The 57,671-nt window shown below is 67.7% G+C and carries 52 protein-coding genes and 1 tRNA gene (1 of these 53 running past the window's edge); 16 read left to right on the forward strand and 37 right to left on the reverse strand.

The features are described 5' to 3' along the window. The first annotated feature begins 243 nt into the window (after nt 1–243). Entirely contained in the window at nt 244–987 is a 744-nt protein-coding gene (locus ACFWPH_RS10875; RefSeq protein ID WP_378749795.1) for an FABP family protein, read from the forward strand. Between the two features lie 379 nt (nt 988–1,366). Here the strand turns inward: ACFWPH_RS10875 and cydC are convergent, their stop codons facing one another. The 5 genes from cydC to ACFWPH_RS10900 all read right to left on the reverse strand — a co-directional run bounded on the left by cydC (nt 1,367) and on the right by ACFWPH_RS10900 (nt 8,674). Then, nucleotides 1,367–3,226 carry a thiol reductant ABC exporter subunit CydC gene (cydC, locus tag ACFWPH_RS10880; RefSeq protein WP_378750637.1) on the reverse strand — a complete coding sequence of 620 codons (1,860 nt, stop codon included), beginning with the start codon at nt 3,224–3,226 and terminating at the stop codon, nt 1,367–1,369. A 77-nt stretch (nt 3,227–3,303) separates the two neighbouring features. Next, nucleotides 3,304–5,097 carry a thiol reductant ABC exporter subunit CydD gene (cydD, locus tag ACFWPH_RS10885; protein WP_378749797.1) on the reverse strand — a complete coding sequence of 598 codons (1,794 nt, stop codon included), beginning with the start codon at nt 5,095–5,097 and terminating at the stop codon, nt 3,304–3,306. Between the two features lie 6 nt (nt 5,098–5,103). Then, nucleotides 5,104–6,138: a cytochrome d ubiquinol oxidase subunit II gene (gene cydB, locus ACFWPH_RS10890; protein ID WP_378749799.1), complete on the reverse strand. Its 1,035-nt coding sequence runs from the start codon at nt 6,136–6,138 to the stop codon at nt 5,104–5,106. A gap of 9 nt (nt 6,139–6,147) precedes the next feature. After that, nucleotides 6,148–7,617, reverse strand: a complete 1,470-nt coding sequence (locus ACFWPH_RS10895) for a cytochrome ubiquinol oxidase subunit I (RefSeq protein WP_378749801.1) — start codon at nt 7,615–7,617, stop codon at nt 6,148–6,150. 136 nt (nt 7,618–7,753) lie between these two features. Continuing rightward, a complete protein-coding gene (locus tag ACFWPH_RS10900; RefSeq protein ID WP_378749803.1) occupies nt 7,754–8,674 on the reverse strand; it encodes an aminodeoxychorismate lyase in 921 nt (306 codons plus the stop codon). A 152-nt stretch (nt 8,675–8,826) separates the two neighbouring features. Here ACFWPH_RS10900 and ACFWPH_RS10905 point away from each other — a divergent pair, with 152 nt between their 5' ends. The 6 genes from ACFWPH_RS10905 (at nt 8,827) to ACFWPH_RS10930 (ending at nt 13,499) form a co-directional block, all read left to right on the forward strand. Beyond that, nucleotides 8,827–9,246, forward strand: coding sequence for a sterol carrier family protein (locus ACFWPH_RS10905; RefSeq protein WP_378749805.1), 420 nt, complete (start codon nt 8,827–8,829; stop codon nt 9,244–9,246). A gap of 46 nt (nt 9,247–9,292) precedes the next feature. Beyond that, entirely contained in the window at nt 9,293–10,408 is a 1,116-nt protein-coding gene (locus ACFWPH_RS10910) for a YgfZ/GcvT domain-containing protein (protein ID WP_378749807.1), read from the forward strand. A gap of 40 nt (nt 10,409–10,448) precedes the next feature. Further along, nucleotides 10,449–11,210 (forward strand): MOSC domain-containing protein, encoded by a 762-nt coding sequence (locus ACFWPH_RS10915; RefSeq protein WP_378749809.1) that lies wholly within the window; start codon nt 10,449–10,451, stop codon nt 11,208–11,210. 73 nt (nt 11,211–11,283) lie between these two features. Continuing rightward, complete coding sequence (locus tag ACFWPH_RS10920) at nt 11,284–12,249, forward strand: asparaginase (RefSeq protein WP_378749811.1); 966 nt, start codon at nt 11,284–11,286, stop codon at nt 12,247–12,249. 162 nt (nt 12,250–12,411) lie between these two features. After that, a complete protein-coding gene (locus tag ACFWPH_RS10925; RefSeq protein WP_280416587.1) occupies nt 12,412–12,621 on the forward strand; it encodes a DUF3073 domain-containing protein in 210 nt (69 codons plus the stop codon). Nucleotides 12,622–13,181: 560 nt separating this feature from the next. After that, on the forward strand, nt 13,182–13,499 hold the full coding sequence (locus ACFWPH_RS10930; protein ID WP_378749813.1) for a hypothetical protein: 318 nt from the start codon (nt 13,182–13,184) through the stop codon (nt 13,497–13,499). Nucleotides 13,500–13,586: 87 nt separating this feature from the next. On the opposite strand, the gene purM is transcribed toward ACFWPH_RS10930, so the two are convergent. From purM to purS, 9 genes are all read right to left on the reverse strand, one after another. Then, the gene (gene purM / locus ACFWPH_RS10935) at nt 13,587–14,666 is read right to left on the reverse strand and encodes a phosphoribosylformylglycinamidine cyclo-ligase (protein ID WP_378749815.1); all 1,080 of its coding nucleotides are present in this window, start codon (nt 14,664–14,666) and stop codon (nt 13,587–13,589) included. A 176-nt stretch (nt 14,667–14,842) separates the two neighbouring features. Beyond that, a complete protein-coding gene (purF, locus tag ACFWPH_RS10940; RefSeq protein ID WP_378749817.1) occupies nt 14,843–16,438 on the reverse strand; it encodes an amidophosphoribosyltransferase in 1,596 nt (531 codons plus the stop codon). 360 nt (nt 16,439–16,798) lie between these two features. Further along, entirely contained in the window at nt 16,799–17,287 is a 489-nt protein-coding gene (locus tag ACFWPH_RS10945; RefSeq protein WP_378749819.1) for a hypothetical protein, read from the reverse strand. Continuing rightward, the gene (locus ACFWPH_RS10950) at nt 17,284–17,961 is read right to left on the reverse strand and encodes a CPBP family intramembrane glutamic endopeptidase (protein WP_378749821.1); all 678 of its coding nucleotides are present in this window, start codon (nt 17,959–17,961) and stop codon (nt 17,284–17,286) included. Before ACFWPH_RS10950 ends, ACFWPH_RS10945 begins: the two co-directional genes overlap by 4 nt. Further along, the gene (locus tag ACFWPH_RS10955; protein ID WP_378749823.1) at nt 17,958–19,697 is read right to left on the reverse strand and encodes an alpha/beta hydrolase; all 1,740 of its coding nucleotides are present in this window, start codon (nt 19,695–19,697) and stop codon (nt 17,958–17,960) included. Before ACFWPH_RS10955 ends, ACFWPH_RS10950 begins: the two co-directional genes overlap by 4 nt. A gap of 76 nt (nt 19,698–19,773) precedes the next feature. Continuing rightward, nucleotides 19,774–22,065 carry a phosphoribosylformylglycinamidine synthase subunit PurL gene (gene purL, locus ACFWPH_RS10960; RefSeq protein WP_378749825.1) on the reverse strand — a complete coding sequence of 764 codons (2,292 nt, stop codon included), beginning with the start codon at nt 22,063–22,065 and terminating at the stop codon, nt 19,774–19,776. 337 nt (nt 22,066–22,402) lie between these two features. Beyond that, entirely contained in the window at nt 22,403–23,683 is a 1,281-nt protein-coding gene (locus ACFWPH_RS10965) for a M18 family aminopeptidase (RefSeq protein ID WP_378749827.1), read from the reverse strand. A gap of 71 nt (nt 23,684–23,754) precedes the next feature. After that, entirely contained in the window at nt 23,755–24,432 is a 678-nt protein-coding gene (gene purQ / locus ACFWPH_RS10970; RefSeq protein WP_280416579.1) for a phosphoribosylformylglycinamidine synthase subunit PurQ, read from the reverse strand. Further along, nucleotides 24,429–24,665 carry a phosphoribosylformylglycinamidine synthase subunit PurS gene (gene purS, locus ACFWPH_RS10975; RefSeq protein ID WP_033244081.1) on the reverse strand — a complete coding sequence of 79 codons (237 nt, stop codon included), beginning with the start codon at nt 24,663–24,665 and terminating at the stop codon, nt 24,429–24,431. The genes purQ and purS overlap by 4 nt, the downstream gene beginning before the upstream one ends. Nucleotides 24,666–24,813: 148 nt before the next feature. Here purS and ACFWPH_RS10980 point away from each other — a divergent pair, with 148 nt between their 5' ends. Further along, nucleotides 24,814–25,458, forward strand: a complete 645-nt coding sequence (locus ACFWPH_RS10980; RefSeq protein WP_378749830.1) for an MBL fold metallo-hydrolase — start codon at nt 24,814–24,816, stop codon at nt 25,456–25,458. A gap of 345 nt (nt 25,459–25,803) precedes the next feature. Here the strand turns inward: ACFWPH_RS10980 and ACFWPH_RS10985 are convergent, their stop codons facing one another. The 7 genes from ACFWPH_RS10985 to ACFWPH_RS11015 form a co-directional block, all read right to left on the reverse strand. Next, nucleotides 25,804–26,505 (reverse strand): DUF2334 domain-containing protein, encoded by a 702-nt coding sequence (locus ACFWPH_RS10985; protein WP_378749832.1) that lies wholly within the window; start codon nt 26,503–26,505, stop codon nt 25,804–25,806. Nucleotides 26,506–26,904: 399 nt separating this feature from the next. Beyond that, on the reverse strand, nt 26,905–29,070 hold the full coding sequence (locus ACFWPH_RS10990; protein ID WP_378749834.1) for a S9 family peptidase: 2,166 nt from the start codon (nt 29,068–29,070) through the stop codon (nt 26,905–26,907). A gap of 25 nt (nt 29,071–29,095) precedes the next feature. Then, the gene (locus tag ACFWPH_RS10995; RefSeq protein WP_378750639.1) at nt 29,096–30,028 is read right to left on the reverse strand and encodes an alpha/beta hydrolase; all 933 of its coding nucleotides are present in this window, start codon (nt 30,026–30,028) and stop codon (nt 29,096–29,098) included. A 201-nt stretch (nt 30,029–30,229) separates the two neighbouring features. After that, nucleotides 30,230–30,661, reverse strand: coding sequence for an HIT family protein (locus ACFWPH_RS11000; protein ID WP_378749836.1), 432 nt, complete (start codon nt 30,659–30,661; stop codon nt 30,230–30,232). 90 nt (nt 30,662–30,751) lie between these two features. Further along, nucleotides 30,752–32,179 carry an adenylosuccinate lyase gene (gene purB, locus ACFWPH_RS11005; RefSeq protein ID WP_378749838.1) on the reverse strand — a complete coding sequence of 476 codons (1,428 nt, stop codon included), beginning with the start codon at nt 32,177–32,179 and terminating at the stop codon, nt 30,752–30,754. Between the two features lie 6 nt (nt 32,180–32,185). Continuing rightward, nucleotides 32,186–32,824, reverse strand: coding sequence for a TetR/AcrR family transcriptional regulator (locus tag ACFWPH_RS11010; RefSeq protein WP_033244076.1), 639 nt, complete (start codon nt 32,822–32,824; stop codon nt 32,186–32,188). A gap of 136 nt (nt 32,825–32,960) precedes the next feature. Then, complete coding sequence (locus tag ACFWPH_RS11015; protein ID WP_378749840.1) at nt 32,961–34,124, reverse strand: pyridoxal phosphate-dependent aminotransferase; 1,164 nt, start codon at nt 34,122–34,124, stop codon at nt 32,961–32,963. Nucleotides 34,125–34,178: 54 nt separating this feature from the next. On the opposite strand from ACFWPH_RS11015, the gene ACFWPH_RS11020 reads away from it, so the two are divergent. Both ACFWPH_RS11020 and ACFWPH_RS11025 read left to right on the forward strand, forming a co-directional pair. Next, complete coding sequence (locus tag ACFWPH_RS11020; protein WP_378749842.1) at nt 34,179–35,417, forward strand: peptidoglycan DD-metalloendopeptidase family protein; 1,239 nt, start codon at nt 34,179–34,181, stop codon at nt 35,415–35,417. Nucleotides 35,418–35,780: 363 nt separating this feature from the next. Continuing rightward, nucleotides 35,781–36,368 (forward strand): transglycosylase SLT domain-containing protein, encoded by a 588-nt coding sequence (locus ACFWPH_RS11025; protein WP_378749844.1) that lies wholly within the window; start codon nt 35,781–35,783, stop codon nt 36,366–36,368. 400 nt (nt 36,369–36,768) lie between these two features. Here the strand turns inward: ACFWPH_RS11025 and purD are convergent, their stop codons facing one another. After that, nucleotides 36,769–38,040 (reverse strand): phosphoribosylamine--glycine ligase, encoded by a 1,272-nt coding sequence (gene purD / locus ACFWPH_RS11030; RefSeq protein ID WP_378749846.1) that lies wholly within the window; start codon nt 38,038–38,040, stop codon nt 36,769–36,771. 285 nt (nt 38,041–38,325) lie between these two features. On the opposite strand from purD, the gene ACFWPH_RS11035 reads away from it, so the two are divergent. Both ACFWPH_RS11035 and ACFWPH_RS11040 read left to right on the forward strand, forming a co-directional pair. Next, the gene (locus ACFWPH_RS11035; RefSeq protein ID WP_378749848.1) at nt 38,326–38,703 is read left to right on the forward strand and encodes a PH domain-containing protein; all 378 of its coding nucleotides are present in this window, start codon (nt 38,326–38,328) and stop codon (nt 38,701–38,703) included. Nucleotides 38,704–38,751: 48 nt separating this feature from the next. Continuing rightward, a complete protein-coding gene (locus ACFWPH_RS11040; RefSeq protein WP_378749850.1) occupies nt 38,752–39,177 on the forward strand; it encodes an HIT family protein in 426 nt (141 codons plus the stop codon). Nucleotides 39,178–39,310: 133 nt separating this feature from the next. Here ACFWPH_RS11040 and ACFWPH_RS11045 read toward each other — a convergent pair whose 3' ends face one another. From ACFWPH_RS11045 to ACFWPH_RS11060, 4 genes are all read right to left on the reverse strand, one after another. Beyond that, nucleotides 39,311–39,715, reverse strand: a complete 405-nt coding sequence (locus ACFWPH_RS11045; RefSeq protein WP_378749852.1) for an HNH endonuclease — start codon at nt 39,713–39,715, stop codon at nt 39,311–39,313. Nucleotides 39,716–39,770: 55 nt separating this feature from the next. Next, nucleotides 39,771–39,843 (reverse strand) — tRNA-Thr (locus tag ACFWPH_RS11050). 245 nt (nt 39,844–40,088) lie between these two features. After that, nucleotides 40,089–40,319 carry an MbtH family protein gene (locus ACFWPH_RS11055; protein WP_030522889.1) on the reverse strand — a complete coding sequence of 77 codons (231 nt, stop codon included), beginning with the start codon at nt 40,317–40,319 and terminating at the stop codon, nt 40,089–40,091. A gap of 143 nt (nt 40,320–40,462) precedes the next feature. Next, a complete protein-coding gene (locus ACFWPH_RS11060; protein WP_378750641.1) occupies nt 40,463–41,296 on the reverse strand; it encodes an alpha/beta fold hydrolase in 834 nt (277 codons plus the stop codon). Nucleotides 41,297–41,439: 143 nt separating this feature from the next. Here ACFWPH_RS11060 and ACFWPH_RS11065 point away from each other — a divergent pair, with 143 nt between their 5' ends. The 4 genes from ACFWPH_RS11065 to ACFWPH_RS11080 all read left to right on the forward strand — a co-directional run bounded on the left by ACFWPH_RS11065 (nt 41,440) and on the right by ACFWPH_RS11080 (nt 45,912). After that, a complete protein-coding gene (locus tag ACFWPH_RS11065) occupies nt 41,440–41,610 on the forward strand; it encodes a hypothetical protein (RefSeq protein WP_168443490.1) in 171 nt (56 codons plus the stop codon). Nucleotides 41,611–41,840: 230 nt separating this feature from the next. Continuing rightward, a complete protein-coding gene (locus ACFWPH_RS11070; RefSeq protein ID WP_378750642.1) occupies nt 41,841–43,463 on the forward strand; it encodes a trehalose-6-phosphate synthase in 1,623 nt (540 codons plus the stop codon). A gap of 275 nt (nt 43,464–43,738) precedes the next feature. Next, nucleotides 43,739–44,464, forward strand: a complete 726-nt coding sequence (locus ACFWPH_RS11075) for a response regulator transcription factor (protein WP_378749855.1) — start codon at nt 43,739–43,741, stop codon at nt 44,462–44,464. A gap of 11 nt (nt 44,465–44,475) precedes the next feature. Further along, nucleotides 44,476–45,912: a sensor histidine kinase gene (locus ACFWPH_RS11080; protein ID WP_378750644.1), complete on the forward strand. Its 1,437-nt coding sequence runs from the start codon at nt 44,476–44,478 to the stop codon at nt 45,910–45,912. Nucleotides 45,913–46,189: 277 nt separating this feature from the next. On the opposite strand, the gene ACFWPH_RS11085 is transcribed toward ACFWPH_RS11080, so the two are convergent. From ACFWPH_RS11085 to ACFWPH_RS11135, 11 genes are all read right to left on the reverse strand, one after another. After that, nucleotides 46,190–46,762 (reverse strand): h domain protein, encoded by a 573-nt coding sequence (locus tag ACFWPH_RS11085; RefSeq protein ID WP_378749857.1) that lies wholly within the window; start codon nt 46,760–46,762, stop codon nt 46,190–46,192. Further along, entirely contained in the window at nt 46,759–47,712 is a 954-nt protein-coding gene (locus ACFWPH_RS11090; protein ID WP_378749859.1) for a hypothetical protein, read from the reverse strand. Before ACFWPH_RS11090 ends, ACFWPH_RS11085 begins: the two co-directional genes overlap by 4 nt. Beyond that, nucleotides 47,709–49,178 (reverse strand): MCE family protein, encoded by a 1,470-nt coding sequence (locus tag ACFWPH_RS11095; RefSeq protein ID WP_378749861.1) that lies wholly within the window; start codon nt 49,176–49,178, stop codon nt 47,709–47,711. Before ACFWPH_RS11095 ends, ACFWPH_RS11090 begins: the two co-directional genes overlap by 4 nt. Next, nucleotides 49,175–50,470 carry an MCE family protein gene (locus tag ACFWPH_RS11100; protein WP_378750646.1) on the reverse strand — a complete coding sequence of 432 codons (1,296 nt, stop codon included), beginning with the start codon at nt 50,468–50,470 and terminating at the stop codon, nt 49,175–49,177. The genes ACFWPH_RS11095 and ACFWPH_RS11100 overlap by 4 nt, the downstream gene beginning before the upstream one ends. Beyond that, nucleotides 50,470–51,789, reverse strand: coding sequence for an MCE family protein (locus tag ACFWPH_RS11105; protein ID WP_378749863.1), 1,320 nt, complete (start codon nt 51,787–51,789; stop codon nt 50,470–50,472). The genes ACFWPH_RS11100 and ACFWPH_RS11105 overlap by 1 nt, the downstream gene beginning before the upstream one ends. Further along, complete coding sequence (locus ACFWPH_RS11110; RefSeq protein WP_378749865.1) at nt 51,786–52,847, reverse strand: MCE family protein; 1,062 nt, start codon at nt 52,845–52,847, stop codon at nt 51,786–51,788. Before ACFWPH_RS11110 ends, ACFWPH_RS11105 begins: the two co-directional genes overlap by 4 nt. Beyond that, on the reverse strand, nt 52,844–53,869 hold the full coding sequence (locus ACFWPH_RS11115; protein ID WP_378749867.1) for an MCE family protein: 1,026 nt from the start codon (nt 53,867–53,869) through the stop codon (nt 52,844–52,846). Before ACFWPH_RS11115 ends, ACFWPH_RS11110 begins: the two co-directional genes overlap by 4 nt. After that, nucleotides 53,866–54,999 (reverse strand): MCE family protein, encoded by a 1,134-nt coding sequence (locus ACFWPH_RS11120; RefSeq protein ID WP_378750648.1) that lies wholly within the window; start codon nt 54,997–54,999, stop codon nt 53,866–53,868. The genes ACFWPH_RS11115 and ACFWPH_RS11120 overlap by 4 nt, the downstream gene beginning before the upstream one ends. A gap of 164 nt (nt 55,000–55,163) precedes the next feature. Next, complete coding sequence (locus ACFWPH_RS11125; protein WP_378749869.1) at nt 55,164–56,021, reverse strand: MlaE family ABC transporter permease; 858 nt, start codon at nt 56,019–56,021, stop codon at nt 55,164–55,166. Nucleotides 56,022–56,025: 4 nt separating this feature from the next. Then, a complete protein-coding gene (locus ACFWPH_RS11130; protein ID WP_033244067.1) occupies nt 56,026–56,790 on the reverse strand; it encodes an ABC transporter permease in 765 nt (254 codons plus the stop codon). A gap of 299 nt (nt 56,791–57,089) precedes the next feature. Further along, nucleotides 57,090–57,671: the 3' portion of a 3-oxoacyl-ACP reductase gene (locus ACFWPH_RS11135; protein WP_378749871.1), read on the reverse strand. Its footprint extends 324 nt past the window's final position; 582 of the gene's 906 nt are visible here — the last part of the coding sequence; its start codon lies beyond the right edge, outside the window; the stop codon is at nt 57,090–57,092.

The raw sequence follows: 57,671 nt of genomic DNA on the forward strand, positions 1-57,671 counted from the left end.
GGTAGGGTTGTAAGGGTCCTGGTGGGTTTTGGTCCCTTCTTGTCTGTAAGACTTGGGTGAGGGGGGGAGCAGCGGGAAGGGTGGGGGGCGGAAAGAAGGGACCAGGGGGGCCAAAACCCGCGCCGCCGCAGGCGGCGCATAAACTAACACAGTGGTCCTCTTCTTCGAGATTCTGCTGATCGCCGTGTCGGTCCTCATCGGATGGTTCGGCCTGTACGTCTTCTACCGGCTGTTCACCGAATCATGAGTGGTCTCGCGAGCGAGGGTCCCGATCCGGCCGAGCGAGCGAGCGATACCAGCAACGGCGATCCGGCGGCCGAGCCGTCCGTCCGCAACGGTAACGGGCGGTCGGCCGACGATCAGTCGGCGCTGAGCGGCGACCGGGCGGTGGCCGATGCGGCCGAGCGCGCCAAGGCGACCGCCGGGCGCAATATCCCGGTTCTCCCGGATCTTCCGGTGCCCGACGATACGGCCAATCTGCGACTCGGCCCGGATCTGAATCCGGCCATGCTGGCGCTGTTGCCGTTGGTCGGTGTGTGGCGCGGTGAGGGTGAGGGCAACAATCCCGAGCGCGGCGATTACCGCTTCGGTCAGCAGGTCGTGGTCTCCCATGACGGCGGGGATTATCTGAGTTGGGATTCGCGGTCCTGGTTCCTCGAATCCGACGGTAGCTACGGGGGTCCGGACCTGCGGGAGAGCGGGTTCTGGCGGGTCGGTGTCGAGGGGAACGACGAGGTGCTGGAGCTGCTGCTCACGCACAGCACGGGCATTGTCGAGCTTTTCTACGGCACTGCGCTCACCCAGTCGTCCTGGGAGCTTGCCACCGATGTGGTGATTCGCAGCCAGACCGGCGCGGTGGTGGGTGGCGCCAAACGCTTGTACGGGATCGTCGAGGGCGGCGATCTGGCGTATGTGGAGGAGCGGGTGGTGGCCGACGGGCCGCTGGAGCCCCGGCTCTCGGCGCGTCTGCAGCGTTATATCGGCTGATCTCCACCGACCCTGCCCGCCGTACAGGTCGATGGGGCCGCGGTCGGCTCGATGGTGGGTGGCAGAACCTCAGGCCGTTGAGCGACCGGCAGCTTGCGCCGTGAGTCCGGCCTGGCGTGTCCCCACCGTTGTCCGGATATGGAACGGCCCCCGAGCCGTATCGGACGCGATCCTCCGGCGGATGCCGGTTGGATCAGTGACCGATCCCGATCGGACGGATCGGGGACTCGGGGGCCGGGTGGCTGCCTGGAATTCGCTCAGCGCGTAGGGGTGAACGGAATCCGTGCACAGCCGGCTACAGCGCTCAGCTGACAGCCACCTCACGCGTCCTGTGAATTTCCATTCGTCGGATCACCTCCTTCCTTGTGTACCCACGAACCTAGCCGCGGCCGGCCGGGGTCGGCAACGGAATTTCGTCGACGGCGTAATGCGTCCCGTCGCCGTCCGGAAAGGCCGCCCGGACCTGGCCGGATTCGTCCACGGTGAGGACCAGTCCGGCGTGATGTCCGGCGGGGAGTTGATGCGTGACGATCACCACATCACGGTCCGGTGCGACCAGGCCGCTGCCGGTATCGAGCAGATCGCGCAGCAGCCGGGCGCCCGCGGCGGCGTCCAGATGTTCGGTGGGTTCGTCGAGGAGGAGGACACGGGCGGGCGAGACCAGTGCGCGGGCGAGCAGGATCCGTCGGCGCTGCCCGCCCGATACGGCGGCGGCCCCGCCGACGAGATCGGTGTGCACGCCGTCCGGCAGGCCGTCCAGCCATTCCCCCAGTCCGACCGTGCGCAATGCCCGTTCGGCCGTTTCGGCGTCCAGGTCACCGCGGGCCACCCGCAGGTTCTCCAGCACGCTGGTGCCGAACAGGTGTGCATCCTCGGCGAAGAAACGCACTTCGTCGTCGGGGTGGTCGAAGAGTCCGGCCCAGGCCATCAGCAGGGTCGTTTTCCCGGCCCCGCTGGGACCGACGACCGCTACCCGTGCGGCCCGGGGGCGTTGCGGTATCTGCCATTGACCGTCGCCGACCCAGCCGATCACCACACCGTCGGCGCGGCTGTCGGCGTACGGGAAGGGGTGCGGGTTGCCGCCCGTACCGAATCGTTTACGGGTATCGGCCGGTGTGCCGGTCGTGGCAGCAGGTCCGGAAGGCTGCGGTTCGGCCGAATCGGTGCGGTGGTCCGGCGAGACCGCGCGCAGCCGGTGCAACGCCGCCCGCGCCACGGTGAGCGACTGCGCTGCGGCCGGTAGGGCGCCGGTCGCTTCGAAGGACGAGAGCGGCAGCAAGACCAGCACGGCCATCGCCATCGGTGTCATAGCCCCCGGGGTTCCGCCGTCCGGGCCGTAGAGGGAGATACCGATCAGGAGGGCCGCGAGCATACTGATCCCGGTCGCGAGCGGGGTCGCGGCGGCCGCCCACGCGGTACGGGCGGCGGCGCTGTCCTCGGCGGCGAGGACCCGGTCGTCGGCCGCGGCGGCGGTCGCGAGGGCGGTATCCAGTTTCCCGGCGACCCGTAGCTCGGCGGCGTGGTCCAGAACCGTGAGCGCGTGCGCGGTGAATTCCGCGCGGTCGGCCCGTGCCGCTCGTTCGGCGCCGGCGGCGGCCCGCGCCGACAGCCACGGCGCGACGACACCGGAGAAGACCAGCGCGGCGGCGAGCACGGCAGCGGCCGGCGGGGAGATGAAGGCCAGTAGCGCGACCGCGGCCGCCGACAACACCAGCGCCACCGCAATGGGCACGAAGGTGCGGACCACGACGGCACCGAGATCGTCGATATCGGTGCCCACCCGGACCAGCACATCACCGCGACGCAGCCGGCCGGGCACACGCGGCGCGGTGGGCAGGGACCGTCCGGAGGTGCCGGCCGGTGCAGGGGTTTCGGCCGCACCGGGAAGTCCGGTTTCCGAGCGGCGGGTCAACCACAGCGGTGCCCGCGCGAGCGCCCGATACACCGAGGTGCGGGCCGCGGTCATCGAGCGCAGCGCCACATCGTGGGTGGCGAGCCGTTCCAGGTACCGGCACAGTCCGCGCGAGATACCGAGCGCCCGGACCGCGACCACCGCGACGGTGAGGTCCAGTACGGGCGGCATCTGCCAGGCGCGGGCGATCAGCCAGGCGGCGAGCGCGGCCAGGCCGAGACCGCTGCCCAGGGCCAGCACACCCCACCCCACCGCGACCGCCAGCCGCCACCGGGGGATTTCCAGCAGCTCCCACATCTGACGGCTGTCGCGCAGCAGCAACCGCATCCGGGCCCAGCGGCGCAGCGCTCCGCGCCCCGCGGTCCCGATGGGGTGCGGCCGCCGGGCGGCCGAGGGCCGGCTGCTCATGGGACCACCCGCTGAGCGGTCGACGGTACCGTGACGATTTCGTCCGCGGCGGACAGCAGTGCGGGACGGTGCGCGACCACTACGACGGTGGCACCCGTGCGCGCGAGTGTTGTCAACGCGCCCGCGACCGCGGTCTCGCTGTCGGCGTCCAGGTGAGCGGTCGGTTCGTCCAGCAGCACGATCGGACGCCCGGCGGCGAGGACCCTGGTGAGGGCAAGGCGCTGACGTTGCCCCAGGGAGAGCCCGATTCCACCGGATCCGACGACGGTATCCCATCCGGCGGGCAGCGAGTCGAGTACCGCATCGAACCCCGTGGCGGCGCAGGCGGCATCGAGTTCACTGAGTACTCGGGCCGCGCCCCGGCGCTGCGAACCGGAGACCGTGGCACCCAGCAGTTCGAGGTTCTCCCGCAGCGTGCCCGGAACCAGCACCGGCCGCTGCGGCAGCCACGCCAGCCGCTGCCACCACTGCTCCGCGGGCAGCTGCCTGATGTCGACGCCCTCGGCGAATACCGCACCGCGGGTGGGCTCGATCAGCCCCAGGATCGCCTGCAGCACGGTGGATTTACCGCTGCCGTTCGGTCCGGTGAGCGCGGTAACGGCACCCGGGCGCAGTTGCGCCCACAAGCCGTCGGGCGCGGCACCATCCCTGGATTCCACGGTGAGGTCCCGTAATTCGATCACTCCACGCCCGCTACGCACGGCACGTCCCGACCCGCAGGCATCGACATCTCGTGTATCGCCCACCGCTGACTGGTCCCGGTCGCGAACCGGTTCCGGGCAGTTGCCGTCCTTCGCACCCGCTGGGTCGAGGATCGCGAAAGCTTTGTCGGCGGCCGCCATCCCGTCCTGTGCGGCATGGAACCGTTCCCCCACGGTCCGCAGTGGCAGGTAGACCTCCGGCGCGAGAACCAGCGCGACAACACCGGCATAGAGGCTCATATCGCCGTGCACCAGCCGCATTCCGATCGCCACAGCGACCAGAGCCACCGACAGGGTCGCCAGCAGCTCGAGCACCATCGAGGAGAGGAAGGCGATCCGCAACGCGCTCATGGTGCGCCGGTGCAGCGATTCGCCCAGTTCCCGGACCTGGCGGCTCATTGTGCGACCCGGGGTGTCCGTGCCGCTTCCGGTTTCCCGGCCGAGGGCGCGCAGGGTGGGCATACCGGCGAAGAGGTCGAGCAGTTGATCGGACAGCCGGGTGGTGGCGTCCAGGGTGGCGCGGGCCCGGCCCTCGGTGAGCAGGCCGATGAGCACCATGAAGATCGGGATCAGCGGCAGGGTGATGACCACGATGACGGCCGAGGTGAGGTCGTGCGCGGCGATCACCACGAGCACCACCGGCGGTACCAGCACCGCCAGCAGTAGAGCGGGTACGTAACCGGTGAGGTAGGGCCGGAGGCCGCTGAGCCCGCTGCTCACCACCACGGCGAGTTCCGTGCGGCGCGTTTCCAATTCGCGGGGCGGTAGGCCCGCCCCCGCGGCGAGCACCGACTGCTCCAGCTCGGCGACGACCCGGGCGCCGGCCCGGTGCGCGATCCGCGCCTGCCACCAGGCGGCCAGCGCGCGGACCGCGACCGCCACCGCCAGCAGAACCAGTTCGGTATGCCAGGCGGCCACCGTCCGCTGCCCCGGGTCGGTGATGACACCGGCCAGCACCCGCCCCAGCAGGACCGCCGCGGCGACGATGGCGACCGTGGTCAGCAGCGACAGGCCGACGCTGAGCACGAGATAGTTCCGGGCCGAGCGTGCGTACCGCCACAGGCGTGGGTCCACGGGCGGGCGGGCCATCAGGGGTCACTCCTCGTTTGCGATACGTGGGGAAAGTCCGATTCCGGCTGGGATGTGCTCGACACTAATGCGTTTGCGGAACACCCAGTACGTCCAGGCCTGGTAACCGAGCACCACCGGAGTGACGGCCAGTGCCGCCCAGCTCATCACCTTCAACGTGTACGGGGTGGAGGAGGCGTTGTCGACCGTGAGGTTGTATGCGGGGTCGATGGTGGAGGGCAGGACATCGGGGAACAGCGCGCCGAACAGCAGCGCGGAGGCAGCGAGAACGGTGAGGGCGGTACCGGTGAACGCCCAGCCGTCGCGGCCGGCGAACAGTGCCCCGGCTCCGCCGAGCAGACCGAACACCGCGAGCGCCAGCAGGATCCAGGTCCAGTCCGCCCCGTAGGCGAGCTGGGTCCAGAGACCGAAACCGCCGACCACGGCGGCCGTGGGCACCAATAGCAGCCGGGCGGTGCGCACTGCATCGGTGCGCACCTCGCCCGCGGTTTTGAGCGCCAGGAACACCGCGCCGTGCAAGGCGAACAGCAATCCGGTGGTGAGCGCACCCAGTAGCGCGTACGGGCTGAACAGACCCGCCATTACGCCGGTGAACTGTTTATCGGCATCCAGCGGTACGCCGCGCACGATATTGGCGAAAACCCAGCCCCACGCCAGCGCGGGTACCCAGGACCCGATACCGATACCGAGGTCGCAACGCGCCCGCCAGCGCGGATCGTCGATCTTGCCGCGGTATTCGATCGCGCAGATCCGCAGGATCAACGCCACCAGCAACAGCAGCAGCGGAAGGTAGAAACCCGAGAACATACTCGCGTACCACTCCGGGAACGCCGCGAACAATGCGCCGCCGGCGGTGATCAGCCAGACCTCGTTGCCGTCCCAGACCGGCCCGATGGTGTTGAGCACCACCCGCCGCCGGGTATCGGACCCTTTACCGAGTATCGGCATGAGCATCCCGACCCCGAAATCGAAGCCCTCGAGCACGAAGTACCCGGTGAAGAGCACCCCGATCAGTACGAACCAGAATTCCTGCAGTTCCATCCCCGGCTCCTAGTAGGCGAACGAAAGCTGCTCGGCAGCAGGTTTTTCCGAATCCGACGTACCGTCGGGTGCTTCCTCAGGTGGCCGTTCCGGACCTTCCCGCACATAGCGGCGCATGAGGTAGAACCACACGATGGCGAGTAGCCCGTAGACCACGGTGAAGGTGATCAGCGAGATCCACACCGTCGCGGCCGCGTGATCGGAGACCCCGTCCTGGACCATGAGCCGCAGATCCTGGTCGCCGGTCGGGTTGGGTACCACCACCCAGGGTTGCCGGCCCATCTCGGTGAACACCCACCCGGCCGCATTGGCCAGGAACGGGGTCGGGATGGCGAGCAGGCTCAACCATGAGTACCAGCGCTGATCGGGTACGCGGCCGCGGCGGGTCATCCAGAAGCCGGCGAATACCAGCAGGGCCGAGCCGGCGGCGAGCCCGATCATGGCGCGGAACGACCAGTAGGTGACGAATAGGTTGGGCCGGTAGTCGCCGGGGCCGAATTTCTCGTTGTAGGCCTGCTGCAGGTCGACGACGCCCTCGAGTTCCACGCCGCTGAAGGACCCTTCGGCCAGCCAGGGCAGGACGTAGGGCACCTCGAGCACATGGGTGACGCTGTCGCAGTTGTTGTGGGTGCCGACGGTGAGGATCGAGAATTTCGGGTCGAGGGCGGTATGGCACAGCGATTCCGCCGACGCCATCTTCATGGGCTGCTGTTCGAACATCAGCTTGCCCTGGACGTCGCCGGTATAGACCAGGGCGGCCCCGGAGACCACCGCGATCAGCAGCGAAACCCGCGCCGCCGGACGCCACATGGTGCGCGCCTCGGCCAGTTTGCCCGCATCCCCGCTGCGCGCGTTGCGCACCATCCACCAGCCGGCGATTCCGGCCACGAAGGTGGCGGCGGTGAGGAACGAGCCCGCCACCACATGTGGGAACGCGGCCAGCGCCGTGTTGTTGGTGAGCAGTTCGACGATGCTGGTCAGTTCGGCGCGGCCCGTTTCCGGGTTGTACCTGGCGCCGACCGGATGCTGCATGAACGAGTTGGCGGCGATGATGAAGTACGCGGAGGCGTTGACGCCGATCGCCACCATCCAGATGGTGGCCAGATGCACGAGTTTCGGTAGCCGGGACCAGCCGAATATCCACAGCCCGATGAAGGTGGATTCCATGAAGAAGGCCACCAGGCCCTCTAGGGCCAGGGGTGCCCCGAATACGTCCCCGACGAAACGCGAGTATTCGCTCCAGTTCATCCCGAACTGGAATTCCTGCACGATCCCGGTGGCGACCCCGAGCGCGAAGTTGATCAGGAACAGTTTCCCGAAGAATTTGGTCAGTCGATACCAGTGGTCTTTACCGGTGATCACCCAGGCGGTCTGCATCCCGGCGACCAGGGGTGCCAGACCGATCGTCAGCGGAACAAACAAGAAGTGGTAGACGGTCGTGATGCCGAACTGCCATCGCGAGACATCCAGGGCATCCACACGAGCCTCCTTGTACTACGACGTGTCGTAGTACAAGATTACGCGTCGGTACGGCCGGATCAATGTGTCCACCGACACCAAATCACCGACGATTCCGCAACAACTCACATCAGCGTGGTGACCTGACCTTCACAACTCACCAGTCCGCGATCGTCCCGGCCCGCTCGATCCCCCGATCCACCATCTCGACGATCTCCGCCGCCGAATCCGTCGCGGACAACCGCACCCCGTCCAGCGAATTGACCCGTGCCGCCAACGTCACGCTGCTGAGCATCCAGATGCTGTCGCAATCGAACAGATCGGCACTGAACAGCGGCTCGTAACGGCAGTCGTAACCGTTGCGCTCCGCTTCCGCGTACAGCGCCCGCTGGGTTATCCCCGGCAGCACCCCGTGTTTTGCCGGTGGAGTGATGAGTTGCTTGTCCCGCACGATCACCACGGTCGAACGCGGCCCCTCGAGGACTCGGTGCTCGGTACTGGTGAAGATGACATCGTCGGCGCCCATCCGCGCGGCGAACCGCAGCGCGGCCATATTCGTTGCGTAGGAAAGGGTTTTCGCGCCGAGCAATTGCCAGGGCGCGGCCTGCGCGAGATCTATCGAGATACCGCGGGTCAGTGTCACCACCGCGACACCCTCGGTTCTGGCCGTCGCGACCCGTTCGGGTACCCCCGTGACCATGACGTAGGTCGTCGGAACCGGAACGGCCTCGGACAGTTCACCCGAGCGCACCGCCGATGTGGGGCCGCCCAGCGCGCTCTCCCGGCCGCGGGTCAGCACCAGCCGCATAACCCCTTCCGCCTCGGCTCCCCATTCCTTGGCGGCGGTCTCCATCGCTTCCCGCCAGCGCGCGAGATCGGGTTCGGGTAGATCGAGTGCCTGCGCGGAACGACGCAATCGGGCCAGATGGAAATCGAGCGCGCATACCGTGCCACCGCGGACCAGCGCCGTCTCGAAAATTCCGTCACCGCGCAACGCGCCGAGATCATCGGCGTACAACAACGGCTGGTCCGCGTCACGGACCTCACCGTCGAGTGTTACAAGTACTCGATCCACCATGCGCATGAGCGTAGGCCAACACCGGGCGCCATGAGGGGCGCAAACATGGACAGTACTGGCAATACCGGCCGTCCGATGTCTCGAACACGCCACTTATGCGCGTGGCCAACCAGCGTTTCGGCCGGGGTTTCGGCGCTCGTTAAAGTCTGATCATGGCTCGACGGACGGAGATCGACCCGGCCGAGGTGCGCTCGGCGGTGACTGCGGTGCGCGCATGGCTACTCGACGAAAACTCGCCGGTCCCCGCACGCAGCGAACTGGCCGCCGCGGTCCGCGGTACCGCCCGCGCGCTGGCCGCCGCGGCACCGGGGCATTCGGTGGAGGTCCGGGTTCCGCCGTTCGTCGCGGTCCAATGTGTGGAAGGTCCGCGGCATACCCGCGGCAACCCGCCCAATATCGTGGAAACCGATCCGCGCACCTGGCTGTTGCTGGCGACCGGGCTCCTGGATTTCCCGGCCGCCGTCGCCGCGGGCAAGGTCGACGCCTCCGGCAACCGCGCCCCGGAAATCGCCCGCCGGCTGCCGCTGGTACCGCTGCACCCGGACCGAGACCGGCCCGAAACCCCTGGTTGACACCCCGACCGTGCGCGCCGGCGGGTTTTGCTCCTAGAGTGGAGCCGTGTCCGTGGTCTCCGCACCCAGCCCTGTCCTCGCTGTACCGGGAGCGGTAGCCGCCGTGCCCGGCTCCCCGGACGCTGCGGTCCCCTGGCATTACGGCGACCCACTCGGCGAACAGCGCGCCGCGAACGAACGGCTGGCGGTCGTGGACCGGTCGCATCGTTTCGTCTTCTCCATCACCGGCGCCGAACGGTTGACCTGGCTGCATACCGTCACCAGCCAGCACATCGCCGAATTGGCCGACGGGCGTAGCGCGGAAAACCTGGACCTGGACCTCAACGGCCGGGTGCAGCATCATTTCGTCCTCACCGATCTCGCCGGCACGGTGTGGATCGATACCGAGGCCGAACGCGGCCCGGCCCTGCTGGACTTCCTCGGCAAAATGGTTTTCTGGGCCGATGCCAAACCTCAGGAGGAGCCGGATTACGCGGTGCTGAGCCTGCTCGGCCCGCTCGCGCACACCGCGACGGCCGCCCTGGGCGTGGACCGGTTACCCGAGACATATGAGGCGCTGCCGCTTCCGGGTGGTGGCTTTCTGCGCCGGATGCCCTGGCCCACCGCGGATTCCTTCGATCTCGTGGTCCCCCGGGATCAGCTGATGACGCGCTGGACCGAACTCACCGCCGCCGGTGCGCAACCGGCCGGTTCCTGGGCCTACGAAGCCCTGCGGGTCGCCGCCGCGCGTCCCAGGATCGGTGTGGACACCGACGACCGCACCATCCCGCACGAGGTGAACTGGATCGGCGCCCCCGACGAGTACGGTGCCGTGCATCTCGAGAAAGGCTGCTACCGCGGCCAGGAAACCGTGGCCCGCGTCCACAACCTGGGTAAGCCGCCGCGGCGGCTTGTCCTGCTGCATCTCGACGGCTCCGCCGACGAGCGCCCCGCCCCCGGCGACCCGATCACCGCGGGCGGCCGGGCGGTCGGTGTGCTCGGCACGGTGATCGATCACTACGAACTCGGCCCCATCGCGCTCGCGCTGATCAAACGGAACATCCCGGTCGATACCCAGCTCACTGTGGGCGATACCGCCGCAGCCATCGATCCCGATTCGGTGGTCGCCGACGACAGCCCCCAGCCCGGCCGCCAGGCCATCGAACGGCTCCGCGGGCGCTGACCCGCCGCCTATCGAGCACAACGATCCGAGAGGAGCGCGGATGCGGGTTGGGCACACCGGCCGGGTACTGGCCGTCTGCGTTGTCCACGCCGAGCTGACGGTGCCGGGCCGGGTCGGGCGCAGCGCGATCGACAAACGCCCCGTCACCGGGCGGGTCCGGGCGCAGCGCCTCGGCCTCGACGGCGACCACGTCTGCAATACGCGAGACCACGGCGGCGTGCATCAGGCCGTTTACGGTTACGCCGACGAGGACGCGGCGAACTGGTCCGCCGAACTCGGCCGGGAACTGCCCGTCGGCTGGTTCGGGGAGAACCTGCGGATCGCCGGGCTCCCGCTCAGCGACGCCGTCATCGGCACGCGCTGCACTGTCGGCGAGGCGGTATTCGAGGTCAGCGGACCGCGCGTCCCCTGCGCCACCTTCGGTCATTGGGCGGGTGCGCCGCAGTGGGTGCGCCGCTTCACGCACCGGGCGAATACCGGTTGCTACTTCCGGGTGCTCACCGAGGGCAGTGTCGGCGCCGGTGACGAGGTGGAGATCGTGCACGTCCCCCAGCACGGCGTCACCGTCCGCGATGTCTTCACCGGCGCGGACCCCCAGCGGCTGGAACTGCTGCTCGCCGCCGAACCCACCGTCTCCGATATCGTCCGCGCCCAGATCGCCCGCCACACGAAACGTCGCGGCGCCGCCGGACCCGCGGCGGACTCGGTCACCGGCGGGTCCGCAGCGATCGCGACCGCCACTCCGGAGACAGCCACGTCCGCTTCCGCCCTTCCGGCCGGAGAAGCCGAGGCGACCGCATGAACGGACGTGGCCCGTCGGCGGCAGCGCGGGTGTCCCCGGAACGCGGCGGCCGATCACTGTCGGAGGACAACGCATGAGCGTCGATCTGGTGGAAGTGGTGCGCTCCGGGTTCCGCGAATGTGTGCACCGCGGTTCGGTGGTGATCATCGGACCGGACGGCGAACCGACGTTCGAGACCGGTTCGGTGCACGTCCCGATTTATCCGCGCTCCACCAACAAACCGCTGCAGGCGCTCACCCTGCTGAAACTCGGCTTCGACCCGGTCGACGAGGACGAGCTCGCCATCGCCGGCGCCTCGCATACCGGCGAGCCCGAACATATCCGGCTGGTCGAACGTCTCCTGGACCGCTACGGCTTCGCCGAGGACGATCTGGCCTGCCCGCCCGATCTGCCGATGGACGAAAAGGCCCGTGCCGGAGTGATCCACCGCGGTGATGGTCCCGCGAAACGGTTCATGAACTGCTCCGGCAAACACGCCGCCATGCTGGCGACCTGTGTGCTGAACGGCTGGCCGACCACCGGCTACACCGAACCCGGCCATCCCTTGCAGCAGGCGGTCGCGGCGCAGGTGATCGCGGTCACCGGTGAACCGGAAACCGATCTCGGGATCGATGGGTGCGGCCTGCCCATCGTCCCGGTCGCGCTGGTCAACCTTGCACGTGCCTTCGCGACGCTGACCACCTCCGCTCCGGGGACGCCGGAACGCCGGATCGCCGATGTCCTGCGCGACCGGCCGTGGGTGATTTCGGGCACCAATGGATCCGACCTGCTGGCCATGCGCGCGGTGCCCGGACTGGTCTGCAAGATCGGCGCCGACGGTGTGCACGCGGGCGCGTTGCCGGATGGCAGCGCCTTCGCCTACAAGATCGACGACGGCGCCGACCGGGCCAGAATCCCACTGACCATGGCAATTCTGCAGCGCATGGGGGTGGCGTGGTCGGCGGAACTGGCCGAGCTCGCCGCACCCCCGGTATTCGGGGGAGGCAACCGCGTGGGTGTGATACGTGCCATATCCGAGGCGATTCCGACTAGCGGCTGAGCGGCGAAACATCGGCAAACCGGTCGGTCGATACACCGGATAGCCGACTCATGGAGGCGCAACGGCCGGACACGCGCTAAAGTGTCTGTCAGGAAGATATTAATTCGAACGGGGCCGCCACCAATCCCCAGGCCGCCCCGCTGTGACGCGAGGGGGTCAGCCATGGGCCGTGGCCGGGCTAAGGCAAAGCAGACCAAGGTCGCTCGCGAGCTGAAGTACAGCTCGCCGACGACCGACTTCTCGAGCCTTCAGCGCGAGCTTTCCGGTAGTGACAACGCCCGCCGTGGTGGAGTCCTGTCGGATGAGCACGACGCGGATGACTCCTTGTCCAAATGGGACGAGGACGACAACTACGACGACTGGCGCCGCTGATCAGGTAAACCGTTCGGGGGGAGGCCGATAGGCCTCCCCTTTGGCCGTTGACGCCGGTTCGCGCCGTTCCCCGCCGGGTTTCCGGGCGGTGGATGACGTGAACCGGCGAGTCGGTCCGAACGGCACCTGTCGGCAGCGCCGAACCGGAACAACGTGTGAGCAGGCGACCCGCAACAACGGGTCGCCAGTTCATACTCCCCATCGTTGGTCCGACGGCTCGCAGGCGAAGGATCGCTTCGTCCCGCCATCGATAGCCGCACTGTTCGCTTGCAACGGCCCATCGGGTTCACGTTACGGCCGAGCGGTGCTGCTCACGCCGCTATGGGTCCGTCGTTTCCCGGGCAATCCGATCTGCCGGCCGCTCCGAGCTACCCAGTCGACCCTGCCCCGTCGGCCTCCGAAGCGGCGACCGCGGATTACCGGCCGTCCGCCGCTGATTCGAAGCAGGTCGGGCTTTACCCGACAGCACGCCCATCGGGGAACACCGAGAAGTACGTACTACTGCATCCGGGACCGGTGACCCGAGCCGGGTCGACTACCTGAATCAGGGTCACCGGGGCATGAGACGCCCGATTTCGCGGTACAAGTCTCCCGAGGAATACCGCACCAACCATGGCAGCGGGCGCAGCAATGCCGATTCACCGCACGCGTCCGGCCGGGCGACTACACCCGCCGGGGTCACCCGCGTACCGGTGCCGATCTCGATCACTGTGCCCGAACCGTCGGGCACGATACGAGCGCTGCGCGCCGCGGCGGAGAGATCCCAGGGGCGGTTGCCCGGCATCTGCGGATCGGCCCGGCCGGCCGTACTTACCGCTTACCGCTGGCCGGGCGCCGAGACCACAACCCGGCCGCGCATAACCACCGATGCCGACTGATCGTTCCCACAACCGCGGCGGCCGCCGGCGCGAGTGCAGGGGACACAGAGTGGGATCGAATGCTCAGGCCCGGGCTACAGGATCGGTTCAGAAACGGGGATGGTCGCCCAGGAGGACCGTACGCGGTGCATCGCCGTCCTTCGCCTTCTTCACCGTGCCCAGTGTCCAGCATTCGATATGGCGTGCGGTGAGCACGGCCAGCGCCCGGTCGACGTCCTCGGGGGCCACCACGGCCACCATTCCGACGCCCATGTTGAACGTCTTCTCCATCTCGGCCCGGTCCACGCGGCCCCGTTGCGCGATCATCTTGAACACCGGTGCCGGGCTCCACGATCCGCGGTCCAGTTCGGCCACCAGCCCGGCCGGCAGCACCCGCGCCAGGTTGGCCGCCAGGCCACCGCCGGTGATATGCGCAAAGGTGCGGACGTCGGTCTCGGCGATCAGCGCCAGGCAGTCCTTGGCGTAGATCCGGGTCGGTTCCAGCAGTTCCTCACCGAGGGTGCGGCCGAACTCCTCCACATGCCCGCTCAACGCCATCCGGTCGATCTCCAGCAGCACCTTGCGTGCCAGGCTGTAGCCGTTGGAATGCAGACCGGACGATCCCATGGCGATCACCACATCGCCGGGGCGGACCCGGTCCGGGCCGAGGAGCTCATCGGCCTCGACCACACCGACGCCGGTGGCCGACAGATCGTAATCCTGGGCGCCCATCATCCCCGGATGTTCGGCGGTTTCCCCGCCCAGCAACGCGCACCCGGCGCGCACACACCCTTCGGCGATACCGGAGACCAGTTCGGCGACCCGTTCCGGTACCACCTTGCCGACCGCGATGTAATCCTGCAGGAACAGCGGTTCGGCACCGCATACCACTAGATCGTCGACGACCATGGCCACCAGATCCAGGCCGACGGTGTCGTGCTTGTCCATGGCCTGCGCGACCGCGATCTTGGTGCCGACACCGTCGGTGGAGGACGCGAGCAGGGGCTCCCGATAGTTCTTCTTCAGCGCGAACAGCCCGGCGAAACCACCCAGCCCGCCCTGCACCTCGGGGCGGGTGGCCTTACGCGCCAGCGGCGCGAACAACTCGACGGCCCGGTCACCCGCCTCGATATCCACGCCGGCTTCGGCATAGGAGGCACCGGCACCGGTAGCGTTCTGCTCAGTCATTGTCGGGGGAAGCTCCAAACCGAATCCGCGGATAATTGCCTGGTCTGAGTCTATGGCGCGGCTCCGGCGCGCGGGGTGCTACCCCTAGGTTTGCGTGCGGGCCGAACGCCGGCACCGCCGGAGACGATAGTGTCATCGCCGGAGGCGGCAGTGTCACGGCCGGCGACCGAACCGTGTCACGGCCGGCTGAGGGCGCTGGCGTTGGCGTTCTCGGTGAGCAGGCCCGGGGAGCGGCCGCCGAATTCCAGGAGGTTCTTGCCGATGGAGGCTTCGGTGGGCAACGGGATCGGGTAGTGGCCGTCGAAACATGCGGCACACAGCCGGGAGCTGGGCTGTTCGGTAGCGGCGATCATGCCGTCGAGCGAAATGTAGCCCAGGGTGTCGGCGCCGATAGACCGGCGTACGCCCTCGACCATTTCGTGCAGCGCCGCCGGGTCGGCGGGTGTCCCGGCGGGGCCGTCCGGGTCGGTACCGGCGTTGTTGGCGACGAGTTCCGCACGGGAGGCGAAATCGATTCCGTAGAAACACGGCCACTTGACCGGCGGCGAAGCGATCCGGACATGGATTTCGAGGGCGCCCGCTTCGCGCAGCATCCGGATCAGAGCGCGCTGGGTGTTGCCGCGGACGATGGAATCGTCGACCACGATCAGCCGCTTACCCCGGATCACTTCGCGCAAGGGGTTGAGTTTCAGCCGGATTCCGAGCTGCCGGATGGTCTGGCTGGGCTGGATGAAGGTGCGGCCGACATAGGCGTTCTTCATCAGGCCCTGCCCGTAGGGCACACCGGAGCCCTGGGCGTAGCCCACCGCGGCCGGTGTACCGGATTCCGGGACGGGAATCACCAGGTCGGCGTCGACGGGGTGTTCACCGGCGAGGCGGCGGCCGATCTCGACCCGCGTCGCATGGACCGAACGCCCGGCGATGGCACTGTCCGGGCGGGCCAGGTACACGTATTCGAATACGCACCCCTTGGGTTCGGGGTTGGCGAAACGCAGCGACCGCACGCCGTCGGCGTCGATGGCCAGCAGTTCCCCGGGCTCGATCTCGCGGACGAAGGAGGCGCCCACGATATCGAGGGCGGCGGTTTCGCTGGCGACCACCCAGCCCCGGTCCAGCCGGCCGAGTACCAGCGGGCGCACGCCGTGCGGGTCGCGGGCCGCGTAGAGGGTGTGCTCGTCCATGAAGGTCAGGCAGAACGCGCCGCGCACAGTGGGCAGCAACTCCATGGCGGCCTGTTCGATACTCGAATCGGCGGCGGCATGGGCCAGCAGGGCGGTCATCACATCGGAATCGGAGGTGGCCGAGACGGCGCCGGGACGGCCGGGGCCGCCGACCAGGCCGAGTTCACGCGCCCGGTCGGCCAATTCGGCGGTGTTGACCAGGTTGCCGTTGTGGCCGAGCGCGAGCCCGGAGCCGACGGCGGTGGTCCGGAAGATCGGCTGTGCGTTCTCCCAGGTGGTGGCACCGGTGGTCGAGTACCGGCAGTGGCCGATAGCGACATGGCCGGGCATGGCGGCGAGGGTTTGCTCGTCGAAAACCTGGCTCACCAGGCCGAGATCTTTGAAGACCAGCACCTGCGAACCGTCGGAGACCGCGATACCCGCCGCCTCCTGACCGCGGTGCTGCAACGCATACAGGCCGTAGTAGGTGAGTTTGGCCACGTCCTCCCCCGGAGCCCAGACTCCGAAGACTCCGCATTCCTCACGAGGCGGGTTCTCCGTCTCCTCGGTTGCGGTGGGATTGCTGAGGGCCGATCGGTCGGCGAGGGTCACCGTGCGCTCCCTGGTCGGGCGGGTGTGGGGGGCAACCGACATTCTACGGGTGCATGTCCCGGAAGCGGCATCGGATCAGCAGCTCGACAGCAAGCGCGGCCGGACCGGTCGAATCGCTATCCCAGCAACTTCTACTCGCGCGCGGGCAACCCCGGGCCGGCAAACCGCCACACTCGATCAACCTGCCCTTCACCTGCATGAACAGTGGGATCCGGCCGCGCGTACCGTCAGGATATGCCTGCCGGAGCATGCCGTCCGCGACACCTGCCAGGGCCATCGCTCATAAGCCTCGTGGACGGCCGGGCGCAACGTGGGCGATATCACCCGGCGCAGCACTCCTGACGCAACCCGGTCCACGAGTCAGCGGACGCGGCCGAGTAGCCGTCCACCGGGTGGCAGATAACTGCCCATTTCGGCCTCGAGATCCTCGGCCGCGGCCGCCAGCTCCGGCGGCCCGAGCCGCGCGGTGACCACGGTGGGCTCGCCTGCCGTCACGCGCCGGTTCCAGGGCGGCGAGAATTCGAGGTCCAGGCCGATCCGCAATTCCACCGCACCGGCGACGGATAGGGCGGTGAAGCTCAGATTGGGTTCGGTGAACTCGAGCCGCGCGGGCTCCGGTAGCGGGTCGCCGGGTTCGGCGGCGGCGATACGCCGTAGCCATTCGGCCAGTTCGACCGCATCGTCGAGCGTCAATGCCTGCCAGCGGAAGGACCAGTTCCCCTCGGGACAGTTCGCGATGCCGGCAATTATCAGCCAGCTGTACCTGATTCGCGGATCGATATGGTCCGGAAACTGATATCCGGCAACCGTGAGCTCCACACCGTATCCGTCGCTGTCGATCAACCTCACCGGCGAAGTGTGTCACTTTCGCGACGTCCGCGCCCGCCGGAAACCGGCGAAACCGGCGCCGCGCGAACGGAGTCGAGCCGGGCGAACACGGCACCGCCCGCATTCACCGCCCAATGCAACAGGGCGGGCGCGGTGGCGCTGCCCGTCCACCGGCGCAACATGCCGAAAACCGCACCGGCGGCGCCGGTGAAAATCACTGTGCCGAGCACACTGTCGCCCGCGGCGCGGGCGGGATGGATATGCCACAGTCCGAAGGCCGCGCTACCCGAGATGATGCCGGCACGCGCTCCGAATTCTCTGTCCAGCAACGGGTCCAGAGTGGCGCGGAAGATCAGTTCCTCGGTGTAGACGGTGCCGAGCGGAATATGCACCGCAACCCACTCCACAGTGCTCACATCCGCCGCGCGGTCTCCCGTCCCGGACAGCGAGCGACGCACGGCAGGCACCGCGAACGCCACCGCGTACCCGGCCGCGACCAGCGCGGCGCAGCCGATCCCGACGCCGGCTCCGCGCGCGGAGAACCAGTTCGGGCGGCCGCGCAACGCGATTGCGTATCCGGTCGCCGCGAGGGCACCGGCGGCGGTGCGGCCGCGGCGCTCCAGCCCGAGCCGCGGCAGCAGCCAGTTGTTCCACAGCAGCGGCGCGGCCAGTGCGGCGACGACCCGGATTCTCATTTCACCTCGCGCTCGTAGGCCTCGTAGGCCTCGATCTCGAGCCTGACCCGTTCGGCCAGTTCGGGGTTCCAGCCCGGCGGGTGAGCGACCGCGGCCCAGGCGTCCATGACGAGGCTCCCGTATCGGTGCCCGTGCCCGTCCCGGACGCCCTGGGCGTTCGTGAGGTCCGCGGAGACCTGCCAGAACGTGACCAGCGGCGCCCAGCGCATCCGCGGGGAGACATCCACTCCGCGCGGTTCGGACAGCCAGTCCGGCCGGCTGAAGAGAAGATCCGTCGACCACCAGACGATCGGGTCGGAGGCGTGTTGCAGATAGGCGATTCGCGGAGCCCGCCACTCCGGGCCCGGGTGGGCGAGATCCGCGGCGTCGGTGGCGAACCTGATCACCAGCCCGTCGGCGTACACCGGCTGCGTCTCCGGGGAGCCCGGGTCGCGGCGGCTGACGAATTGCTGCCACAGCCGGTTGGAGTTGGGCGGGCCGACCCAGAGCGCGCCGTCGACCTTCGCGCGCAGATCGGCGAGTCCGTCGAACGCGGCCTCCGACCCTTGCGAACCGAGACTTTCCCCGTACACCAGCAGTTTCGGCCGGTCCTCGGGCGCGCGGGCGCGAGTCCGTTCGTATACCGCGTCGAACAGTTCGCGGCCGGCGGCGGCAGCCTTGCCGCGGTCGGCCAGGAAGGACAGTGCACTGGGCAGATACGAGTACTGGGTGGCCACGATGGCGGTATCGCCGCCGTACATGTACTCGATCGCGTTGGCCGCCATGGAATTGACCCAGCCCGTGCCGGTGGTGGTCACCACGACCAGCGCCTCGCGATCGAAGGCGCCGGTTCGTTCCAGTTCGGCGACGGCGAGTTCGGCCTGGGTCTCCTCGGTATCGGCGACAGACTCGAGCCCTATATAGGCGCGGATCGGTTCGCGGGCCGGGCGACCGGTGACCCAGGAGATCCGTTCCGCGCTCGGACCGTGCGAAACGAACCAGCGGCCCTCGAAGCCGAGGGTGTCCCACGCCGCCAGCGAATCCGGGCTACCCGACCGTTCCGGCAGCTGCGGCGGGCTCGCGTACTCGGAGGTGGTGTCGTTACGAACGCTGAACGCGGAATTGGCGACAGCGAAGAAAGCGCGGGTGGCCACACCGTTGAACAGGGTCACCACCAGCAGGACCAGCACCAGCGCCCCGGCCGAGGGCGCCAGCTCGCGCGGTATCCGCACCCAGCGGTTCAACTGCCGGGCGAAGAACAGGATGAGTTCGCGCACGGTGCGATACGCGGCGACGACGAGGATACCGATGGCAAGGCTCAACCCGCCGGTCCGCAGATACGCGGGGGTTGTGGTGCCTTCCATCCCCATCAACGCCGCGATTTCCCGCTGCCAGTGCGCCGACTGGACGAGCATGTAGGCGGCCCCCAGCGCGGCGCTGAGCAGTACCGCCGATTTCAGCGCGTACCGAGTCCAGCGGGGCGGGGCGGGAATCCGGGTGAGCCGCGGCCGGATCCACAACCGGAACAGCCATTCCAGCAGACACCCCACGCCGTAGCCGATGGCCGCGTTGATCCCACTGATCAGGCCCTGGAACATCCAGTCGCGTGGCAGCAGCGACGGCGTCACCGACAGCGCGAAGAACACCGTCGCGACCACCAGACCCACATAGTTCAGGTCGACGATCCGCTCGACTCGCTCGATCACCGCGATACAGCGCGACCGCAATCGGGTCACTGTGTCCGCGGTCTCCAGCACCTATCCAGTATGGCGGGCGGAACCGACACCGGCGGGTGGCTCGGGTCACCCCCGGCGTGGCACGCCCGCCCCGGAATCAGGCGTGGCCGCCGAAAAGGGCCGGGAGAGTGCCCTCGTAGGCGGCGCGGAGTTCGGTCATCGGCACCGAGAACTGGCCCTGTACCTCGATCGAATCCGCCCCTTGGTCCACCACCCCGATCCGCACCCACGGCAGTTCGCGGGCGGTGCACATCCGGGTGAACCGGGTCTCCTCCGACCGCGGCACCGCGACCAGTACCCGGCCCGCCGATTCGGAGAACAGCGTGACGAACGGGTCGGCGTCCTCCGGCAGCAGGATGCGGCAGCCGGTTTCGCCGGCCAGCGCGGCCTCGACCACGGCCTGCGCCAGACCGCCCTCGGACAGATCGTGGGCGGCGCTGATCATTCCGTCGCGGGAACCGGCGGTGAGCACCTCCGCCAGCAGCTTCTCCCGGGCGAGATCCACCTGCGGCGGAAGCCCGCCCAGGTGATCGTGCGCGACCTGCGCCCAGACCGAACCACCGAATTCGTCCCGGGTATCGCCCAGCAGGATCAGGGTCTCCCCCGGCTCCAGGCCGAGACCGGTCGGAATACGCCGGTGCACATCGTCGATCACGCCGAGCACACCCACCACGGGCGTCGGCAGGATGGCGTTCTCGCCGGTCTGGTTGTAGAAGCTGACATTGCCGCCGGTCACCGGGATACCGAGTTCGGCGCAGCCGTCGGCGAGCCCGCGGACGGCCTGCTGGAACTGCCACATCACGCCGGGATCTTCCGGGGATCCGAAATTCAGGCAGTTGGTGACGGCCTTCGGGGTGGCGCCGGTGGTGGCGACATTGCGGTACGCCTCGGCCAGCGCGAGCCGTGCGCCGGTGTAGGGGTCGAGCTTGGTGTAGTGGCCGTTGGCATCAGTGGCCAGCGCGATACCGCGCCCGGTTGCCTCGTCCACCCGGATCACGCCGGCGTCGGCGTATTCGGCGAGGACGGTGTTACCGCGGACGTAGCGGTCGTACTGTTCGGTGATCCAGCGGCGGCTGCACAGCTGTGGGCTGGACACCATCTTCAGCAGGGTGTCGCGCAGTTCCTCGGCGGTTTTCGGCCGGGGCAGATTGTCCGGGATGTCGGCGTTGAGGGCGTCCTGGGTGCCGGGACGCTGCACGGGGCGCTCGTACACCGGCCCCTCGTGCGCCACGGTGCGCGGCGGCACATCCACCACGGTTTCCCCGTGCCAGGTGACCTCGAGGCGCTCACCGTCGGTGACCTCACCGATCACGGTGGCCAGGACATCCCATTTGGCGCAGACCGCCAGGAACGCGTCGACGTTCTCCGGCGTGACCACCGCGCACATCCGTTCCTGCGATTCGCTGGACAGGATTTCGGCGGGGGTCATATCGGCGGCCCGCAACGGGACCCGGTCCAGTTCGATCCGCATTCCGCCGTCACCGGCGGCGGCCAGCTCGGAGGTCGCGCAGGAGAGCCCGGCGCCGCCGAGATCCTGGATACCGACGACCAGTCCGGCGTGGTACAGCTCGAGGCAGCATTCGATGAGGACCTTCTCGGTGAAGGGGTCGCCCACCTGCACGCTCGGCAGCTTCTTGCGGCCGGTGCCGGATTCGTCGCCGGAGAAGGTGTCCGAGGCGAGTACCGAGACGCCGCCGATACCGTCGAGACCGGTCCGCGCACCGAACAGGATGATCTTGTTACCGGCACCGGACGCGAACGCCAGATGCAGATCCTCCACCCGCATGGCACCCGCGCACAGCGCGTTCACCAGCGGATTGCCCTGGTAGGAGGCGTCGAACACGGTCTCGCCGCCGATATTCGGCAGACCCAGCGAATTGCCGTACCCGCCGACACCGCGCACCACACCGTCGACGACGCGGCGGGTATCCGCGGCATCCGCGGCGCCGAACCGCAGCTGATCCATGACCGCGATCGGCCGCGCCCCCATCGCCATGATGTCGCGGACGATCCCGCCGACACCCGTGGCCGCGCCCTGATACGGCTCGACATACGACGGATGGTTATGGCTCTCCACCTTGAAGGTGACCGCCCAGCCGTCACCGATATCGACCACACCCGCGTTCTCACCGATACCCGCGAGCATCGAGGCGCGCATCTCGCCGGTGGTGGTCTCCCCGAAATAACGCAGATGCACCTTCGAGGACTTGTAGGAGCAGTGCTCGCTCCACATCACCGAGTACATGGCCAGTTCGGCGTCGGTGGGCCGGCGACCCAGGATGTCCCGGATCCGGGCGTATTCGTCGTCTTTGAGGCCGAGCTCGGCGTACGGCTGCGGCGTATCCGGATGTGCGGCGGCGGTGGCGACCGTATCGACCTGCTCAGTCACGGGATTACCAGGATCCTTTCGTAGGTTGGCGCGCCGGCGCGCGCGGGCTCCGGTCCGCATCGCGTATCCGGGCATTCCACGGCTGCTTTTTCGCGTCGACGCCGCGGGATATCGGGAACACGGGTGGGGCCGGAACACGGGGCCTCGACGGCGGGGCCCCGACAGGTTTGATCCAGCACGAATCTTACGTTCACCTGCGCCGCGCACATTCCCGACCCCATCGCCGCCGACGCCCCGGCCACCGGTCCGTGACCGACTGCTGCCCGAAGGCCGGTGCGGGAGCACGGCCCCCGGGCACGGCGCAGGCGCAATGCCTGTGGCCGCCGGTTCGCCGGGCTCAGTCGCGGGGCGCGAGGAAGGCGGCCAGCGCCGCGGCATAGGCGGTGATATCGGTGGCCCCCATCATTTCGCGCGCCGAATGCATCGCCAGCTGGGGTGTGCCGATATCCACGGTCGGCATACCGGTGCGGGCGGCGGTCATGGGTCCGATGGTGGATCCACACGGCAGGTCGGCCCGATGCACATACCGCTGCATGGGCACGCCCGCCTGCGCGCAGGCCAGCGCGAACGCACCCGCACCCACCGCATCGGTCGCATAGCGCAGATTCTGGTTGACCTTGAGCACCGGTCCGCCGTTGATCGCGATCCCGTGTGCGGGTTCGTGTCGCTCCGGGTAGTTCGGGTGGGTGGCGTGGGCCATATCGCCCGACGCGCAGACCGATCCAGCCATCGCGGCCAGAAAATCGGCACGGCCACCGCCGCGCGCGAGCACGATCCGTTCCAGCACCGTGGGTAGCAGCTCGGACTGGGCGCCACGATCGGATTGGCTACCCACTTCCTCGTGATCGAATACCGCGAGCACCGGAACCGCGCCGCCCGGATTGTCCACCGCCGTGCGGAAGGCCTGCAGACCGGCATAGCAGGTGCCCTGGTTGTCCAGCCGCGGCGCGCTGATCAGGTCCTGGCCGGCGCCGATCACCCGGCTCGCCGCCAGGTCGTGGGTCATCAGTTCCCACCCGAGCACCGCCGCCGGATCCACCCCCGCCGCCTCGGCCACATAGTCCAGGAAGGACGCGGGTTCGCTGCCCACGCCCCAGATCGCGTTCACGTGACGCTGCGGGTCGAGCGTGACCCCGCGCCGATCCTCGGAGAGGTGGATGGCCAGCTGCGGAACGCGCAGGATCGGCTCGTCGATCCGCACCAGCCGCTCGGCCAGACTATTGCCCTCACGCACACTGAGCCGCCCGGAGATACCCAGCTCCCGATCCAGCCACGAATTCAGCCAGGCCCCGCCGTACGGCTCCAGCCGCACCAGTTGCCATCCGGCCACCGATAGATCGGGGTGCTGTTTGACCCGCAGGTTGGGGCTGTCGGTATGTGCCCCGACCACCCGGAACGGACCGGTCTGCGCGGGATCGGCCCAGGCAACCAGCGACCCACCGCGCACGATGTAGTACCGGCCGCCCGCGCTGGGCCAGGGCTGCGTCTCGTCGAGACGAACGAACCCGTCGGCATCCAACTGCTCGGCCATCGTCCGGCAGACATGAAACGGCGACGGCGAGGCGTCGATGAAGGCACACAAACCGGCGGCCGAAGCCGCAACAGCAGAACTCGGCATGAGACGACCCTATGTTGTGTCTTTTTGCGGCGCCTGCGGGCGCCGCGGGTTCCGGCCCGGCCCTGCGCCTGTCAGGAACCGACGAGCACGTCCAGGGCAGACAGGAACAACCCCAGCCCGTCGTCGCTCGGACCCGTGAGCGCTTCGGTGGCGTGTTCCGGATGCGGCATGAGCCCCACGATCCGCTTGTTCGCCGAGGCGATACCCGCGATCGAACGCTGCGAGCCGTTGGGGTTGTCGCCTTCGTAGCGGAACACCACCCGGCCTTCGCCCTCGAGTTCGTCGAGTACCGACTGCGAGGCCTGGTAGCGGCCCTCCCCCGATTTCAGCGGGACCAGGATCTGGGCGCCGGGTTCGTAGCGGGAGGACCAGGCGGTATCGGTGGCCTCGACGCGCAGCCACTGGTCGCGGCAGATGAAATGCAGGCCCTCGTTGCGGGTGAGCGCACCGGGCAGCAACCCGGCCTCGCACAGCACCTGGAAACCGTTGCAGATACCGAGCACCGGCATACCCTTGCCGGCGGCCTCGATCACGGTGCCCATAACGGGTGCGAACCGGGCGATGGCACCGCAGCGCAGATAGTCGCCGTAGGAGAAGCCACCGGGGACCACGACCGCGTCCACACCTTTGAGATCGGCGTCGCCATGCCAGAGGTTCACCGCCTCGGCGCCGGCCAGCCGGACGGCGCGGGCGGCGTCCACATCGTCGAGGGTGCCCGGGAAGGTGATGACCCCGATACGGGCGGTCACGAGACGCGCACCACCTTCCAGTCCTCGATCACGGTGTTGGCCAGCAGCGATTCCGCGATCGCCGCGATCTGGTCGTCGCTCATATCGTCGCCGACCTCGAGTTCGAACCGTTTGCCCTGCCGGACATCGGTGACGCCTTCGAATCCCAGGCGCGGTAGCGCGCCGGCTATGGCCTGCCCCTGCGGATCCAGGATCTCGGCCTTCGGCATCACCTCGACCACGACACGTGCCACGGGTTGCTCCTCACGAAAAGGGGTGAGCTGCGCCCGGCGCTGCAACGGGCCGGAACGCTGATGGGGTTACCTGAGCAGCCTAATTGCCGCGACTACCGGCGTTCGCGGCGGGTGAGGTGAACCAGTTGCGCGGTACTAGCCTGGGGGCATGCATGTAGCCCATTTCGGTCACTCCTGCGTACTCGTCGAACTGCACGGTAAGAAGGTTCTCTTCGATCCCGGCGCGTTCTCGCACGGTTTCGAGGGCCTCACCGGATTGGACGCCATCGCCGTCACCCATCAGCACGCGGACCATATCGACCCGAACCGCGTCGAGGCACTGATCTCCGCCAACCCCGGCGCCCGCCTGCTGTCGGACCCACAGACCGCCGAGCTGCAGGAGGGACCGTGGGAGGCGGTGCACGCGGGCAATGTGATCGAGCTCGGCGAGCTACGGATCACCGGCGGCGGCGGCCGGCACGCCGTGATCCACCCTGAGCTCCCGGTCGTCGACAACACCGTGTTCCAGCTCGGCAGCACCGACAACCCGACCCGGTTCGTCCACCCGGGCGATTCGCTCTGGGTCCCCTCCACCCCGGTGGATGTGCTGGCGGTCCCCGCCGCGGCACCGTGGATGAAGATCAGCGAAGCGGTCGACTACCTGCGTTCGGTCGCGCCGCGGGTCGCGTTCCCGATCCACTACGGGATCATCGCCGAGCAGGCCTGGGGCGTCTACTTCAGCCGGCTCGACGAAATGCGCAAGGCCGAAACAGAGTTCAAGGTGCTACCCCAAGAAGACAACACCACCTTCTGACCCACCAAGAACGCACCCCACCCGCGGCCATCTCTCCCTCCGTGGGCGGTTCACTCCCGTCCCCACCTGGATGGTTCACCTTCCCCGGGTGGGGCCCGCCCGGTTCTGGAGCGACCAGAGGGAGGGAGCGCAGCGACCGACCGGCGGGAGTGAAGAACCGGGCCCAAAAGGGCCCCACCCTCGAGCCGCGGAGCGGCTCCAAAATCACAGCCCGCCCCTTCACAAACGGTTCCCCCCGAGACGGCTTCGGTCAGGTTCCGGCCGGCGGTGCGGAGACCCAACAGAGGCGACACCCCAACCGAAACCCGCCGCCCCCGTTATCGCCGATCAGGGGGCGGCGGAGTCTCAGGCCGCGCGCACAGCAGCGACGACTTCCCAGCGGTACACCTCGCTGCGCGCCCCGTGATAAAGCGCGAGATCGACCGCATCCAGCATCGCCTGCCGCGGACCGGGCCGCGCCAGCTGCGCAGCCGAGACCGCCAGCCGCAACACCCCGCCGCGCCGAGCGGTCCGGGCCGCGCCGAGTACGAGGGCCCGGCACCACCACGGTTCGGCCCGGAAACCTTCGCCGATGCCGTAGACCCGCGCCTTCTGCACGGTATTGCGTTGCAGATCGTGAATACCCGTCAGCCCCAGCGATACCCGGAAACCGAGTTCGGGCAGCGCCCCGACAGCGCCCGCCGAGACATCCCAGCGTGGAGCCGCGAACAGCCGGGTACGCAGACCCACCTGTTCCATCGCCCGATCGGCCGCGGTGAGCCGCAGCAACGCCTCGTGCCGGGGCAGGGTCGCGAATTCGGCGCGACGCCGTTTGGTGGCGGCCTGGTCGTAACCGTGCAGTACGACGGCGTCCCCGCGCTCCCGGCGGCTGCGCAGCCAGATCTGTGTGGTGGAGTCGTCGGCGAGCCGGTATTTCCCCTTCAGCCGGGGCGCCACCAGCAGCGACAACCGGACACCGCGCTGATCCATCTCCTCGGCGAACCCGATCGCCGCGTCGCGGGTGGACTCCCGGATCCCGGACACCGATACGAGTAGCTCAGCGTTCATGTACCAACGGTGGCAGTCACAGGTGACGGCCGTATGCAATACCGATGACCTATACATGCAGGTCCGGTGACCAACCCGTGCAGCAGACATGACCGCCGGGCGAACATCCGGACACGGTCCGGTAGAGCCCTCGCTCCGACGCGCGTACCGAGATGAACGCCGGCGTCGAGACCCCACTTCTCCGCGAGGAGGAGAACGGTGTGCCGGGATGGCGAGCCGGTGCAGCGGCTGGAGCGCGACGCCGAATTCGTTCGGCCGGACCGCGCCCCTGTCCATGGCGATCGCCGATCCGGCCCACGCGCCGGGCGAACACGTACGGGGCCGCACGGCCCCGTTTTCCCGGCGAGTCGCTCGGCGACCGCGTCGCCGATACGATCGCCGTCGCTCGAGTGCTGCCGGCTACCGGCCCCCGGCACCTACGGTGTCGAGTACCCAGGCGTACTCGAACGCGACCTCACGCCATTTCTCGTACCGCCCGCTGACCCCGCCGTGACCCGCGCTCATCTCGGTCTTGAGCAGCAGCGGCGCATCCCCGGTTTTGGTGGCGCGGAGTTTCGCGACCCATTTCGCCGGTTCCACGTACAGCACCCGGGTGTCGTTGATGCTGGTGATCGCGAGAATCGCCGGATAGTCCTGGGCCACCACGTTCTCGTAGGGCGAATACGATTTCATGTAATCGTAGACGTCCTTGTCCGCCAACGGGTTTCCCCATTCGTCCCATTCGATCACGGTCAGCGGGAGCGAGGGATCGAGGATGGAGGTCAGCGGGTCGACGAACGGCACATTGGCCAATACCCCCGCGAAGAGTTCCGGCGCCATATTCGCCACCGCACCCACCAGCAGACCGCCTGCGCTGCCGCCGTCGGCGATCATCCGGTCCGCCGACGTGGTCGCGTTGTCCACGAGATGCCGTGCGCAGTCGACGAAATCGGTGAAGGTGTTCTTCTTGGTCAGGGTTTTACCGTTCTCGTACCACAGCCGGCCCATCTCGCCACCGCCGCGCACATGGGCGATGGCGAACACCATTCCACGGTCCAGCAGCGACAGCCGCGAGACCGAGAATCCGGGGTCCATACTGGCCTCGTAGGAGCCGTACCCGTAGAGCAGCAACGGTTTCGGGCCGGCCCTCAGGTCCGTATCGCGGCGGGCGACGATCGAGATCGGAATCCGCGTGCCGTCCGCGGCCTCGGCCCAATCACGGTGTTGTACATAGTCTCCGGCGTCGTAGCCGCCGAGCACGGGCTGTTCCTTGCGCAGCAGCAGTTCCCCGGTCTCCACCACATAATCGAAAACCTGGGTCGGGGTGATGAACGAGGTCAACCCGACCCGCAGGGTGGGCTGATCCCATTCCGGGCAGGAGCCGAGCCCGGCACTGTAGAGCTCGAGATCGAATTCGATCTCGCGCAGCTCGCCGTAACCGTCCGGGCCCAGTGGCCACACCGCCACCCGCGGCAGCGCCTCGCGGCGGTAGCTGAGCACCAGCTGCCCGGCGAATGCGTCGATATCCTCGAGCCGTACATCGTCGCGGTGCCCGATGAGTGTGCGCAGTTGTGCGGGATCGTCGGCCGGGGCCTCGGCCAGGACGAAGTTCTCCGCCTTCACCCCGTCCACGACGTCGTTGTGCAGGATCAGGAACCGGTCCCGGCCCGCCACCACAGCGTGTTCGGCGGCGTACTCCACGCCCTCCCGCCGGGGTAGCAGCACCCGGAACTCGCCGGTCGGGTTATCCGATTCCAGCACCCAGCCCTCGGTGGTGATCTTGGAGCCCACCCAGATCATCAGGTACTTCTCCGACCGGGTGCCGCCGATACTCACCCAGTACCGCTCGTCCGGTTCGTGGAAGACCTTGACATCGGTGTCGGTGCCGCTGCCGAGCCGGTGGCGCCAAACGGTATCGGGCCGCCACGATTCGTCGACCGTCTGATAGAAGACATGGCTGCCGTCCAGTGACCAGGTGGCGCCGGGCGCGGCCCGCTCGATCTCGTCGCCGAGCAGTTCGCCGGTGCGCAGATCCTTGAACCGCAGCGTGTAGCGCTCGTCGCCCGCCGTATCCACCGAGAAGGCCAGCAGGTTGCCGTCATGGCTCACCGAGAAGGCGCCGAGGGCGAAGAAATCGTGGCCCTCGGCCAGCTCGTTGCTGTCCAGCAGTACCTGTTCGCCGGGGATCTCGGTATCTGCCTCGAGCTTCGGCGGGGTCCAGGCATCGATACCGGCCGCGGCGGCATCGATCGGGCAGCGGCACTGCACGCCGTACTGCTTCCCCTCGAAGCTGCGCGAGTAATACCAGTACTCGCCCAGCCGGGTGGGCACCGACAGATCGGTTTCCTGGGTGCGGGATTTGATCTCGTCGAAGATCTTCTCTCGCAGCGGAGCCAGCTGCGCGGTCTGCGCCTCGGTGTAGGCGTTCTCGGCCTCCAGGTAGGCGATGACCTCCGGGTTGTCCTTGTCCCGCAGCCACTCGTATTCGTCGACGAAACGATCGCCGTGATGCACTCGCTCCTGCGGCACCGTCTTCGCCGTCGGCGCCGTCACCGCCTCGGTCATCGGACCACCAGTGTCAGCCATGGCCACCACCGTAGCGGCCCGGGTCCTACGCCCCGATCGCGCGGCCGACGACCGGCCAGGACGCCTTGAGATGGTCGTTCCAATACGACCAGGAATGGGTGCCGACCGGGCTGTAATCGACCCGGATCGGCACACCGGCCGCCCGCGCCCGCCGCTCGAAGGCGATCACACAGGTATCGACCGCGAACTCGATCGGGCCGCCGAGCACAATGTTCTCCGGCAGCTGCGGTTTCAATTCGAGTTCGTGTGGCCCCGGCAGACCCGTCCCGGTGGACAGGTACAGGGTTTTACCGCGCAACCGGTCCAGCATGAGCGCCGGATCGTGGGCCGCCCACGCCGGACTGCCGCCCGGGCCCCACATATTGTCGGGGTTGCCGCCACGGGTGATGATCGAGAACTGCACCGCGCCGGTGGCCATCCCGGTATCCGGGCAGGCGCTGTACCCGGCGACCGTGGTGTACAGCGCCGGATGCCGGGCCGCGAGGATATAGGCCGCATGCCCGCCCATGGACAGACCGCCGATCGCGTTCACCCCGTTACCGAAGAAATGGCCGTCGACGAGCGGCGGCAGCTCCTGCGTGAGGAAGGTTTCCCACTGGTAGTGGCCCAGTGCCGGGTCTTCCCGCTGCCAATTCGTGTAGTAGCTGGCCTTCCCGCCCACCGGCAGCACCACGTTCACGTTCTTGCCCCGGAAGAAGGCCTCCGCATCGGTGGCGTTGGTCCAAGTGCTCTGCCCGACCCCCGGGTCCAGCCCGTCGAGCAGGTAGTAGCTGGGCCGCGAACCACCACCGGCCGGATGCAGCACCTGCACCTGCACGACCTGGTTCATCGCGGGCGAGGCGATGAACATCGCGGACCGGGTGGGGCTCAGTGCGTCGATTCCGACGACCTCGGCCGCTGCCGCCGGAGCCGGCCGGAGAACAGGAAGGCCGGCGACCAATCCGATCACCGCCAGCATGAGTACAGCTAATCGGAACAACCGCACGTCCACACCTCCGTATCCCCACCCAGAACTCGGCGTAGGCCGACTCACACCATCATGCCCCGGCGGCGTTGTCGGCATTCAGCATTCGAACAGCAAACGTTCCAATAGTTATTGATACACGACCTTACGTGTCCCCGGACGCCCGTCCCCGCGAAACCGCTCCGGCAGTGGGAATCACGCCCGGCGCCGCTCCAGAGCGCCCCGGACGGAACCGGCGAGGTAGTCCAGGTCGGCGCGCGGCGGGGTCCGCGGACGCGCCCGCAGCCCGAATCCGTCTCCGGGAGTCCGCGGGATGACGTGCAGATGGACGTGGAAAACCTCCTGGCCTGCCGTGACACCGTCGGCGAGGAAGAAGTTCACGCCGTCACAAGCCACTTCACTCGCCCGCAGCGCCGCTGCCAACCGCTGCCCCACCTGGAACAACTTGCCACCGATCTCCGGATCGAGCTCACCGAGATTCCGGGCCGGAACCTTCGGAACGACCAGCAGATGCCCCGGGGTCAGCGGCCGGATATCCATGAACGCGAGCACATCGTCGTCCTCGTACACCCGGCTGGCCGGCGCCCGCCCGGCGATGATGTCGGCGAAAATCGAATACGGATCCATGAACCCCACTATGCGACCATCCCGAACGCCGCGGGAACAGAGGTTCACAGCCCGGACGGGCTGTGAACCCGACGGTCCAGGGAAGGGCGGTCAGAGGATGGGTGCGGGCGTGTAGCGGGCGGCCTCGGGGTAGGCGTCGGTCAGCTTGCCCACCTGGGCGACGACATCGGCGACCTGCGCGTCGGCCGCGCCGATGAACGCCGACTTGTCCGCCAGCGCCGCGTCCAGGGCGGCGCGGTCCAGCGGGAGACGGTCGTCGGCGGCGAGGCGGTCCAGCAGATCGGGTTCGCGACCCTGTTCGCGCATTGCCAGCGCCACCGCGACGGCGTGTTCCTTGATCACCTCATGGGCCGCTTCCCGCCCGACCCCGGCGCGGACCGCTGCCATCAGGATGCGCGTGGTGGCCAGGAACGGCAGGTAGCGATCCAGTTCGCGCGCGACCACCGCCGGGTAGGCGCCGAATTCGGCGAGCACGGTCAGGAAGGTTTCGGTCATACCGTCGAGGGCGAAGAACGCGTCCGGCAGCGCGACCCGGCGCACCACCGAGCAGAACACATCGCCTTCGTTCCACTGCGCGCCCGCGAGTTCGGCCGCCATCGACCCGTACCCGCGCAGCACCACCTGCAACCCGTTGACGCGTTCACAGGACCGGGTGTTCATCTTGTGCGGCATGGCCGAACTGCCCACCTGCCCGGGCTGGAAGCCCTCGGTGACCAGTTCGTGTCCCGCCATCAGCCGGATGGTGTGCGCCAGCGAGGACTGCGCGGCGCCGATCTGTACCAGCGCGGAGAGCACATCGTGATCCAGCGAACGCGGATAGATCTGGCCCACGCTGGTGAACACACTGGTGAAGCCGAGGTGCCGCGCTACCTGCTGCTCGAGAGCGGCCAGTTTCGCGGCGTCACCGCCGAGCAGGTCCAGCATGTCCTGCGCGGTCCCCATCGGGCCCTTGATCCCGCGCAGCGGATAGCGCTCGATCAGTTCGCGCAGCCGGGTGAGGCCGATGAGCAGTTCGTCGGCGGCCGAGGCGAAGCGTTTACCGAGGGTGGTGGCCTGCGCGGCGACATTGTGCGAGCGGCCCGCCATCACCACGGCCTGGTATTCGGCGGCGCGTTCGGCGAGCCGGGCAGCGACCGCAACCCCGTGCGCGTGGATATGTTCCAGCGACAGCCGGATCTGCAGCTGTTCGACATTCTCGGTGAGATCGCGGCTGGTCATCCCCTTGTGCACGTGTTCGTGGCCGGCGAGGGCGTTGAATTCCTCGATCCGGGCCTTCACATCGTGGCGGGTCACCCGCTCGCGTTCGGAGATCGAAGCCAGGTCGACCTGTTCGACAACCCGCTCGTAGTCCGCGACCACCCCGGGCGGGACCTCGACACCCAGCTCGGACTGGGCGCGCAACACCTCCAGCCACAGCCGCCGCTCGAGCACGATCTTGTGCTCGGGAGACCACAGATGCACCAGCTGCGGGCTGGCATAGCGGGTGGCGAGGACGTTGGGGATCAGGTCGGAGGTCACGTCCGGTCAGTCTAATGACCGGTACCGGTCCATCGGCTGGTGCGTCGCCGGAGCGACGATATCGATGACCTCCAGCAGTGCTCCGCGGGCCAGCCGCCGCGGTTGCGGGTCGGGTTCGCTCAGGGCGGCGACCGCCGCGCCGTCGACCACCGCGACCAGCCTGCGAAGTTGTTCGGGCCGCACGATCCGGTCGGATCGGCGCAGCACATCGGCAAGCAGCTCGTCGAGCTGCCCGCGTAGTCGGAGCTGGACCTCGCGTAGCTCGGGATGCCGCGCGGAGGCGACGGTGCGCTCGTAGCGGGCGATCAACCGGCCGCGCGCGCCGTCGTCGACCCCGTCGGAGCCGATCAGCAGGTCGAGCACCAGGTCGACGGTCGCCTCCGCACCGCGGCGGCGGTGGGTCACTTCACCGACGCGCCGCCGCATCGCCTCGAGTTCGGCGTTACCGCTGAACTCCACGGCGCGCGCGATCAGATCCTCGAGCGATTCGAAGTAGTACGTCGTCGAAGCCAGCGGGAGTTCGGCGCGGGTCGCGACCGATCGGTGCCGCACCGCATCGAAACCGCCTTCGAGCAGTAGTTCGGCGGCCGCAGCCACCAGCGCCTGGCGACGCCGTTCACCTTTCGGAGTCGTCGCGGTGATCACCGTGCCATCGTGCCAGTCGTCATCAGTACATCCGTGCGAAATGAGGGAAAGGGGAAACAACCATCGATGTTTCTACCGCATCCTCGCAGTGATGGTGTCGTACTGTGCAAAGTTGTTGCCGGGCAGAGAGATTGTGTCAAGCCCGCTGTTGCAGATAACCGCCCAGGCGGGTGAGCGCCGTTTCGATGTCGGCGGTGGCGCCGGCGAAGGAGAGGCGGACGGTCCGGTTCCCGTTCACGGTGTCGAAATCGAGGCCGGGCGCCAGCGCCACCCCGGTATGGGCCAGTACGTCCGCGCACCACGCCATCGAATCGTCGGTGAGGTGGCCGATATCGGCGTAGGCGTAGAAGGCGCCGTCGGCGGGGGCGAGATCGGTGATCCCGAGCACGGCCAGCCCGTCGAGCAGGATCCGGCGGTTGGTCGCGTACCGCCGCACATGGCCGTCCAGTTCCGCCCGGGACTCTGCGTCGAAGGCGTGCACCGCCGCATACTGCGAGATCGCGGGCGGGCAGACGGTCATATTCGACGCCAGCCGCTGCAGCGCGGGCCGGATCGCTGCGGGAGCCAGCATCCAGCCCAGCCGCCAGCCGGTCATCGAGAAGTACTTCGATACCGACCCGATCACCACAGCTGACCGGGAGGTCTCCCACGCCGAGGTGGTGCGCTCCCCGCCGTAGGTGATGCCGTGATAGATCTCGTCGGAGATCAGCAGGGTGCCGTGCGCATCGCACCAGCGGGCCACGGCGGCGAGTTCGGCGGGCTCGATCATGGTGCCCGTCGGGTTGGCCGGGCTGGCCACGATCAACCCGCGCGGTGCTTCGGGCAGGCTGTCCAGCATCGCGACGGTGGGCTGGAACCGCGTTTCGGCGCGACAGTCCAGTTCCACCACCCGGCAGCCCAGCGCCGTCAGCGTGTTGCGGTAGGCCGGATAGCCCGGCCGCGCGACCACCACCGTGTCGCCGGGGTCGAAGGCCGCCAGGAAGATCAGCGTGAACGCCCCCGACGACCCGGTGGTGACCACGACATCGTCGGGATCGACCGGGTAACCGTAGGTGCGCCGATGATGTTCCGCGATGGCCTCACGTAACGGCAGGATGCCGAAAGTCTCGGTGTAGCCGAATAATTCGGCATCGATCGCCGCTTTCGTGGCACGCAGCACCGGCGCCGGAGCAGGGGTGGAGGGCTGGCCTGCGGCCAGGCTCAGCACATCACCGTGCGTTCGGGCGCGTTCGGCGGCGGCTTTCCAGACATCCATCACGTAAAAAGGTGGAATGGTCGAGCGCCGAGATTCAGTGGACACCCGACCGACGGTAGAACACCGCTTCGGACGCTTCGACGGCTATGGTCTGCTCTGATGCTCGACAAGGCCCGCCGGCCGGCCGCCGGCCCGCCATCCGCCGAGCCCGGTTCCACCGCTTCCGGTAGCGGTCCCGGGTTCCTCCGGCGTAGCCGGAGCCGGACTTCCCGGCGCGGTGCGACCCCCGCGGAGCAGGGACCGGAACCCGCAAGCTCGACAAGCATCGGAACCCTGCCGGACGAATCGGAAACCGCGCTCGACACGCCGCTCCCCGACAATCCGGAAGACGACGGCCCGCCGGCCCCGGAACCTCGTACGCTGCTGCGCCGCGCGGTCGTGACCGGCGGTGGCCGGCTGATCGCGCCCGACTGGCGGGAACGCGCCACACAGGAACGAGAAACGCACCCGACACCGCGGCAACGGCTGGCGGCCGCGCACCGGTGGACCCGGCGGCAGCTCACCGCGCTGCGCGACCGGATCCCGACGCGAGCCGAGCTCACCGAACTCCTCGACCGCCGCCCGTCGGCGCAGGATATCGCCGAGTCCGCACGGCGGCACCGCTTCCTCCTCGGCGGTCTGGGGCTCACCCTGCTGCTGGCCGCCGGAGATGCGGGCGCGGGTCTCTTGGTGACCGAGCAGCCCCCCGCGCCCGGTATCGCCCACCGCGTCGCGGTCGCTCACCCGCTGAAACTGTCCACACCGGTGCCCTCGGTACGCCGCTATCTCGACGCCATCGCCAACGGTGAGCGGCTTCGCGAACAGGCCGTGGTGGCCGCCGCCGCCCGCGCGACCCTGGAGCGGGCGAAAGCGGAGGCCGCGGCCGCGGCGGCGGGTCAGGACCAGCCGTGGATCAACAGCGCACCGGCTCCCGAGGGCGCGCTTCCGCCCGGCGCCATCCCGCCCGGGCCCGGCGGTTTCGTTCTCCCCGCTCCAGGCACATTCACCTCCGGTTTCGGCAGCCGCTGGGGTACGTACCACCGCGGTATCGATGTCGCCGGGCCGATCGGCACGCCTATCTATGCCGTCGCCGACGGGACGGTCATCGATGCGGGCCCGGCCCAGGGGTTCGGCCTGTGGGTACGGATCCGGCACAACGACGGCACCATTTCGGTTTACGGCCATATGTACGATTTCTTCGTTTCGGTCGGCGAGCGGGTGCCCGCCGGGATGCAGATCGCCCGAATGGGTAATCGTGGTGATTCCACCGGTCCACATCTGCATTTCGAGATCATCATGGACGGACAGCATGTGGATCCGCAGCGCTGGCTGGCACTGCACGGCCTTTCGTACGGCTGATCTGCCATCGGGCAAATATTCGGTACCCGGAACCGAGCACGCCCCGACGGCCGCCGCAGTGTGATCGATACCTCAGAATTCGCAGGTACAGCCGTTTCTCTCAGCAGAATAGAACCGACAGTTGGCTATTGGTTCACCTTTTGTTAACCTTTCGCAATCATTCTGTGATTCGCCAGAGAACAGAGCGCAAGCCTGCATATCGCGGCAAAGATATTCGTCCGGATATCCCGCCGCCCCAGCACCGCCGAAACCATCGGCGCACGGGATACCGCGTCACTGGCCGCGAACAACTGAACCCTCAGATCCCCAACGCAATCACAAAAGGAAACAGCGCAACAACGGCGCCGGCGATATCGCGGCGGCGTGGATCCCGCGCTGCCGGAGTTCGTTATGTATCTACGAAAACTGTTGCCCCTGGCCGTTGTCGCCGCCGCCCTCGCGGTCCCCGTGCAGGCCGCAGCCGAAACCCCGATTGCCGGCGTACCCGCGGAGCTGCAAGGCCCCGCGCAGCAACTGCAACAGCAGGCCCAGCAGTGGCAACAGCAGCTGCCGCAACCGCAGCGGGATCAGCTACAACAATTCGTCCAGCCGCTGCCGCAACCGCTACCGCAGCTCATGCCGCCGAGCTTCCCCGACAATCTGGACGGCTGGATCCGTAACGCGCTGCATATCCTCGGCCAGCGCGGTATCCCGGCGAGCTACGAGGGCATCCACCGCACCGCCATGCGCGAATCCGGCGGCAACCCGCACGCGATCAACCTCTGGGATTCCAACGCCGCAGCCGGTATCCCCTCGAAGGGGCTAATGCAGGTCATCGATCCCACCTTCGCCGCTTACCACGTGGAAGGCACGTCGTGGGATATCTACGATCCGGTCGCGAATATCGCCGCGGCCTGCAACTATGCCGCGGCCCGCTACGGCTCGATCGATAACGTCTTCGGGGCATACTGACCGCACCCGGTTCCGGGGCGCGACGCCACAGCCTCCTGGGCGGTCGGCGTCGTGCAACTCGGAAATTCAGCGTCCCGCGACCGGAAATTCAGCGGCGCGCCCAGGATTTCAACCTCCCGCCCAGGAACTCAACCTCCCGCTCGGGAGGTTCAGCGTCGCGCGTCCGGTAGCTCAGCCCCGCGCCCGGGGAAACTCAGCCTCGGGCGCCCCCGGACTCGGCAACCGTGCGCCTCGACTGCTCGGCAACGTGCACCCCGGCTGCTCGGCAACGTGCACCCCGACTGCTCGGCAACGTGCACCCCGACTGCTCGGCAACGTGCACCCCGACTGCTCGGCAACGTGCACCCCGACTGCTCGGCAACGTGCACCCCGGCTGCTCGGCTAACGTACGTCCTGAGAGTCAGAGCTCTATGCGGCCCTCGACCGCGGCGAGCCCGATATCCGAGCGGTAGTGGCTGCCGGGCAGTTTGATCCCCGCCAGCCGGTCGTAGGCGGCAACGCGTGCGGCCGTCAGATCCACACCCGTGCCGACGATGCTCAGCACCCGGCCGCCCGCTGAGACCAGTGCACCGTCCGCACGCTGCGATGTCCCCGCGTGCAGAACGGTCGCCGGATCGTCGGTCGCCGCATCGCTCGCCCCGGTGATCACATCACCGGTACGCGGCCGCCCCGGATAGTTCTCCGCGGCCAGCACCACCGTGACCGCCGCCCCACCGTGCCAGCGCGGTGCCGGCGTCTCGGCCAGAGTGCCGGTCGCGGTGGCGAACAGCAGCTCGCCCAGCGGGCTGTCCAGCAGGGCCAGCACCGCCTGCGTTTCCGGGTCCCCGAAGCGGCAGTTGAATTCCACCACCGCCGGGCCCGCCGCGCCCATCGCCAGGCCGGCGTACAGCAGACCGGTGAAAGGGCAACCGCGCCGGACCATTTCGGCGGCGACCGGGGCCACCACCTCGTCGACGATCTGCGTGACCATCCCGTCGGGCAGCCACGGCAGCGGCGTATACGCGCCCATCCCGCCGGTATTGGGCCCGGTATCCCCGTCGCCCACCCGCTTGTGGTCCTGCGCCGGCAGCAGCGGCACCACCGTCTCCCCGTCCACCAGGCAGAACAGCGATACCTCCGGACCGTCGAGGAAAGATTCCAGCAGTACCGGATGCCCTTGTTCGAGCAGTTCGGCAGCATGATCACGGGCGGCCAGGCGATCCTGGGTGACCACGACGCCCTTACCGGCGGCCAAGCCGTCGTCCTTGACCACCCAGGTCGGGCCGAAACGATCCAGCGCGGCATCCAGTTCGGCCGGGGTATCCACCACCTCGCTGTGCGCGGTCCGTACGCCGGCCGCGGCCATCACATCCTTGGCGAACGCCTTCGAACCCTCGATCCGGGCGGCCTCGGCCGACGGGCCGAAGCAGGCGATACCGGCCGCCCGCACGGCATCGGCCACCCCCAGGACCAGCGGTACCTCGGGGCCGATCACCACCAGATCCGCGGCCACCTCCCGCGCCAGCGCGGCCACGGCCTCCGCGGATCCAGCGTCCACCGGGCGCACCTGCGCGTGCTGGGCGATACCGGCGTTGCCCGGTGCCGCGATGAGCGCACTCACCGCCGGGTCACGGCGCAGCGCAAGGACGAGGGCGTGTTCACGGGCTCCGGAACCGATGACGAGTACTCGCACCCGGACAGCTTAGAGCGTGCCGGGAACCCGGCTGCGCAGTGCCGGACGCTCAACCGCTGCGCGCATGAGGGTCTCCGATGCCACGGCCTGAAGCTGCCGGGCAACCCGAGCCCCGCTCTCCGGCACATCCGGGTTCCCCCGGTCGTGCAGCGCCGGTACCAGCGTGTTCCCGCCAGTCGGCGCCCGCTCGCGCCGTCTTGTGGATGATGGTGGTGAAACATCCGAGGCGGGTGGGTAACTCGCGCACCGGCCCGCCGGGGTCAACGCGCGGACGGGAGGACGATCATGGGCCTGATGGACGGGATCATGGGTAACGCCGGGCAAATGGATCCGGCGCAGGCGCAACAGGAATTTCAGCGGCTACTGGGCAACGGCGAACAGATCTATTCGGCCTACATTCTGGTCCGCGACGCCATGCTGTTCACCAATCGCCGTCTCATCCTCGTCGACAAGCAGGGTTTGTCCGGCCGGAAGGTGAGCTATCACAGCATCCCGTACCGCGCGATCACCCATTTCTCGGTGGAAACCGCCGGCACCTTCGACCTGGACGCCGAACTGCTGGTGTGGATCTCCGGTTCCGACACACCTCTGCAGAAGCGGTTCAACCGCCAGGTCGACATCTACGAGGTCCAGGGCATCCTGTCGCACTTCGTCGGCGTGTAGGGCACCCGGCTCTGTCCGGCCGGCCCCGGCGCGCCATAAGCTCACCGTATGGCTTCTGTTTTCAGTGCGATCATCGCCGGGGATCTGCCGGGCCGGTTCGTCTGGGAGGACGACGAATTCGTCGGGTTCCTCACCATCGCGCCGGTGACCCAGGGGCACACCCTGGTGGTCCCCCGCAAGGAAATCGACCAGTGGCAGGATATCGAACCCGAGGTCTTCGCCCGCCTCAACGCTGTGGCGCAGAAGGTCGGGCAGGCCGTGCGGGCGGCGTTCGACGCGCCCCGGGCCGGTCTGCTGATCGCCGGGCTGGAGGTTCCCCACCTGCACGTACACGTCTTCCCGGCCTTCACCATGGGCAACTTCGATATCTCCGGGGCAGACCCGAATCCGGCCCCGGACTCACTCGACGACGCACAGACCAGGATCAAGCAGGCCCTGCGCGACCTCGGCTACGGGGCGAACGTCCCCGCCTGATCGAAGCGCCGCCCGCAGTAGCCGGCGTGTGACGCCTCGGCCCTCCACTGCTCACCCGAGAAATATCCCCCACGGCGGCGCCATCAGGGACATTTCAAGGAGCGCGCGCCAGCGGAAAACACCAACCGACTGTCTAGTACGACTGCCCGTGCGCATAGCGCGCACGGCGGAGGTGCCGACCATTGCCTCGGTTGCGGCTCTTGTAAGTCGGGAGCTGCGAATCGCAGTTCGGACAGACCAGTCGCAAATTTTCGCGCCGATTATCGCTTGCGTGACCGTTGATGTGATCGAGCACGAATACGAGCGGAGCACCCCGCCATTCGTCGCGGGTATCGCAGATCGCGCAGCGGTTGCTCTGGGCTCGCGCAAGATAGTCACGGATGTAGTGCCCCTGATAGCTGCCCACATCCGCCTCGCCCGTAGCGAGCCAAAGCCGGGTCTTCGCCTCGCGCTGGGCTGCTTGCTGGCAACTTGTAGTGCAGTACAGCTTCTGGCTGCGCTTGACGAGCAGCGCTGAACACCCCCGGCATCGCCTCATACAGCGGAAAACTACTCCGACCCACCGACATATCGGTGGGCCGGAGCGATAGACGAGCCGCCTGAGGGACTCGAACCCTCAACCTACGCATTACAAGTACGTTGCGCTGCCAGTTGCGCCAAGGCGGCGGAGCGGCCCAGAATACGAGCCGCTCGGCAGCCGATCATACGGGGCTGCCGCCGGGTTCGCGAACCAGATCTCACCGGAACCACCGCCAGCGGACGAGCCGAGTCCGGATGAGTACCGCGGCGAAGGTGGATGCAGATCGGCCGGACAGACTACGCAGCCCGGCGCCGAACTCCAAGGTGTCCGATGCGGCGCCCGCATCGGACACCGCACCGGATCAGAGTCGACCGGGCTGCGCGGGAGGAGACTACTTGCGGGCCGCTTCGTCGGCCGCCATGGCGTCACGCAGGCTCTTGGGCCGCATATCGGTCCAGTTCTGCTCCACGTACTCCACGCAGGCCGCGCGGCTGTCCTCACCGAAGACCACGCGCCAGCCGGCCGGGACCTCGGCGAAAGCCGGCCACAGGGAATGCTGTTCTTCGTCGTTGACCAGAACGAAGAAGCGGCCGTCCTCGTCGTCGAACGGGTTGGTGCTCATTTCACCTCACAGGGGTGCTCGCGCGTATGTGTACGGATCTTGTCCGGGTCCGGCACGGCAGGAAGGTGGAACCTCCGGCTGCCGTTTTGCGAACCCAACGATGTGTCGACCCTAGCAAGGCCGGCGTTAACTGTGGGTCCCCCCTAGGACGCGAAGAACTCCAGGAGGATCTTGTTCACTGTATCGGGTCGCTCCAGGTAGCCGTAATGGCCGGCATCGGGAACCTCCTGGTAGCGGCCGCCCGGAATGGCCTCGGCAACCTCCCGGGACAGGTACGGCGGAATCATCCGGTCATCGGCGAAACCCACCGCCAGGCACGGCACCCGGATGCCCCGGTAGGCGTGCACCCGATCGAATTCGTGGTCCATCTTGCGCTGGGCGCGGATACCGGGGGTCACCGGACCGCCGGTGAACTCGAACAGGTCCAGCCAGTCGCGGGCCGCGTTGGCGTCGGCCATGGTGGCGGGGGAAAGGTTCATCACCGCGGTGAGGGCGGCCTCGTACTTCGGTGGCAGCTTCACCCCGCTCTCGTCGAGTTCGTGTTCGCCCAGCGAGAGGGTCCTCTGGAACCGATCCAGCCGGCCGTGCCCGGCCAGGAAAACAGCCTTACGCACCAGCTCGGGCCGGGCCAGGGCGAGTTCCTGCGCCACCCGGGCACCCATCGACGTTCCGGCCACCAGCGCCGGGCCTTCGTCCAGGAACTCGATCAGCGCCGCCGTATCGGCGACCATTTCCTCGATGGTCATACCGCCGGCGGCCTCGTAGGAGGGCGCGATTCCCCGGTTGTCGAACGTGCAGACCCGGTAGCCGGCGGCGACCAGGGCCGGTACCTGATGCAGCTCCCATACGCGGCCCGGGCTGCCCGTCCCCATGATCAGCACGACCAGCGGGCCGCCGCCTTTCACATCGGTGCCCTTGGAACGGTCTCCTTTGATCTGATAGTTGAGCGATATTCCGTTCACCGTGGCCAACGGCATGCTGACGGCCCCTTCCTGATCGTTTCCGCTGCCCACGGTATAGCCCTCGGGGCGGCGTTGTGTTACCGCGGCCGCAGCGACCGCTTCGTGGGACAGATACCATTGACATTTCACATACCAGCGCACCTGCCGGGAGGAATGAGATGGCCGCGAAAAGCAGCGCCAACGGTATCGCCGACGACGAACTGGAGCCCCTCGCCGACGAGACCGCTCGTCAGGCGCAGCGGGTCGTGGCCGCCTATGCCGCCGATGCCGACGAATGCCGGATGCTCCTGTCGATGTTGGGTATCGGCCCGGGCGGCCGAACCGAATAAGCTGAGCCTTATCCGCATGGCCGAGCGCCTGGTCACGCAAGCTATCGCCTCCGGGCGCTGACGGTCATGTGGGCCGCCGGCGCCAACGGCGACGTCAGCGGATCCACACAACTACATGGCATGAGCGGGTCAGGCCCGAAGGCGGCAGCGGAGCGTAACCACGCAGTGCCCCGCTCATGCCCATATACGGGGCGTACAGCGCCGCGCGTAAGGATGCGTGAGTGGACCAGATGACAGATCAGCCGTCCAGCGATTCCACCCCCCAGGATGAAACCGGCGTATCCACGGGTCCGTCCGGAACCGGCAACGGTTCCGGGCCGGTCACGGGTCCGATCGATCTGGTGGAGGCCCAGCCCGAGGCGGTGGACGCCGAACCTCTGCGGGAACGCGGGGCAGGTTCCGGTTTCGTCGTCGTGGCCAACCGGCTTCCGGTGGATCTGGAGAAACTGCCGGACGGCAGCACCCGCTGGAAGCGGAGCCCCGGCGGCCTGGTGACCGCGCTGGAGCCGGTGCTGCGCAGGAACCGCGGCGCCTGGGTGGGGTGGGCCGGAGTGCCGGACGTCGAGGTGGACCCGATCGTCGAAGACGGGCTGGAGTTGCATCCGGTACCGCTGTCGGCGCAGGAGGTCGCCGACTATTACGAGGGCTTCTCCAATGCGACCCTGTGGCCGCTCTACCACGATGTGATCGTCCGCCCGGTGTACAACCGGGCCTGGTGGTCGGCCTATGTGCAGGTGAACCGTCGTTTCGCCGAGGAGACGGCCAAGGTCGCGGCCGAGGGGGCCACGGTCTGGGTGCAGGACTATCAGCTGCAGCTGGTCCCGAAGATGCTGCGGATGCTGCGGCCCGATCTCACCATCGGTTTCTTCCTGCACATCCCGTTCCCGCCGGTCGAACTGTTCATGCAGATGCCGTGGCGCACCGAGATCGTCGAGGGTCTGCTGGGGGCGGATCTGATCGGGTTCCATCTGCCCGGCGGCGCCCAGAATTTCCTGTACCTGGCCCGCCGCCTGGCCGGGCAGCCCACTTCGCGCGGCACGGTCGGGGTGCGGTCGAAGATGGGTGTGGTGCAGGTCGGATTCCGGACGGTGCGGGTGGGCGCCTTCCCGATCTCCATCGACTCCGCGGGGTTGGACGAGCATTCGCGGCGGCGTTCGGTGCGCGAGCGCGCCGCCCAGATCCGCGCGGAACTCGGCAGTCCCAAGCATGTCCTGCTCGGTGTCGACCGCCTCGACTACACCAAGGGCATCGATATCCGGCTCAACGCGCTGGAAGAACTGCTCGCCGAACGCCGGATCGACCCGGCCGACACCGTGATGGTGCAGCTCGCCACGCCGAGCCGCGAACGGGTCGAAAGCTATATCCAGATGCGCGGCGATATCGAACGCCAGGTCGGGCGCATCAACGGCGAGTTCGCCCGGGTCGGCTATCCGGTGGTGCACTATCTGCATCGCCCGATCGCGCGCGAGGAACTCATCGCCTTCTTCGTCGCCGCCGACGTCATGCTGGTGACCCCGCTGCGGGACGGTATGAACCTGGTCGCCAAGGAGTACGTGGCCTGCCACAGCGGCCTCAACGGCACCCTCGTCCTGAGCGAGTTCACCGGCGCGGCCGCCGAACTGCGCCAGTCCTACCTGTGCAACCCGCACGACCTGGACAGCGTGAAGGACGCCATCGTCTCCGCCCTCACCGACGACCGCGAAACCCGCCGCCGCCGTATGCGCGCCCTGCGCCGCCAGGTCCTCGCCCACGATGTCGACCGTTGGGCCCGCGCCTTCCTCGACGCCCTCGCCAAGGGCCAGGTCGCCGGAAAAGCCCTGGTCGCAGACTCGGACGACGACTACACCGAATAGACCCGGCCCACTCCGAGCCCGCGGGCCTGTCCGAGGTGGACCCGCCTCGAACCTGACGTAACCAGCGCCGGCGCCGAGTTCAGCGAGGCCCTGAAAGGTTCTGGCCCGTCCCTGCTGTCAGCGCTCGATGCGATGCGGCGCAGCCGCGAGTGTCGAGCGCTGACAGCAGGGACCTAAGGGGCCAGAACCCCGCGCGCCGAAGGCGCGCCATCCAACACAGCGTGTTCACAGCAAGTACGCAGTGAAGTACCAGGGCGCTGGTTCAGGATGGGGTCATGACTGGTGTGCCGGAGACAGCACCCGAGGCCCGGGTCCTGGTGGTCGACGACGAGGCGATGATCGTCGAGCTGCTGACCGTGAGTTTGCGGTTCCAGGGGTTCGCGGTGGCCTCTGCGTCCGATGGTGCGCAGGCGCTCGATGTGGCGCGCAGTTTCCGGCCGGATGCGCTGATCGTCGATGTGATGATGCCGGGGATGGACGGGTTCGGGCTGCTGCGGCGGTTGCGGGCCGATGGGGTCGATGCGCCGGTGCTGTTCCTGACCGCGCGCGACGATGTACAGGACAAGGTCACCGGGCTGACCTTGGGCGCGGACGACTACGTCACCAAACCGTTCAGCCTGGAAGAGGTGGTGGCCAGGTTGCGGGTGATCCTGCGGCGTGCGGGTGGGGCGGCACCCGAGCGGGAGCGGTCGCGGATCAGGTTCGCCGATATCGAGCTGGACGACGATACCCATGAGGTCTTCAAGGCCGGTGAGCCGGTGGCGCTGTCGCCGACGGAGTTCACTCTGCTGCGGTACTTCATGGTGAACGCGGGAACGGTGCTGAGTAAACCGCGGATTCTGGATCATGTGTGGCGTTACGACTTCGGCGGTGAGGTCGGGGTGGTGGAAACCTATGTCTCCTATCTGCGGAAGAAGGTCGATACCGGGCCGCAGCGGCTGATCCACACCTTGCGCGGGGTCGGTTATGTGATGCGGGAATCACCCGCGGGCCGGTCGTGAGTACCGACGTTGTGCCGGCGGATTCGCCGCCGAAGGGACCGGCCGGGCGGCTCGCCGCGTTACCGCTGCGGGTGACGCTGGTGCTGGCGTTGGTGGCGCTGGCCGCGGTGGGGTTGCTGGCCTCGGGGGTGGCGGTGACGTCCGCGCTGCGGACCACGCTGATCGACCGGGTGGATCAGCAGCTCGAGGAGGCGGCACACAGCTGGGCCCGGCCGGGTGGGCGGCCTCCCGTATTGCTGCCCGGGGAGCCCGGCAAGGAGCGCCCGCCGGTGAAGTTCTACACCCGCGTGCAGGACACCAACGGCCGGCTGTTCCTGCAGGACGATCGCAACGGCGCACCGGATCTACCCGCGGATCTGCAGCCGGGCACGTTCACCACCGGATCGACCGGCGGCGGTTCCGGTGAGTGGCGGGTCCGCTACACCGAGAACGAGTACGGCACCAGTTTGGTCGCGCTGCGGCTGGACGACACCGAGGCGATCGTCGAGCGGCTGGTGGTGCTGCAGGTGGTGATCGGCACGCTGGTGCTGGTGGTGCTGGCGGTGGCCGCGTATTTCGTGATCCGGCGTAGTCTGCGCCGGCTGGAACAGGTGGAGGAGATCGCCGCCGATATCGCGGCCGGTGATCTGCACCGCCGGGTGCCGATGCGCCCGACGAATACCGAGGTGGACCGGCTGGCGCGGTCGTTGAACACCATGCTCGCGCAGATTCAACGGGGTTTCGCCGCGACCGAGGCGTCGGAGGAGGCGGCCCGGCGTTCAGAGGAGAAGATGCGCCGGTTCGTGGCCGACGCCAGCCATGAATTGCGCACCCCGCTGACCACGATCAAAGGTTTCGCCGAGTTGTACCGGCAGGGCGCCACCCGCGATACCGATATGCTGCTCGACCGCATCGAACGGGAATCGAAGCGGATGGGCCTGCTGGTCGAGGATCTGTTGATGCTGGCCCGGGTGGATGCCGAACGGCCGGTGGAGTACGCGCCGGTGGATCTGTTGTCGCTGGCCAGCGATGCGGTACACAGTGCGCGCGCGGTGGCGGCGACGCAGGGCGGTACCCGGCGGTCGATCGAGTTGGAGGTGCGTCCAGGAGCCGGAACCACCGAGGTGCCGGGTGATGCGTCCCGGCTGCGCCAGGTCTTGGCGAATCTGCTGAACAACGCCCTGGTACACACGCCGCCCGATGCGGCGGTGACGGTGCGGCTCACGCCCGGCCCGGACGAGGTGGCGCTGGAGGTCGCCGACACGGGTCCGGGGATGTCGCGCGAGCAGGCCGAGCGGGTTTTCGAGCGGTTCTATCGCGCGGATGATTCCCGGAGCCGGGCCAGTGGTGGGGCCGGACTGGGTTTGTCGATCGTGCAGGCGCTGGTCGCGGCGCACGGCGGCGCTGTGGCGGTGGACAGCGAACCGGGTCGCGGCACCACGTTCAAGGTGCGGCTGCCGCGTGAGTGAGCGGCGGCGGCTTCGGATACGGTCACCTACCGGCCGCCGACTGCTTCGACTAGCCTTCGAGGGATACGCGCGGTTCCTGCGTCGGTTCACCGGAAGTACTGCAGATCCAGCGGTATGCGATCTATCTGCCCGACTACGGCTCCTGGTTCGGATTCTGCGCGCCGATGGCGACACCGCCGCCGACAGGCATTCAACGAAATGCCCCTACCGGTACCGGTGGGGGCATTTCGTAACTCCGCGGAGGAAACCTTGACGGCAACCACCGTCCGTCAGCGGGTCAGATCGGGGTGACGGCGGCGACCAGCCACTGGTCGTCGGATTTGTCCAAGGCGACCCGGACACGGCTGCCGGTGGTGGTGCCCTGGGGGGATTCCTTGCTGGTGGTGACCTGGTTGAGGAACAGCAGTACCTCGGCGTGGGCGCGATCGGCGGAGACCACGCCGCCGGCCTGGGTGGTGGCCTTGACCGTCAGTTCCTTTTCCTTGGCGCCCGGCACGATGGCCTTGTCGATGAGCTGGAGGAAATCGGCACGGAAATCGGGCGCCAGGCTTTCGGCGGCCTTGGGCAATTCCTTTTCCACCGTCTGGTGCTCATAGCTGAAGATGTCCGCTACCGTGCGGCTCGCGGCGGCGACGGCATCGGTGCGCGACTGTTCCGATTGGCGGTAGTCCCAGTACCGGTAGCCGCCGATACCGGCCACGACCGCGGCGGCGACGATCACCACCGCGGTGACGCCGAGCAGGATCTTGTTGCGCAGTTTCATGCCGGTCCTCTCGGCGGGGCGCTTTTCCTCGGTCGTGCTGTGCTCCGCCGGTGCTACCGCTTCCGCGCCCGGCTGCTTCCCGCTCATGCCACGAACTCCACGTCCGAGGCGGTCAGGGTGCCGTCGTCGGCGCGCTGCACGGTCACCCGGAAACGGTAGTGCCGCTGCTGTTCGCCTTCGGCGCCCGCATTGGTGAGGGTTTGTTTGGCGGCCACCAGGATCACCGCGGAGTTCTCGTCGTCGCGTTCCACGGCGGCCTCGACGACCTCACCGGTGGACTGCACTTTCGCCTGTTTCACGATCTCGGCGAACGGATCCACCCGGCCGTCGAACTCGGTTTTGAATTCACCGGAGGCCATGGTGAGGATGCGGTCGATATCCTCTTTGGCCGTATCGGCGCGGATGGTGGTCAGGTTGAGAACCGTCTGGCGTGCGGTCGCCACGTATTCGGCCCGGCGTTCGTCCCGCTGCTCGGTGGATTGGACGGCGATCATCGAGACGACCGCGGCACCGACCAGGCCGATCACCAGTACGGCAGCGGCAGCCAGCGCGACGATCCGCTTCCACGAGCGGGAGCCGCCCTTCGCAGCGGGTTCGGCGCCGGCGGATTCGGTCGCGGTGGATTTCTCCATCGACACGACAGTCGCGCCGGTTTCCTCGGCACCGGAGTCCGATTTCCCGGCGGATTCCGCAGGGGTTCCGGTTTTGCCCAGAGCCACGGTTTCCGCGGCGGACTTGTCGATCCGCACGGTTTCGTCCGTACCTCCCGATTCGGCGGCGGGTGCCGATTCGGTAGCGGTATCGATCCGTTCGGTGACTTCGCCGGACTTCGCCGCCGTGACATCCGCGGGCTTCTCGGCCGCGGTATCCGCAGCCTTGCCCGCGGCGGCGCCGACGACACCGTCGGCGGTCTTGTCCGCAGGGGCCTCGGCGGCCGCCGAATCCGCGGTGACCTGTTCGGTCGCGTCCTCGACCGGTGGACCCGCCGTCCGGCTGGCCCGCCTACGGGTACGGCGGGGGTCCTTGGTCTCGCTCATTTCTGCTGCTCCTCGAACATTGCCTGCCAATCCGCGGGTACGGCGCCCGATCCGCCGGATGCGATATCGCCCTGACGGTAGCTGCGACCATCGGGGCCGGTATAGACCCCGGTGGCCGGATCGTACGAGAGAGCGGCGGCGGGGGTGCTTGCGCCCGAGAAACTAGCAGGTGCCGGGGGTACTCCCGCAACCCCGGGCCCTGTGTCGGGCGCGGCGGCCGGTGCGACGCCGGGCGCCGGGGGTTCGGCCGGGGCCACCGGTTGCGGCGGCCCGAACGGCGGGTTCGTGCCCTCGGGAACGAACCCGGTGCGGCACAGTTCCGGGGTCGGTGCGCGGCGGCCCGGGAATTCCATACACGGAGTGTTGCGGATACCGCGCACCGCGGTGGGGTCGTTCTGCGGAGTCTTGCAATACAGGCCCTCGGGCGTTGGAATCGTGTCGAGCTCGCTCGGACTGCGGCGTTGATCGGGCGGCAGGAAACCGGTGGTGCAGGCCGGCGGATCGTTGAGCACCGTCATGAAGTCGACCAGTGCGCCGTATTCCATGGGACCACGTGTGGCCGTGAGCAGCGCGGCGATCAGCGGCGGGTAGACGACAAGGATCTGTTCCAGGCCGGCGTGGTAGGTGACACCGACCTGTCCCACGCTCACCAGGTTGTTCAGCAGCAGCGGCAGGGTCGGTCGCAGTTCGTCGAACTGCTGGGTGACCCGTTCCATGGCCGCGGGACCGTTGGCGAGAATACTGCGCAGTGCCGGGTCGTGGGCGCGCAGCTGGTCGGTGACGACCGCCAGATCGCGGGTCCACGATCGGATCGCGGCATCCGAGTCGACCTGGGTGTCGAGCAGCGGGCCGATCTGTTCGATCAGCTGTTTGGTCGGCTCGACATTGTCGTTCGCCTCCTGCACCAGCAGGGCCGCGGAGTCGAGGAACCTCTGCAGGTCCGGTCCGGCGCCGTTGAAGGCCCGGAACGCTTCGTCGATGACCTGGCGCAGCCGGGTATCGGCGACGCTGGCCAGCAGCCGGTCGGCCTGGTCCAGCAGGGCGCCGACGTCCTGCGGCAGTTCGGTGCGGTCCACGGGGATCACGCTGCCGTCGTACAGGTTGGCGTCCCCGGGATCGTCCGGCGGGACCAGATCGACGTACTGCTCACCGATCGCCGAAACGCTGCGTACCAGTGCCTTGGAATCGGCCGGGATCTTGTAGTCGCTGTCGACCGACAGCTGGGCTTCCACACCCTCGCTGGTGAGCCGGACTTCGCGGACCACACCGACATTCGTCCCGCGATAGGAGACGTTGGCGTTCTGGTAGAGCCCGCCGGTGGCGGCGAGTTGCAGGGTGACGTCGATACGCCCGATACCGAGCATGGCGGGCACGCCCACATAGGTGCCGCCCATGACGGCCAGGCCGACCACCGTGAGGATGGAGAAGATGATCAGCTGGATGCGGACGAAACGGCTGAGCGTCACGGGCCCTCGCCCCCTTGCGGCTGCCCGGGCAGCGGCACCGTCAGCCCGGGGATGGCGGGCAGGCCGGGGATCGGCGGCAGCCCGGGAATGGTCGGTTGCGGCTGGTCGCCGGGCGCCGGCGCGCCGGGGGGCGGCGCCAGCGGTGTCGTCAGCGGGTTGCCCTGTTCGCCGGCGGGTCCGGCCACCTGGCCGAGTGCGACCTCCACGCCGCCGAACATGCCGCCGAGCCCGGTTCCGGTGAGGAAGTTCGAGTCCAGCCGTTTGCCGGTCATATCGATCGTCATGAACAGGTTCAGGTAGTCGCCCTTGATCGCGTTGTCGAGATTCGTCAACGGGAACGGGAACGAGGCGAGGATTTTCAGCGATTCGGTGAGGTCGCCGCCCGTATCGGCCAGCGTCTGCAGGACCGGGGCGAGATTGGCCAGGTTCGCTTTCAGATCGTCGCCGCTGTTGGCGATCAACCGGTTCACCACATCGCTGAGTTCACCGAGCTTGGTGATGGTGGTGGTGATGTTCTGCCGGCGATCGGCCAGCACGGTCAGCGCGGGATGGATGTCCTCGATCGCCGCTTCCACCACATCGGTCTGCTCGACGAACTGGCCGGAGAGCCGGTCCAGTCCGCTGATCGCGGAGATGATGTCGTCGCGCTGGGCGTTCAGGTTTCCGATCAGGTCGTTCATCTGCGGGAGCAGATCCCGGATCTCCTCCTCGTTGCCGACGAGGGCCGTGTTGAGTTCGCGGGTGATGTTCTCCAGCTGCGAGATACCGCCGCCGTTGAGCACGACCGACAGGGAAGACAGCACCTGTTCGGTGGTCGGGAAGACACCGGCGCGCTCCAGCGGGATCACGTCGCCGTCGGCGAGCTGCCCCTCGGGTGCGATATCGACCGGCGGCGCCAGTTCCACATGGTTGCTGCCGAGCAGACTGGTCTGGCCGATCTTGGCGGTGGCGTTGGCGGGCAGCACCACATCGGGGTTGAGCGAGATCGTCACCAGCGCGTGCCAGTCCTCGACCTCGATATCGGTAACCGCCCCGACCGAGACGTCGTCGACGCGCACCGGCGAATTGCGGGTCAGCGTGGTGACGTTCGGCATCTGGATCTGCACGGTGTACGAACCTTCGCCGGTACCTTCGGTGCCCGGCATCGGCAACGAGTTGAGCCCGTCGTACTGACAGCCCGTGACCGGAAGGGCCAGTGCGAGCCCGACGGCGAGTGTGGCCGCCCGGCGCCGGATACCCGGCGCGAGCAACTTCGGCCGGATGTCCGGCGCCCGCAGCGCGAGTCGGCGCATCATCGTCCTCCTCCGGGCAGGCCGGGAATTTCGGGAAGCGGAATACCCGGGATCGCCAGCCCTGCAACACCGGCGGGAACCGTGACGGGTGCGGGCGCGGGCGCCGCGGGGGGGCCGACCTTCTGCGGATCCACCTTCCCGGGCAGATCCGGGGTGGTGTAGTCCAACTGGTCCGGGAACGCGGTGACACCGGTCGCGGGGTTGGCCATGAGGGGCACGTAGTTCATCGACAGCGAATTGATCACCGGAGCGAGGTATTCGGCGCACAGGTCGGCACTGGTATCGGATTCGGTCTGTTCCAGGGCCCGTACCGAACCGCACAGGAAGCTGATCGGATCGGCGAAGTTGTTCAGCGCGATGGCGCCGGTCAGTGTGCCCTGGGCGGGTTTGTAGATCTGGTAGAAGTTCACCAGCGCGTTCGGCCCGGAGTGCAGCGCCTGTTCCAGTTCCGGTCGTTTGTCGACCAGGATCTGGGTCACGTCGGCCAGCCGCTGGACGCCTTCGGTGAGTTCGGTTCCGCTGCCGTCCAGGAAGCGCTTCACATCGGCCAGCGCCAGATCCAGATTGTCCAGGCCGGCGCCCAGATCCTCGGAGACCCCGGCGAGGACGGATGATACGGACGCCAGCCGCCCGCCGAACTGCACGATCTGCTCGTTGCTCTTGGAGAGCACATCCACGAACTTCTGCAGATTGCGGATCGTGCCGAAGAGGTCGGTGCGTCCGTCCGACAGTGTGGTCAGGGTGGCCGACAGTTCCCGCAGGGTGGTGCGGAACGCTTCGCCGTTACCGTCGAGGTTGTCCGCAGCGGTGTCGACGAAGCGGCCGAAGGAGCCCTGGGGGTCGTCGCCGACCGGGCCGAGCGCTGTGGAGAGCTTGTGGAGTTCGGTCTTGATGTCGTCCCATTCCACCGGGACGGCGGTCCGTTCGATGGGAATCTCCGCGCCGTCGCCCAGCGTGTCCCCACCCGTGTAGGCGGGGGCGATCTGGATGAAGCGGGCGGAGACCAGCGACGGCGCGATGATCACGGCCCGCGCGTCGGCGGGCAGGTCGACGCTGCCGTCGACCGTCATGGTCACCTTCGCCTGCTCTTTACCGGGTTCGATGGAATCGATCTTGCCGATGGGCACGCCCAGCACTCGCACATCGTCACCGGGGTAGATACCCGTGGTGGAGGTGAAGTACGCGGTGATCTCGTTTTTGGTGAGCTGGTTGTACGCCAGGTAGCCGCCGGTGGCGACCAGCGCGATCACCACCACCCCGGCGACGATCCCCACCCATTTCTTCGGCAGTGCGCGAAGTGTGTCCTTGACCGTACTCATCGCGGCGGCTCCTGTGCGGACGGGCCGATCTTGGGACCGGGTTCGAGCAGATAGGCGCGCAGCGATTCGGGCACGTGCTGCGGCCAGACCAGCGCGTCCACCAGCGGATGCAGGGTTTCACTGCTGGCGTTGACGACATATGCCTGGAAGTACGGGCCGCTGCCGACCTGTTCACCCAGCGCCGCGGCGAACGGGCCGAGGCCGTCGAGCGCCGCGACGATGTTGTCCCGGTTGCGCTCCAGCAGGTCGAGCACCGAGTTGAGTTTGTCCAGTGCCGGTTTGAGCTGGGCTTCGTTGTCGTGGACGAGTCCGGACAACTGCTGGGCCAGCGAGTTGACGTAGGTGATCATCTGGCTGATCGCGGTGCGTCGCCGGTCCAGTTCGCCGAGCAACTGATTCCCGTCGACCAGGAGCGCGTTGATCGCGTCGGCCCGGTCGGCCAGGATCTTGGTGACATTCTGCGCGCGGGACAGCAGATCCGACAGCGCCTGGTCGCGGGCGTTGATGGTGCGCGACAGTGCGGTCACCCCGTCGAGCGCCGAACGCAGCGGTGCCGGAGTATCGGCGAAGGCCGCCGACAGTTCGTCCAGCGTCTGGTTCACCTTCTGCAGATCCAGATCCTGCACGGTCTGGCCGAGGTCGCCGAGCGCCTCGTTCAGCGAGTACGGCGACGTGGTGCGTGCGACCGGAATGGTTTCGGTGACCGTCAAGGTCCCGTCGCCGTCCGGGTTCACCGCCAGCGATTTCCGGCCGAGGACGGTATTGGTCTTGATCGCGGCGGAGGTCTTGTCGCCCAGTGCGATCGAATCGTCGACGCTGAACCGGACCAGTACTTGGTCGCCGTCGAGGCTCACTTCCTCGACGCGGCCGGATTTCACCCCGGCGACCTCCACATCGTCACCGGTCACGAGCCCGCCGGCATCGGCGAAATGCGCGGTGTACACGGCGCCGCCGCGGATGAACGGCAGGCGTTCGAACTGCAGCGCCGACAGCGCCACCGCGACCGCCAGCACCAATCCGACGACGCCGATGGTTACCGCGCGTGATTGCTCCTTCATTCGCTCGCGCACCTTCCGGTCGTCTGCTCACCGGGCATTTCGATCAGCAGGGGCTTACCGTCCGGGCCGTCGACCAGGAAGTTGGCCGAGCAGACATAGATGTTGAGGAACGAACCGTAGGAACCGATGCGGTTCAGCATCTTGTAGGCCCCCGGTAGTTCGTCGAGGACGTACTGCACGGTGTCCGAACCATTGTCGAGATTCGTGGCCAGCCGGCCGGTCTGGGCGATGGTCGCGGCCAGGTCGGGACGGGCTTGCACCAGGAGGTCGTTCGTCGCACGTGTGGCATCGGCAATCCGCGGTAGCGCGGCGCCGATGGGGTCGCGGTCCTCGGCGAGACCGCTGACCAGCCGGCGCAGTTCGTCGATCGTGGTGGCGAACTGGTCGCCGCGGTCGTCGAGTGTTTTCAGCACCGAGTTCAGGTTGTTGATCACGCTGCCGATCAGCGCGTCCCGGTCGGCGAGGGTTTTGGTGAACGAGCCGCTGCTGTTGAGCAGTTCGACGAGCGTGCCGCCCTGGCCTTGGAAGATCTGCAGCAGCGCGTTGGTCAGGTCGTTGACCTGTGCCGGGTCCAGTCCGCGTAGCAGTGGCTTGAAACCACCCAGCAGCATATCGAGGTCGAGGGCCGGCGCGGTCTTGTCCAGGCCGATGGTGCCGCCCTCATGCAGGGTGGTCGCCTCTCCCGGGCCTTCGAGCAGCTCCAGGTAGCGATCGCCGACCAGGTTCTCGTACCGGATCGTGGCCTTGGTGCTGGTGAGCAGCCGGTACTTGGTATCGACATCGAATTCGACGTGCGCATGGTATTCGTCGTCGACCTTCACCGACGAGACCGAGCCGACCGGCACCCCGGCGATCCGCACCTTGTCCCCGGGCAGCATGCCCGAGGCGCTGGTGAAGACGGCGTGGTAGCCGTTCTGACTGGAGAAGCGCACCTGGGAGAAGACGATCGCCAAACCGGCGAAGACCAGTGTCATCACCAGGGTGAAGATGGTGAGCTTGACTGTAGTTGCGGTGTTTTTCATGGCTTGCTCACCCCCGGGAGCCCACCGAACAGGACCTGGAACACAGAGGGAGCGTTGAGATTCAGCTTGGTGGAGGGAATGTAGGGATGCCCTTCGGAGGTATCGGTGACGACATAGTCGGCATGGCTGCCGGGTACGCGGTCGGTTGTCCCGGCGCATCGCGGTCCACCCGTGGCATTCACCTTCGGCAGGTCGTTCGGATAGGTGTAGGCCGGCGTGCCGTACATGAAACCGGTGTTCAGAGCCACGCCTTCCTGTAGGCCGCCGAAGATTGCCTCACCGATCGGCATTGCCTGGGCCGCGCCGCCGATGAGGCAGGCCAGCGCTGGCTTGTACTCGTCGAGCAGTTCTGTGGTCGGTCGCAGCAGATCCAGGGCAGTGCCGAGCTGTGCCTCGTTCTCGTGCAGGACCGCGCCGGTGGTGTCGGCGAGACCGGTGAGATTGGCCAGCAGCGCGTCGACATCCGATTCGGCTTCGGCGATGGTGCGGGTGCTCACCGTCGCATTGTCGACGGTCCGCAGCAGATCCCCGGAGACATCCGCGTACAGGTTGCCCACGGCCGCGGTGGCCTGCAGGTCGCGCTGCAGGGTCGGCATCATGGGGTTGATCTCGTGGAGCAGCGAATTGCTGTTCACCAGCAGCTGGCCGAGGGATTCACCGCGACCTTGCAGTGCGGTGCCCAGCGCGGTGAGCGTCGCGCTCAGTTTCTCCGGTTCCACCTGGGCCAGTACATCACTGAGATGCTGGAATATCGTGTTGAACTCGACGGTGACCTTATCGGTCGACAGCCGGGCACCCGGTTGCAGCGATTGCTCCTGCGGCTCCTGCGGGATCACGAAGTTGATGTACTTGGCACCGAACACCGTGGTCGACCGGATATCGACCGTGGCATTGGCGGGAACCAGACTCAGCTTGTCGGGATCCAGGGCCAGGCGCAGATCGGTACCGTCGTCGGTGGTTTCCAGCGCGGCGACCCGGCCGATCTGCACACCGCGCACTTTCACCTTGGCGTCCGGGTCCAGCACCAGACCGCTACGCGGGGCCGCCACGGTCACAGTGACACTGGGTGTGAAACCGCCGAAGAACATCGTCAAGGAGACGAACACCGCCGCCACCACGGCCAGGACCATAGCGCCGCCGGCCAGTTTGAACCCATATTTCTTCTGAAAACCGACCCACCCGTTCACCGGGCGCAGCGGCGCCGTGGGTTCGCCGGGATCCTGGACGCCGCCCGTAGCGCCGGGATTACGTCCGAGTTGATTGCTGTCCGATCGCATCATTTCAGTCATGGCGCCTATCCGGAAAGGTTGAAGTTGCCGGAGGTGCCGTAGAGGGCCAGGGAGATCAGCAGGGTCACCGAGACCACCGCGATCAGCGAGGTACGCACCGCATTACCCACGGCGATACCGACCCCTACCGGGCCGCCCTTCGCCGTGAAGCCGTAATACGTATGGATCATCATCACCGCCAACGCCATGACAATGGCCTGAACGAACGACCACAGAATGTCGCTCGGGATGAGGAAGGTGGAGAAGTAGTGGTCGTACACGCCGGCCGACTGCCCGTAGATGACGACGGTGGCGAACCGGCTGGCGATGAAGGAGGCGATCACGGCCAGCGAATACAGCGGCACGATCGCGATCATCCCGGCGAGCACCCGAGTTCCCACCAGGTACGGCATCGGCCGGATCGCCATGGATTCGAGCGCATCGATCTCCTCGGCGACCCGCATCGCGCCCAGCTGCGCGGTGGAACCCGCGCCGATGGTCGCGGCGAGGCCGATTCCGGAGATGACCGGGGCCGCGATCCGGACATTGAGGAATGCGGCGAAGAAGCCGGTCAGCGCCTCGACGCCGATATTGCCGAGAGAGCTGTAGCCCTGGACGGCGATGGTGGCGCCGGAGAACAGGGTCAAGAAGCCGACGATCACCACGGTGCCGCCGATAACCGCCAGGGCACCCGTACCCATGCTGATCTCGGCGATGAGGCGGACGGTCTCGGTGCGATAGTGCACCAGCGCGCGCGGCATGGAGCCGATCGCGCGGCCGTAGAACACGGCCTGTTTGCCGAGATCGTCGAACGAATTCGAGAACCTGCGGACGCGCCGCACCACCCTGGGGAAGCGGGATTGGATGATCACCGAGGCCGACATCGCGTCACCGCACCGAGAACTTGAGACCGACCGCCGTAACGACGACGTTCACCACGAACAGCGCCATGAAGGCGAAAACCACTGTCTGGTTCACCGCGTCACCGACACTCTTGGGACCACCTTTGACATTCAAACCCAGGTAGCAGGCCACCAATCCGGCGATCAGACCGAAAAGGCCGGCCTTGACTTCGGAAATGATCAGCTCCGGAAGATTTGTCAGCAGCGTGATGCCGTTGACGAATGCCCCCGGATTCACGTCCTGCAGAAATACCGAGAAAAGGAAGCCGCCGACGATACCGATGGTGCAGACCAGGCTGTTCAGCATCAGGGCGACGAACATCGAGGCCAGCACCCGGGGTACCACCAGCCGGTGGATGGGATCGATACCGAGCACCTTCATGGCGTCGATTTCTTCCCGGATGGTGCGGGCGCCGAGATCCGCGCAGATGGCGGTGGCGCCGGCGCCGGCGACGATGAGCACCGTGACGATCGGCCCGACCTGGGTCACCGCGCCGAAGGCCGCACCGGCACCACTGAGGTCCGCGGCGCCGATTTCGCGCAGCAGAATATTCAGGACGAATACGACGAGCACGGTGAACGGTATGGCGACCAGAACGGTCGGCAAGATCGATACCCGCGCCACGAACCACGATTGGTCGATGAATTCGCGCAGTTGGAAAGGTCGCCGCAGACTCGCCCGGGCCACCGCCGCGGTGAGTTCGAAGAATCCGCCGACGGCCCGCAATGGCACGGCAAGGACGTCGTTCACTGTGGATCCTCCTTGCCTGACTGGTCCCGCTGGCGGCCGATGGGGTTGCACCCCGGGACTCGCCCCGCTAAGTAGAACACGTTCATTTCCTATTTGGGGCCATTTTGAGGCTTGTGAACTGTTGACTCGTAACAATCCCAGACAGCGAGACTGCAACACGTTTCATACGCCTTGGGCATCATTGTGTGAGGCCGGGCACAGTACGACGACCCATTGTTTACCAATGACTGGACGGTTGTACAACTCTTACCGGCCGGGTCGCGCGAAGAAATCGCGTATCCCGGCCCGGCAGAATCTGCTCAACCGAGTTCGTGCAGCGCCGTTGCAGAGAAGGTACGGCCTTCGTCGCGTCCGGCGAAGTAACCGGTCAGCGTGGTGGCCAGATCGTCATCAGACCATTGCGCACCCGTCGCATCGAAACGCTGCTCGACCTCCGGCGCCGCCATCAACGCGACCATCGGTCCGTAGACCACGAAAACCTGCCCGTTCACCCGGTCGGCAGCCGGGGAGGCGAGGTAGGCCACCAGGCGCGCCACATGGTCGGGCGACAGCGGATCCACCTCGTCCTCGGGCGCAGCGCTGAAGACCTGTTCGGTCATAGCGGTACGCGCGCGCGGGCAGATCGCGTTCGCACGGACACCCACCCGCTCCAGGGCCCGGGAAGCCGACAAGGTCAGTGCGGTGATTCCGGCCTTGGCCGCCGCGTAGTTGGCCTGCCCCGCAGGCCCGAGGAGACCCGCCTCGGAAGAGGTGTTGACGATCCGGCCGTACACCGGGGCGCCGGCTTCCTTCGACCGCGCGCGCCAGTAGGAACCCGCATTGCGGGTCAGCAGGAAATGCCCGCGCAGATGTACCGACAGGACCGCGTCCCAGTCCTCGTC

The organism is Nocardia sp. NPDC058499, assembly GCF_042719915.1.
In the GTDB taxonomy this organism is placed as follows: Bacteria; Actinomycetota; Actinomycetes; order Mycobacteriales; family Mycobacteriaceae; genus Nocardia.

Bases quoted from the DNA above. Each gene is read 5' to 3' on its own strand.
- ACFWPH_RS10875 (WP_378749795.1), top strand. From the start codon at position 244: ATGAGTGGTCTCGCGAGCGAGGGTCCCGATCCGGCCGAGCGAGCGAGC.
- cydC (WP_378750637.1), bottom strand. From the start codon at position 3,226: ATGCGGTTGCTGCTGCGCGACAGCCGTCAGATGTGGGAGCTGCTGGAA.
- cydD (WP_378749797.1), bottom strand. From the start codon at position 5,097: ATGGCCCGCCCGCCCGTGGACCCACGCCTGTGGCGGTACGCACGCTCG.
- cydB (WP_378749799.1), bottom strand. From the start codon at position 6,138: ATGGAACTGCAGGAATTCTGGTTCGTACTGATCGGGGTGCTCTTCACC.
- ACFWPH_RS10900 (WP_378749803.1), bottom strand. From the start codon at position 8,674: ATGGTGGATCGAGTACTTGTAACACTCGACGGTGAGGTCCGTGACGCG.
- ACFWPH_RS10905 (WP_378749805.1), top strand. From the start codon at position 8,827: ATGGCTCGACGGACGGAGATCGACCCGGCCGAGGTGCGCTCGGCGGTG.
- ACFWPH_RS10915 (WP_378749809.1), top strand. From the start codon at position 10,449: ATGCGGGTTGGGCACACCGGCCGGGTACTGGCCGTCTGCGTTGTCCAC.
- ACFWPH_RS10920 (WP_378749811.1), top strand. From the start codon at position 11,284: ATGAGCGTCGATCTGGTGGAAGTGGTGCGCTCCGGGTTCCGCGAATGT.
- ACFWPH_RS10925 (WP_280416587.1), top strand. From the start codon at position 12,412: ATGGGCCGTGGCCGGGCTAAGGCAAAGCAGACCAAGGTCGCTCGCGAG.
- ACFWPH_RS10930 (WP_378749813.1), top strand. From the start codon at position 13,182: ATGAGACGCCCGATTTCGCGGTACAAGTCTCCCGAGGAATACCGCACC.
- purM (WP_378749815.1), bottom strand. From the start codon at position 14,666: ATGACTGAGCAGAACGCTACCGGTGCCGGTGCCTCCTATGCCGAAGCC.
- ACFWPH_RS10950 (WP_378749821.1), bottom strand. From the start codon at position 17,961: ATGAGAATCCGGGTCGTCGCCGCACTGGCCGCGCCGCTGCTGTGGAAC.
- ACFWPH_RS10965 (WP_378749827.1), bottom strand. From the start codon at position 23,683: ATGCCGAGTTCTGCTGTTGCGGCTTCGGCCGCCGGTTTGTGTGCCTTC.
- ACFWPH_RS10980 (WP_378749830.1), top strand. From the start codon at position 24,814: ATGCATGTAGCCCATTTCGGTCACTCCTGCGTACTCGTCGAACTGCAC.
- ACFWPH_RS10985 (WP_378749832.1), bottom strand. From the start codon at position 26,505: ATGAACGCTGAGCTACTCGTATCGGTGTCCGGGATCCGGGAGTCCACC.
- ACFWPH_RS10990 (WP_378749834.1), bottom strand. From the start codon at position 29,070: ATGGCTGACACTGGTGGTCCGATGACCGAGGCGGTGACGGCGCCGACG.
- ACFWPH_RS10995 (WP_378750639.1), bottom strand. From the start codon at position 30,028: ATGCTGGCGGTGATCGGATTGGTCGCCGGCCTTCCTGTTCTCCGGCCG.
- ACFWPH_RS11000 (WP_378749836.1), bottom strand. From the start codon at position 30,661: ATGGATCCGTATTCGATTTTCGCCGACATCATCGCCGGGCGGGCGCCG.
- ACFWPH_RS11020 (WP_378749842.1), top strand. From the start codon at position 34,179: ATGCTCGACAAGGCCCGCCGGCCGGCCGCCGGCCCGCCATCCGCCGAG.
- ACFWPH_RS11035 (WP_378749848.1), top strand. From the start codon at position 38,326: ATGGGCCTGATGGACGGGATCATGGGTAACGCCGGGCAAATGGATCCG.
- ACFWPH_RS11040 (WP_378749850.1), top strand. From the start codon at position 38,752: ATGGCTTCTGTTTTCAGTGCGATCATCGCCGGGGATCTGCCGGGCCGG.
- ACFWPH_RS11045 (WP_378749852.1), bottom strand. From the start codon at position 39,715: ATGAGGCGATGCCGGGGGTGTTCAGCGCTGCTCGTCAAGCGCAGCCAG.
- ACFWPH_RS11055 (WP_030522889.1), bottom strand. From the start codon at position 40,319: ATGAGCACCAACCCGTTCGACGACGAGGACGGCCGCTTCTTCGTTCTG.
- ACFWPH_RS11060 (WP_378750641.1), bottom strand. From the start codon at position 41,296: ATGCCGTTGGCCACGGTGAACGGAATATCGCTCAACTATCAGATCAAA.
- ACFWPH_RS11065 (WP_168443490.1), top strand. From the start codon at position 41,440: ATGGCCGCGAAAAGCAGCGCCAACGGTATCGCCGACGACGAACTGGAG.
- ACFWPH_RS11070 (WP_378750642.1), top strand. From the start codon at position 41,841: ATGACAGATCAGCCGTCCAGCGATTCCACCCCCCAGGATGAAACCGGC.
- ACFWPH_RS11075 (WP_378749855.1), top strand. From the start codon at position 43,739: ATGACTGGTGTGCCGGAGACAGCACCCGAGGCCCGGGTCCTGGTGGTC.
- ACFWPH_RS11085 (WP_378749857.1), bottom strand. From the start codon at position 46,762: ATGAGCGGGAAGCAGCCGGGCGCGGAAGCGGTAGCACCGGCGGAGCAC.
- ACFWPH_RS11090 (WP_378749859.1), bottom strand. From the start codon at position 47,712: ATGAGCGAGACCAAGGACCCCCGCCGTACCCGTAGGCGGGCCAGCCGG.
- ACFWPH_RS11100 (WP_378750646.1), bottom strand. From the start codon at position 50,470: ATGCGCCGACTCGCGCTGCGGGCGCCGGACATCCGGCCGAAGTTGCTC.
- ACFWPH_RS11105 (WP_378749863.1), bottom strand. From the start codon at position 51,789: ATGAGTACGGTCAAGGACACACTTCGCGCACTGCCGAAGAAATGGGTG.
- ACFWPH_RS11110 (WP_378749865.1), bottom strand. From the start codon at position 52,847: ATGAAGGAGCAATCACGCGCGGTAACCATCGGCGTCGTCGGATTGGTG.
- ACFWPH_RS11115 (WP_378749867.1), bottom strand. From the start codon at position 53,869: ATGAAAAACACCGCAACTACAGTCAAGCTCACCATCTTCACCCTGGTG.
- ACFWPH_RS11120 (WP_378750648.1), bottom strand. From the start codon at position 54,999: ATGGTCCTGGCCGTGGTGGCGGCGGTGTTCGTCTCCTTGACGATGTTC.
- ACFWPH_RS11125 (WP_378749869.1), bottom strand. From the start codon at position 56,021: ATGTCGGCCTCGGTGATCATCCAATCCCGCTTCCCCAGGGTGGTGCGG.